At 69.7% G+C, this 56,931-nt stretch carries 52 protein-coding genes and 3 tRNA genes (2 of these 55 running past the window's edge); 17 read left to right on the top strand and 38 right to left on the bottom strand.

Annotated features, from left to right (window positions below; translation table 11 throughout):
* The 3 genes from ACGG9C_RS01145 to ACGG9C_RS01135 all read right to left on the bottom strand — a co-directional run.
* Positions 1–923 carry the 5' portion of a bifunctional 3'-5' exonuclease/DNA polymerase gene (locus ACGG9C_RS01145; protein WP_390178116.1) on the bottom strand. It extends 823 nt beyond the left edge of the window, so 923 of the gene's 1,746 nt are visible here — the first part of the coding sequence; its start codon is at positions 921–923; its stop codon lies beyond the left edge, outside the window.
* A 69-nt stretch (positions 924–992) separates the two neighbouring features.
* Positions 993–1,724, bottom strand: coding sequence for a zinc ribbon domain-containing protein (locus ACGG9C_RS01140; protein WP_194383108.1), 732 nt, complete (start codon positions 1,722–1,724; stop codon positions 993–995).
* Between the two features lie 38 nt (positions 1,725–1,762).
* Positions 1,763–1,838: transfer RNA gene (locus tag ACGG9C_RS01135), tRNA-Val, on the bottom strand.
* A gap of 165 nt (positions 1,839–2,003) precedes the next feature.
* On the opposite strand from ACGG9C_RS01135, the gene aceE reads away from it, so the two are divergent.
* From aceE to ACGG9C_RS01105, 6 genes are all read left to right on the top strand, one after another.
* Positions 2,004–4,730, top strand: a complete 2,727-nt coding sequence (gene aceE, locus ACGG9C_RS01130; protein WP_194385308.1) for a pyruvate dehydrogenase (acetyl-transferring), homodimeric type — start codon at positions 2,004–2,006, stop codon at positions 4,728–4,730.
* Positions 4,731–4,738: 8 nt separating this feature from the next.
* Positions 4,739–5,953: a CdaR family transcriptional regulator gene (locus ACGG9C_RS01125; protein ID WP_071043426.1), complete on the top strand. Its 1,215-nt coding sequence runs from the start codon at positions 4,739–4,741 to the stop codon at positions 5,951–5,953.
* Between the two features lie 116 nt (positions 5,954–6,069).
* On the top strand, positions 6,070–6,981 hold the full coding sequence (locus ACGG9C_RS01120; RefSeq protein ID WP_194385498.1) for an ACP S-malonyltransferase: 912 nt from the start codon (positions 6,070–6,072) through the stop codon (positions 6,979–6,981).
* A gap of 15 nt (positions 6,982–6,996) precedes the next feature.
* Positions 6,997–7,998 carry a beta-ketoacyl-ACP synthase III gene (locus ACGG9C_RS01115; RefSeq protein ID WP_194385306.1) on the top strand — a complete coding sequence of 334 codons (1,002 nt, stop codon included), beginning with the start codon at positions 6,997–6,999 and terminating at the stop codon, positions 7,996–7,998.
* 76 nt (positions 7,999–8,074) lie between these two features.
* Entirely contained in the window at positions 8,075–8,323 is a 249-nt protein-coding gene (locus ACGG9C_RS01110; protein WP_071043424.1) for an acyl carrier protein, read from the top strand.
* 58 nt (positions 8,324–8,381) lie between these two features.
* A complete protein-coding gene (locus ACGG9C_RS01105) occupies positions 8,382–9,620 on the top strand; it encodes a beta-ketoacyl synthase (protein ID WP_071043423.1) in 1,239 nt (412 codons plus the stop codon).
* 163 nt (positions 9,621–9,783) lie between these two features.
* On the opposite strand, the gene ACGG9C_RS01100 is transcribed toward ACGG9C_RS01105, so the two are convergent.
* Positions 9,784–10,287: a DUF3145 domain-containing protein gene (locus ACGG9C_RS01100; protein WP_071043422.1), complete on the bottom strand. Its 504-nt coding sequence runs from the start codon at positions 10,285–10,287 to the stop codon at positions 9,784–9,786.
* Positions 10,288–10,470: 183 nt separating this feature from the next.
* Entirely contained in the window at positions 10,471–11,244 is a 774-nt protein-coding gene (locus tag ACGG9C_RS01095) for a hypothetical protein (protein ID WP_071043728.1), read from the bottom strand.
* A 151-nt stretch (positions 11,245–11,395) separates the two neighbouring features.
* Here ACGG9C_RS01095 and ACGG9C_RS01090 point away from each other — a divergent pair, with 151 nt between their 5' ends.
* Positions 11,396–13,390: a DUF262 domain-containing protein gene (locus tag ACGG9C_RS01090; protein WP_194385304.1), complete on the top strand. Its 1,995-nt coding sequence runs from the start codon at positions 11,396–11,398 to the stop codon at positions 13,388–13,390.
* A gap of 4 nt (positions 13,391–13,394) precedes the next feature.
* On the opposite strand, the gene gnd is transcribed toward ACGG9C_RS01090, so the two are convergent.
* The 3 genes from gnd to ACGG9C_RS01075 all read right to left on the bottom strand — a co-directional run bounded on the left by gnd (position 13,395) and on the right by ACGG9C_RS01075 (position 15,703).
* On the bottom strand, positions 13,395–14,444 hold the full coding sequence (gene gnd, locus ACGG9C_RS01085; RefSeq protein WP_194385303.1) for a phosphogluconate dehydrogenase (NAD(+)-dependent, decarboxylating): 1,050 nt from the start codon (positions 14,442–14,444) through the stop codon (positions 13,395–13,397).
* A gap of 79 nt (positions 14,445–14,523) precedes the next feature.
* A tRNA-Ile gene (locus ACGG9C_RS01080) sits at positions 14,524–14,597 on the bottom strand.
* 32 nt (positions 14,598–14,629) lie between these two features.
* On the bottom strand, positions 14,630–15,703 hold the full coding sequence (locus ACGG9C_RS01075; RefSeq protein ID WP_390178138.1) for a DMT family transporter: 1,074 nt from the start codon (positions 15,701–15,703) through the stop codon (positions 14,630–14,632).
* 51 nt (positions 15,704–15,754) lie between these two features.
* Here ACGG9C_RS01075 and def point away from each other — a divergent pair, with 51 nt between their 5' ends.
* Complete coding sequence (def, locus tag ACGG9C_RS01070) at positions 15,755–16,321, top strand: peptide deformylase (protein WP_194385300.1); 567 nt, start codon at positions 15,755–15,757, stop codon at positions 16,319–16,321.
* Positions 16,322–16,366: 45 nt separating this feature from the next.
* On the opposite strand, the gene ACGG9C_RS01065 is transcribed toward def, so the two are convergent.
* The 7 genes from ACGG9C_RS01065 to dusB form a co-directional block, all read right to left on the bottom strand.
* Entirely contained in the window at positions 16,367–16,546 is a 180-nt protein-coding gene (locus ACGG9C_RS01065) for a hypothetical protein (RefSeq protein WP_194385299.1), read from the bottom strand.
* Positions 16,547–16,558: 12 nt separating this feature from the next.
* Entirely contained in the window at positions 16,559–17,905 is a 1,347-nt protein-coding gene (locus ACGG9C_RS01060) for a ferric reductase-like transmembrane domain-containing protein (RefSeq protein WP_194385297.1), read from the bottom strand.
* Between the two features lie 173 nt (positions 17,906–18,078).
* Positions 18,079–18,151: transfer RNA gene (locus tag ACGG9C_RS01055), tRNA-Asn, on the bottom strand.
* Positions 18,152–18,210: 59 nt separating this feature from the next.
* Positions 18,211–19,017 (bottom strand): ATP-binding cassette domain-containing protein, encoded by an 807-nt coding sequence (locus tag ACGG9C_RS01050; protein WP_194385295.1) that lies wholly within the window; start codon positions 19,015–19,017, stop codon positions 18,211–18,213.
* Positions 19,018–19,063: 46 nt separating this feature from the next.
* Complete coding sequence (gene dnaG, locus ACGG9C_RS01045; protein WP_194385293.1) at positions 19,064–20,926, bottom strand: DNA primase; 1,863 nt, start codon at positions 20,924–20,926, stop codon at positions 19,064–19,066.
* The gene (locus tag ACGG9C_RS01040; RefSeq protein WP_194385497.1) at positions 20,926–22,269 is read right to left on the bottom strand and encodes a deoxyguanosinetriphosphate triphosphohydrolase; all 1,344 of its coding nucleotides are present in this window, start codon (positions 22,267–22,269) and stop codon (positions 20,926–20,928) included. The genes dnaG and ACGG9C_RS01040 overlap by 1 nt, the downstream gene beginning before the upstream one ends.
* Positions 22,270–22,279: 10 nt before the next feature.
* Positions 22,280–23,446 (bottom strand): tRNA dihydrouridine synthase DusB, encoded by a 1,167-nt coding sequence (gene dusB, locus ACGG9C_RS01035; RefSeq protein ID WP_194385292.1) that lies wholly within the window; start codon positions 23,444–23,446, stop codon positions 22,280–22,282.
* Positions 23,447–23,500: 54 nt separating this feature from the next.
* On the opposite strand from dusB, the gene ACGG9C_RS01030 reads away from it, so the two are divergent.
* On the top strand, positions 23,501–23,998 hold the full coding sequence (locus tag ACGG9C_RS01030; RefSeq protein ID WP_194385290.1) for a glutathione peroxidase: 498 nt from the start codon (positions 23,501–23,503) through the stop codon (positions 23,996–23,998).
* On the opposite strand, the gene ACGG9C_RS01025 is transcribed toward ACGG9C_RS01030, so the two are convergent.
* The 4 genes from ACGG9C_RS01025 to ACGG9C_RS01010 all read right to left on the bottom strand — a co-directional run bounded on the left by ACGG9C_RS01025 (position 23,904) and on the right by ACGG9C_RS01010 (position 27,705).
* Positions 23,904–24,692 (bottom strand): DsbA family oxidoreductase, encoded by a 789-nt coding sequence (locus ACGG9C_RS01025; RefSeq protein ID WP_194385289.1) that lies wholly within the window; start codon positions 24,690–24,692, stop codon positions 23,904–23,906. The two genes, ACGG9C_RS01030 and ACGG9C_RS01025, sit on opposite strands and share 95 nt — an antisense overlap.
* A gap of 45 nt (positions 24,693–24,737) precedes the next feature.
* Positions 24,738–25,547: an isoprenyl transferase gene (locus tag ACGG9C_RS01020; protein ID WP_194385288.1), complete on the bottom strand. Its 810-nt coding sequence runs from the start codon at positions 25,545–25,547 to the stop codon at positions 24,738–24,740.
* Positions 25,544–26,272, bottom strand: a complete 729-nt coding sequence (gene recO / locus ACGG9C_RS01015) for a DNA repair protein RecO (RefSeq protein WP_194385287.1) — start codon at positions 26,270–26,272, stop codon at positions 25,544–25,546. The genes ACGG9C_RS01020 and recO overlap by 4 nt, the downstream gene beginning before the upstream one ends.
* Before the next feature lie 80 nt (positions 26,273–26,352).
* The gene (locus tag ACGG9C_RS01010; protein WP_194385286.1) at positions 26,353–27,705 is read right to left on the bottom strand and encodes a hypothetical protein; all 1,353 of its coding nucleotides are present in this window, start codon (positions 27,703–27,705) and stop codon (positions 26,353–26,355) included.
* A gap of 92 nt (positions 27,706–27,797) precedes the next feature.
* On the opposite strand from ACGG9C_RS01010, the gene ACGG9C_RS01005 reads away from it, so the two are divergent.
* Together ACGG9C_RS01005 and ACGG9C_RS01000 are read left to right on the top strand one after the other, a co-directional pair.
* A complete protein-coding gene (locus tag ACGG9C_RS01005; RefSeq protein ID WP_228481039.1) occupies positions 27,798–29,033 on the top strand; it encodes a molybdopterin-dependent oxidoreductase in 1,236 nt (411 codons plus the stop codon).
* The gene (locus ACGG9C_RS01000) at positions 29,030–29,461 is read left to right on the top strand and encodes a hypothetical protein (protein ID WP_194385285.1); all 432 of its coding nucleotides are present in this window, start codon (positions 29,030–29,032) and stop codon (positions 29,459–29,461) included. Before ACGG9C_RS01005 ends, ACGG9C_RS01000 begins: the two co-directional genes overlap by 4 nt.
* On the opposite strand, the gene ACGG9C_RS00995 is transcribed toward ACGG9C_RS01000, so the two are convergent.
* From ACGG9C_RS00995 to ACGG9C_RS00985, 3 genes are read right to left on the bottom strand one after another with little or no spacing between them, the layout of a single operon-like run.
* The gene (locus ACGG9C_RS00995; RefSeq protein ID WP_194385284.1) at positions 29,359–30,108 is read right to left on the bottom strand and encodes a bifunctional 2-polyprenyl-6-hydroxyphenol methylase/3-demethylubiquinol 3-O-methyltransferase UbiG; all 750 of its coding nucleotides are present in this window, start codon (positions 30,106–30,108) and stop codon (positions 29,359–29,361) included. The genes ACGG9C_RS01000 and ACGG9C_RS00995 overlap by 103 nt on opposite strands.
* Positions 30,098–30,736: a DUF2064 domain-containing protein gene (locus tag ACGG9C_RS00990; protein WP_194385282.1), complete on the bottom strand. Its 639-nt coding sequence runs from the start codon at positions 30,734–30,736 to the stop codon at positions 30,098–30,100. The genes ACGG9C_RS00995 and ACGG9C_RS00990 overlap by 11 nt, the downstream gene beginning before the upstream one ends.
* Positions 30,733–31,392 carry a glycosyltransferase family 2 protein gene (locus ACGG9C_RS00985; RefSeq protein ID WP_390178115.1) on the bottom strand — a complete coding sequence of 220 codons (660 nt, stop codon included), beginning with the start codon at positions 31,390–31,392 and terminating at the stop codon, positions 30,733–30,735. The genes ACGG9C_RS00990 and ACGG9C_RS00985 overlap by 4 nt, the downstream gene beginning before the upstream one ends.
* A 123-nt stretch (positions 31,393–31,515) precedes the next feature.
* Between ACGG9C_RS00985 and ACGG9C_RS00980 the strand changes: the two genes are divergently transcribed.
* From ACGG9C_RS00980 to ACGG9C_RS00970, 3 genes are read left to right on the top strand one after another with little or no spacing between them, the layout of a single operon-like run.
* A complete protein-coding gene (locus ACGG9C_RS00980) occupies positions 31,516–32,010 on the top strand; it encodes a response regulator transcription factor (protein ID WP_390178114.1) in 495 nt (164 codons plus the stop codon).
* Positions 31,941–32,261 carry a winged helix-turn-helix domain-containing protein gene (locus ACGG9C_RS00975; RefSeq protein WP_390178137.1) on the top strand — a complete coding sequence of 107 codons (321 nt, stop codon included), beginning with the start codon at positions 31,941–31,943 and terminating at the stop codon, positions 32,259–32,261. The genes ACGG9C_RS00980 and ACGG9C_RS00975 overlap by 70 nt, the downstream gene beginning before the upstream one ends.
* The gene (locus ACGG9C_RS00970; protein ID WP_228481036.1) at positions 32,258–33,406 is read left to right on the top strand and encodes a sensor histidine kinase KdpD; all 1,149 of its coding nucleotides are present in this window, start codon (positions 32,258–32,260) and stop codon (positions 33,404–33,406) included. The genes ACGG9C_RS00975 and ACGG9C_RS00970 overlap by 4 nt, the downstream gene beginning before the upstream one ends.
* A 3-nt stretch (positions 33,407–33,409) precedes the next feature.
* Here the strand turns inward: ACGG9C_RS00970 and ACGG9C_RS00965 are convergent, their stop codons facing one another.
* The 14 genes from ACGG9C_RS00965 to lepA form a co-directional block, all read right to left on the bottom strand.
* The gene (locus ACGG9C_RS00965; RefSeq protein ID WP_194385277.1) at positions 33,410–34,462 is read right to left on the bottom strand and encodes an NAD(P)-dependent oxidoreductase; all 1,053 of its coding nucleotides are present in this window, start codon (positions 34,460–34,462) and stop codon (positions 33,410–33,412) included.
* Positions 34,462–35,289, bottom strand: a complete 828-nt coding sequence (locus ACGG9C_RS00960) for an MTAP family purine nucleoside phosphorylase (protein ID WP_071045798.1) — start codon at positions 35,287–35,289, stop codon at positions 34,462–34,464. The genes ACGG9C_RS00965 and ACGG9C_RS00960 overlap by 1 nt, the downstream gene beginning before the upstream one ends.
* Positions 35,290–35,294: 5 nt before the next feature.
* Entirely contained in the window at positions 35,295–37,055 is a 1,761-nt protein-coding gene (gene leuA, locus ACGG9C_RS00955) for a 2-isopropylmalate synthase (protein WP_286716849.1), read from the bottom strand.
* 164 nt (positions 37,056–37,219) lie between these two features.
* Positions 37,220–38,116, bottom strand: a complete 897-nt coding sequence (gene era / locus ACGG9C_RS00950; RefSeq protein ID WP_194385273.1) for a GTPase Era — start codon at positions 38,114–38,116, stop codon at positions 37,220–37,222.
* Entirely contained in the window at positions 38,113–39,465 is a 1,353-nt protein-coding gene (locus ACGG9C_RS00945) for a hemolysin family protein (protein ID WP_286716848.1), read from the bottom strand. The genes era and ACGG9C_RS00945 overlap by 4 nt, the downstream gene beginning before the upstream one ends.
* The gene (gene ybeY, locus ACGG9C_RS00940; protein ID WP_194385272.1) at positions 39,462–39,929 is read right to left on the bottom strand and encodes an rRNA maturation RNase YbeY; all 468 of its coding nucleotides are present in this window, start codon (positions 39,927–39,929) and stop codon (positions 39,462–39,464) included. Before ybeY ends, ACGG9C_RS00945 begins: the two co-directional genes overlap by 4 nt.
* Positions 39,926–41,041 carry a PhoH family protein gene (locus tag ACGG9C_RS00935; protein ID WP_194385270.1) on the bottom strand — a complete coding sequence of 372 codons (1,116 nt, stop codon included), beginning with the start codon at positions 41,039–41,041 and terminating at the stop codon, positions 39,926–39,928. The genes ybeY and ACGG9C_RS00935 overlap by 4 nt, the downstream gene beginning before the upstream one ends.
* Positions 40,998–41,345 carry an HIT domain-containing protein gene (locus ACGG9C_RS00930; protein WP_194385269.1) on the bottom strand — a complete coding sequence of 116 codons (348 nt, stop codon included), beginning with the start codon at positions 41,343–41,345 and terminating at the stop codon, positions 40,998–41,000. Before ACGG9C_RS00930 ends, ACGG9C_RS00935 begins: the two co-directional genes overlap by 44 nt.
* A 46-nt stretch (positions 41,346–41,391) precedes the next feature.
* The gene (locus ACGG9C_RS00925; RefSeq protein ID WP_286716846.1) at positions 41,392–42,126 is read right to left on the bottom strand and encodes a 16S rRNA (uracil(1498)-N(3))-methyltransferase; all 735 of its coding nucleotides are present in this window, start codon (positions 42,124–42,126) and stop codon (positions 41,392–41,394) included.
* Between the two features lie 3 nt (positions 42,127–42,129).
* Positions 42,130–43,251 (bottom strand): molecular chaperone DnaJ, encoded by a 1,122-nt coding sequence (gene dnaJ, locus ACGG9C_RS00920; RefSeq protein ID WP_286716844.1) that lies wholly within the window; start codon positions 43,249–43,251, stop codon positions 42,130–42,132.
* A 49-nt stretch (positions 43,252–43,300) separates the two neighbouring features.
* Positions 43,301–44,344, bottom strand: a complete 1,044-nt coding sequence (gene hrcA / locus ACGG9C_RS00915) for a heat-inducible transcriptional repressor HrcA (RefSeq protein WP_286716843.1) — start codon at positions 44,342–44,344, stop codon at positions 43,301–43,303.
* A gap of 99 nt (positions 44,345–44,443) precedes the next feature.
* Complete coding sequence (hemW, locus tag ACGG9C_RS00910) at positions 44,444–45,661, bottom strand: radical SAM family heme chaperone HemW (protein ID WP_286716841.1); 1,218 nt, start codon at positions 45,659–45,661, stop codon at positions 44,444–44,446.
* Positions 45,662–45,680: 19 nt separating this feature from the next.
* Positions 45,681–46,331 carry a DUF1990 family protein gene (locus ACGG9C_RS00905; RefSeq protein ID WP_286716839.1) on the bottom strand — a complete coding sequence of 217 codons (651 nt, stop codon included), beginning with the start codon at positions 46,329–46,331 and terminating at the stop codon, positions 45,681–45,683.
* 51 nt (positions 46,332–46,382) lie between these two features.
* A complete protein-coding gene (gene lepA / locus ACGG9C_RS00900) occupies positions 46,383–48,242 on the bottom strand; it encodes a translation elongation factor 4 (protein ID WP_194385261.1) in 1,860 nt (619 codons plus the stop codon).
* Between the two features lie 182 nt (positions 48,243–48,424).
* On the opposite strand from lepA, the gene ACGG9C_RS00895 reads away from it, so the two are divergent.
* The 3 genes from ACGG9C_RS00895 (at position 48,425) to rpsT (ending at position 54,148) form a co-directional block, all read left to right on the top strand.
* Positions 48,425–52,948, top strand: coding sequence for an ExeM/NucH family extracellular endonuclease (locus ACGG9C_RS00895; protein WP_390178113.1), 4,524 nt, complete (start codon positions 48,425–48,427; stop codon positions 52,946–52,948).
* Positions 52,949–53,029: 81 nt separating this feature from the next.
* The gene (locus tag ACGG9C_RS00890; RefSeq protein ID WP_286716836.1) at positions 53,030–53,776 is read left to right on the top strand and encodes an alpha/beta fold hydrolase; all 747 of its coding nucleotides are present in this window, start codon (positions 53,030–53,032) and stop codon (positions 53,774–53,776) included.
* 111 nt (positions 53,777–53,887) lie between these two features.
* Positions 53,888–54,148 (top strand): 30S ribosomal protein S20, encoded by a 261-nt coding sequence (gene rpsT / locus ACGG9C_RS00885; RefSeq protein WP_071045773.1) that lies wholly within the window; start codon positions 53,888–53,890, stop codon positions 54,146–54,148.
* Positions 54,149–54,225: 77 nt separating this feature from the next.
* Here the strand turns inward: rpsT and holA are convergent, their stop codons facing one another.
* Both holA and ACGG9C_RS00875 read right to left on the bottom strand, forming a co-directional pair.
* Positions 54,226–55,263, bottom strand: a complete 1,038-nt coding sequence (gene holA / locus ACGG9C_RS00880; RefSeq protein ID WP_194385256.1) for a DNA polymerase III subunit delta — start codon at positions 55,261–55,263, stop codon at positions 54,226–54,228.
* A 9-nt stretch (positions 55,264–55,272) separates the two neighbouring features.
* Positions 55,273–56,931, bottom strand: the 3' portion of a protein-coding gene (locus tag ACGG9C_RS00875) for a ComEC/Rec2 family competence protein (RefSeq protein WP_390178112.1). The gene runs 675 nt beyond the window's last position; the window shows 1,659 of its 2,334 coding nt (coding positions 676–2,334); the start codon falls outside the window, past its right edge; its stop codon occupies positions 55,273–55,275.

Genomic DNA, 56,931 nt, shown 5'->3' with positions numbered 1-56,931 from the left:
ACGACTCCCGCCGGAATGTACACGGGACGGAAGCGACCCGCCGAGACCCATTCGTCCGACCACGCCCAGCCGTTCGCCGACCAGAGCCGCGCGAGGCGCTTGTACTCCAGGAGCGTCGGAACCACCTCGTGCTCGACGCGCTCGAGCTCCCATCGGCTCGTCGACTCGACCGCGATCCCCCTCCGATGCAGCGCGCGGAGGAGCCTGACCGCGGAGTCGGGGTTGAGGGTCGGATCGTCGAGCTGCTCGCGCAGACGCTGAGCGAGCAGCTCCAGCTGCGAGGGTCGCGCACCCGAGGGCGGACGAGCGCCGAGTTCGGCCTCGAGCACGGCGTCATGGCGCGCCTGGTCCCAAGGGAGCCCGGCTGCATGCATCTCGGCCGCAAGCAGAGCGCCCGCCGACTCCGCGGCGGCGAGCAGGTGGAGCCCGGAACCAGCGCGCGCGGTCGACAGCGCCCCGCGCTGCCGGCGGAATTCGGCGAGGGTCGCAGCGATGTCACCGGTCGTATCCGTCGGAGCAGCGAGATCGAACAGCGTCGCCGCGGCGACAGCCACCGCGGGCGACGGTCCGCCCTCCCATTCCGCTGCGGCACGCAGGGCACCGGGCGCGGCGATGTCCGCGCTGCACGCGAGGATCCGGTGGCTGAGCCGCAGATCGTGCGACCGGGCGACACGCACCCCCGCGGCCAGCAGCGGCGGGTATCGCCGAGCCGTGTCGTCCCACACCCACCGCGGGGCCGAGGCGAGCTCGCGCTGGACGACGTGGTCCGCGAACTCACCTGGAGCCAGCGACACCCGGCGTCGTTCACCCGCATCCGCGTCGAGATCCACGACCACCACACGCTGGTCGTGATCGCCGACGACCGCCCAGGTGATGGGGGCGAGCGGGCCGGGGTCAGCCGAGGCCGTGTCGGCGGCTCTCACCGTGGCCCGTGGCCTCGTCGGGACGCCGGATCTTCCCGCGAGGGCTCCTCTGCTGGACGATCGAAGCGCTCACAGGCCCGACTCCTCCGTGCGCACCAGGATGCATCCGCACTCGGGGCACAGCACGACGTCGTCGTCCGCGGCGCGTCGCACCTCCGCCAGGTCGGTGCCCGAGAGAACCATATGACAGCCGCCGCAGGTGTTGCGGGTCAGCAGTCCCGCTCCGGCGTTACGGATCGCGAGCCGGTCGTACTGCGCCACGAGATCATCGGCGATCCCGGCCGCCACCGCAGCCCGATCGCGGGTGGCGGTGGCGGCGTCGGCGGTCGCCGCTTCCACGGCGGCCTTCCCGGCGGCGCTCAGCTCCGCGCCCTCCGCATTGGTCCGCGCGATCATCCCCTCTGCGGCCGTCACGGCGGCCTGAGCGTCCTCGAGCTGCTCCATCACGGCGAGTTCGGCGTCCTCCAGGTCGCTCTTGCGGCGGGCGAGGGAGGCGAGCTCGCTCTCCAGCCCCTGCGCTTCCTTCACGTTCGAGGTCGCGGCCAGACGCTCGGTGTCGCGCACGCGCCGCGCGTCGACGACGGCGACGTCGGCTTCGATGCGGCCGATCTCGGCCTGCAGGTCATCTCGCGTGCCGAGAAGGGCGGCCAGCTCCTGAGTGCGCGCCTGACGCTCCGCCAGCAGCTCCTTCACCCGAGCGGCGTGCGGCGGGCTTGCACGTGCCGCTTCGGCTCGCCGGATGCGGGAGTCGAGCTCGGCCAGGTCGAGGAGCGCGCGCTGATCGCGGGGAGAAGCCTTCACCCGACCAACATAGGTCACCCGCCCGAAGCGGCGCCCGGTGGTGGGCCCTGCCGGGATCGAACCGACGACATCCACGGTGTAAACGTGGCGCTCTACCAGCTGAGCTAAAGGCCCCAGGTCGTCCAGTCTAGGGTGGAGAACCACCACGACCGGCGCATCGGAGTCACCGTCCCGGCAGGACGGTAGGCTGAGCGGCGGCGTGTTTGTGCATCGCAGACAAACGCGGCATCGCGCCCCCCGATTGCTTGGCACGATCTGCCATCAGACGAAAGGTCTCCCGTGACTGTCCACGACCAGGATCCGTACTCCCAGGGCCCTCTCGACAGCGATCCCGACGAGACCGCGGAGTGGCGCGAGTCGCTGCAGCAGCTCGTCGACGCTCGCGGCCACGAACGCGGACGCGAGATCATGCTGAGCCTCCTGAAGGAGTCGAAGGAGCTTCACCTCGGCGTGCCGATGGTCCCGACGACCGACTACATCAACACGATCGCGCCCGACGCGGAGCCGGAGTTCCCCGGCGACGAGGAGCTCGAGCGCCGGTACCGCGCGTGGATCCGCTGGAACGCCGCCATCACGGTGCACCGTGCGCAGCGCCCCGGCATCGCGGTGGGCGGCCACATCTCCACATACGCCTCGTCCGCCGCCCTCTACGAGGTCGGCTTCAATCACTTCTTCCGCGGCTTGGACGATCCGTCGGGCGGTGACCAGATCTTCATCCAGGGACACGCCTCCCCCGGCACCTACGCCCGCGCCTACCTCGAGGGGCGGCTGAGCGAGGACCAGCTCGACGGATTCCGTCAGGAGAAGTCCGCCGCGCCGCACGGGCTCCCCTCCTACCCCCATCCGCGTCTCATGCCGGAGTTCTGGCAGTTCCCCACCGTCTCGATGGGCCTCGGGCCCATCAACGCCGTCTACCAGGCGATGACGAACAAGTACCTCGCGAACCGCGGCATCAAGGATGTCGCCGACTCGCAGGTCTGGGCCTTCCTCGGCGACGGCGAGATGGATGAGGTCGAGAGCCGCGGGCAGCTCCAGGTCGCGGCGAACGAGGGGCTGGACAACCTGACCTTCGTGGTCAACTGCAACCTGCAGCGCCTGGACGGCCCCGTCCGTGGAAACGGCAAGATCATCCAGGAACTGGAGAGCTTCTTCCGCGGGGCGGGCTGGAACGTCATCAAGGTGATCTGGGGTCGCGAGTGGGATGAGCTCCTGGGGCGCGACGACGACGGCGCCCTGCGCAACCTCATGAACGTCACTCCGGACGGCGACTACCAGACGTACAAGACCGAAGACGGCGCCTTCGTGCGCGAGCACTTCTTCGGGCGCGACGAGCGCACCGCCGCCCTGGTGAAGGACTACTCCGACGAGCAGATCTGGAACCTCAAGCGCGGCGGGCACGACTACCGCAAGGTCTATGCGGCCTTCAAGGCGGCGCGCGAGCACAAGGGCCAGCCGACGGTCATCCTCGCCAAGACGATCAAGGGCTATGGCCTCGGCCCACACTTCGAGGGGCGCAACGCGACGCACCAGATGAAGAAGATGACGCTGGAGGACCTCAAGCACTTCCGCGACGCGATGCACATCCCGATCTCGGATGCGCAGCTCGAGGAGAACCCCTACCTGCCGCCGTACTTCCACCCCGGGGAGCAGGACGAGACCATCCAGTACATGCTGGAGCGTCGACGCGCGCTCGGTGGCTTCCTTCCCGAGCGACGCACCCATCACGTGGGTCTCCAGCTTCCCGACGACAAGGCCTACGCACTGCCGAAGAAGGGGTCGGGCACGCAGGAGGTCGCGACGACCATGGCCTTCGTTCGCCTGCTGAAGGATCTGCTGCGCGCCAAGGACTTCGGACACCGCATCGTGCCGATCATCCCCGACGAAGCACGGACGTTCGGCATGGACGCCTTCTTCCCGACGGCGAAGATCTACAACCCGAACGGCCAGCACTACACGTCCGTGGACCGCGAGCTGCTCCTGGCCTACAAGGAGAGCCCGCAGGGCCAGATCATGCACGTCGGCATCAACGAAGCCGGCGCGATGGCCGCGTTCACCGGTGTCGGCACGGCGTATTCGACGCACGGCGAACCGCTCATCCCGGTGTACATCTTCTACTCGATGTTCGGCTTCCAGCGCACCGGCGACGCGCAGTGGGCGGCGGGCGACCAGATGGCGCGCGGGTTCATCATCGGCGCGACCGCCGGCCGCACGACCCTGACCGGGGAAGGTCTGCAGCACGCGGACGGTCATTCGCACCTGCTCGCCTCCTCCAACCCCGCCACCGTGTCGTACGACCCGGCCTACGGGTACGAGATCGCCCACATCGTGCGCGCCGGCATCGAGCGCATGTACGGCGGCAACCACCCCGACCCGAACGTCATGTACTACCTGACGGTGTACAACGAGCCGCTCGTGCAGCCGGCCGAGCCGGAGGGCGTCGACGTCGATGGCATCGTGCGCGGCATGCACCGCATCTCCGCCGCCGAGGGCGAGGGACCGCGTACGCAGCTCCTCGCATCGGGCGTCGGGGTCCCGTGGGCCCTCGAGGCGCAGCAGCTGCTGCGTGACGACTGGGGAGTGCAGGCCGACGTCTGGTCGGTGACGTCCTGGACGGAGCTGCGTCGCGACGGACTCGCCGCCGACGAGCACAACTTCCTCCACCCCGACGAAGAAGCACGGACGGCCCACGTCACCGAGAAGCTGCGGGACGGCGAGGGACCGGTCGTCGCGGTCAGCGACTTCATGCACGCCGTGCAGGACCAGATCCGACCCTGGGTTCCGCAGCAGTTCGTCACACTCGGCGCGGACGGCTTCGGCTTCTCCGACACGCGGCCCGCCGCGCGCCGCTTCTTCAAGATCGACGGACCTTCCATCGTCGTCCGGGCGCTGCAGGCGCTCGCGGCGGAAGGCGCGGTCGACCGGTCGCTGTCCGCGCAGGCGATCGAGAAGTACCGCCTCCACGATGTCACCGCCGGCACCAGTGGCAACGCGGGCGGCGAGAGCTGACCGGACACATGCCGCCCCGCTCCGCGGAGATGGACAAGGACGAGACGCTCGCCTGGCTGCGTCGCATCTCGGGTGACCTGGCCACCGCCACGATCAAGCGCCTCGAGGAGTCGCTGCCGTGGTACGCCGACATGCCGCCGGCGCGTCGGTCGGCGGTGGGCCTGGTCGCCCAGGCGGGCATCACCTCGTTCATCCAGTGGTACGACGATCCCGGCTCGACGCCGTGGATTGCGTCCGACATCTTCGCGGCCGCGCCTCGCGAACTCCTCCGGAGCGTGAGCCTGCAGCAGACGCTGCAGCTGATCCGGGCCACGGTCGAGGTCACCGAGGAGCGCGTGGCCGGCAAGGGCGAGGACCTTCGGGAAGGCATCCTGCTCTACTCGCGAGAGGTCGCCTTCGCCGCCGCGGATGTCTACGCCCGCGCCGCGGAGGCCCGCGGGCTGTGGGATGCGCGCCTGGAGGCCCTCGTCGTCGACTCGATCCTCACGGGTGAGGCCGACGAGGAGCTCCCCAGCCGGATCGCCGCCCTCGGGTGGCACGGCCACGGCGAGGTGGCCGTGCTCGTGGGCACGACCCCGGCGCAGTTCGACGTCGATCAGCTGCGCCGCACCGCACGCAAGCTCGGCGTGGACGTGCTGATCGGCGTACAGGGATCGCGGCTCGTTCTCGTGATCGGGCGCGCCGAGGATCCGGTGCGCACCGACGAAGGATCCGGCGCCCTCCCCTTCGTCGAGATCGCCAAACGTCTCGAGCCCGGTTTCGGGGCGGGTCACCTTGTGCTGGGCCCGGTCGTTCCGGCACTCGTGGACGCCAGCCAGAGCGCCCGGGCGGCGCTGGCGGGGTTCGCGGTCGCACGCGCGTGGCGACATGCTCCGCGTCCCGTCGAGGCCGACGATCTCCTGCCCGAGCGAGCGCTGGCCGGTGATCCCCTGGCAAAGCAGACCCTCGTCGAGCGGATCTATCGCCCGCTTCAGGCACACAGCACCGATCTCGTCACGACGCTGTGGAGCTATCTCGACAACGGGCGGTCCCTCGAGGCGACCGCGCGCGAGCTGTTCGTGCACCCCAACACGGTGCGCTATCGGCTCAAACGGGTCTCCGAGGTGATCGGCTGGGATGCGACCGGACCACGGGAGGCCCTCATCCTGCAGACCTCGCTCGTCCTCGGCTCCATCGGAACCGACGCGACACGACGTCGGAGCGCCCCGCGTCGCCTGTCGTGACCTCGGTCCGCAAGCACCTCGACCGAGATCGTGCTGTGGCGATGCGACAAACGATGCCGGGACACTTGTGCGGCATGCCACACATCGCATCGGCTGATCCTTGGCAGGATGGGATGGTGCTCATCGCGATCTTCCCCGGTCAAGGTTCGCAGTCCCCGGGCTTCCTGACCCCCTGGCTCGAACTCGACGGCGCCCGCGAGCGGCTCGCGGCCTATTCGGAGTGGTCCGGCGTCGACCTCGTCGCCGCCGGCACGGAGTGGGACGCCGACCGGATCCGCGACACCGCCGTCGCGCAGCCGCTGATCGTCGCCGCTGGGCTGCTGTCGTGGAATGCCCTCGGAGACGACCACGTCGCCGGTGTCGCCGGCCACTCGGTGGGTGAATTCACGGCAGCCGCCGCCGCGGGTGTGCTCACCGAGGAGGATGCGATGCGCCTCGTCGGTCTGCGCGGACGCGCCATGGCGGCTGCAGCTGCATCGTCGCCGACCGGCATGAGCGCCGTCCTCGGCGGTGACACCGTCGCCGTGCTCGACCGCTTGGCGGAACTCGGCCTCACCGCCGCCAATCACAACGGCGGCGGGCAGCTCGTCGCCGCCGGCTCCCTCTCCGCCCTCGATGCCCTCGCGGCCGAGCCCGTGCGCGGCACCCGCGTGGTCGCCCTGCAGGTCGCGGGTGCATTCCACGCCGAGGCGATGACCCCCGCCGTCGACGAACTGCGGCTCGCCGCCGCGGAGGTCGCCACGCACGATCCGCACGTGCGGCTGTGGACGAACCGCGACGGATCGAGCGTGACCGAGGGTGCCTTCTTCCTGGACCTCCTCGTCGAGCAGGTGGCCTCCCCGGTGCGCTGGGACCTGTGCATGTCCGCGTTCGCCGATGCCGGCGTGAGCGGTCTCGTCGAACTGGCACCGGCCGGCACCCTCACCGGGCTTGCCAAGCGCGCACTGCGCGGCACGCCGGCGGTCGCCGTGAAGACCCCGGCGGATCTGCTCGCCGCCGCCGAACTCCTCAGCCCATCCACCTCCTGAGCGGAGCCCTCACTCATGACCCCCACCCTCCGGCAGTCCCGGGGCGCCGCGCACACCCGCATCTACTCGTATGGCGCCGCCCGCGGCGAGAACGCCGTGCCCAACGACGACCTCGTCGGACCCATCGACTCCAGCGACGAATGGATCCGACAGCGCACCGGCATCATCACGCGCATGCGTGCGACCCCCGGCACGACAGCCATCGATCTCGCCGCATCGGCCGCGGAAGAGGCGATCGCGCGCTCGGGTGTTCCCGCCGATCGGATCGGCGCCGTCATCGTGGCGACGATCAGCAATCCGAAGCAGACGCCCTCCGTGTCGGCCATCGTCGCCGATCGCGTCGGATCGAACCCCGCCGCCGCATACGATCTCAACGCGGCATGCGCCGGCTTCGCATACGGGGTGGCGCAGGCTGACGCCCTCATCCGCTCCGGTGCGGCCGAGTACGCGCTCGTCATCGGCACGGAGAAGCTCAGCGACATCGTCGATCCCACCGACCGCAGCATCTCCTTCCTCCTGGGCGACGGGGCCGGCGCGGTCGTCGTGGGCCCGAGTGACACGCCCGGCATCGGACCGACGGTATGGGGCTCGGACGGATCCAAGGCGGACGCCGTCGGGATGAACCACACGCTCACGGACTTCCGCGACGGAAACGCCCCCTGGCCCACCCTGCGTCAAGAAGGTCCGACCGTCTTCCGCTGGGCGGTGTGGGAGATGGTCAAAGTCGCGCGCCAGGCTCTCGAGGAGGCCGGCGTCGAGGCGTCGGATCTCGCCGCGTTCGTCCCCCATCAGGCGAACATGCGCATCATCGACGAATTCGCCAAGCAGCTCGGCCTCCCCGACACCGTCGCCGTCGGACGCGACATCGCCACGACGGGGAACACCTCCGCGGCGTCCATCCCCCTCGCCACACACCGGCTGCTCGAAGAGCATCCCGAACTCAGCGGCGGGCTCGCCCTGCAGATCGGATTCGGCGCCGGACTGGTCTTCGGCGCGCAGGTGGTGGTGCTGCCGTGAGCGGCCCGACCACCGCCCTAGACTGATCAACGGCCCGCGCGCGGCGCCAGCATCCCCGACAGACAAGGAGAACACCATGGCACTCACCAATGACGAGGTCCTCGCCGGACTCGCCGAACTGATCACCGACGAGACCGGCATCTCGGCGGACGAGGTCGCGATGGAGAAGTCGTTCACCGACGACCTGGACATCGACTCGATCTCGATGATGACCATCGTCGTCAACGCCGAGGAGAAGTTCGGCGTGACCATTCCCGACGACGAGGTCAAGAACCTCAAGACGGTCGGCGACGCCGTCACCTACATCACGTCCAACCAGGCGTAACCCTTCTGGTGGGGGCGCCGGCCCCCACCAGCGTTCTTTCACGAGGAGTTCCTTCCCCATGACCGCGTCACGCATCGTCGTCACCGGAATCGGCGCGTCGTCGCCGATCGGCGGCACCGCCCCCGAGAGCTGGTCCGCACTGCTGGCCGGCGCGTCCGGCACACGCACGCTCGAGTACGACTGGGTGGAGGAGAACCAGCTGCCCGTCACGTTCGCCGCGCAGGCCGCCGTGCGACCGGAGACGGTGCTGGAGCGTCCCATGGCGAGGCGGCTGGACCCGGCATCGCAGTTCGCGATGGTGGCGGCGATGGAGGCCTGGGCGGACGCCGGCGCGCCCGAGGTCGAGCCCGAGCGCCTCGGCGTCGATTTCGCCACCGGCATCGGCGGCGTGTGGACCCTGCTCGACGCGTGGGACACCCTGCGGGAGAAGGGCCCCCGTCGGGTGATGCCCATGACCGTTCCCATGCTCATGCCCAACGCCGCCGCAGGTAACCTGTCCCTGCACTTCGGCGCTCGCGCCTTCGCCCGCACGGTCGCCAGCGCGTGCGCGTCGAGCACCGAGTCGATCGTGAACGCGGCCGAGCACATCCGCACGGGCCTGGCCGATGTCGTGATCGCCGGCGGTACCGAGTCGGCGATCCACCCGATCACGATCGCGTCGTTCGCGTCGATGCAGGCGCTGTCGCGGCGCAACGACGACCCCGCCACCGCCTCGCGCCCCTGCAGCGTCGACCGCGACGGCTTCGTGATGGGCGAGGGTGCCGCGGTGCTGATCCTGGAGTCGGAAGAACACGCCCGCGCCCGAGGCGCCACGATCTACGCCTACGTCGTCGGCGGCGCCGTCACGGCCGACTCGTACCACATCACCGCCAACGATCCCGAGGGCCACGGCGCACAGCGCGCCGTGGAGATGGCACTCGCCTCCGCCGACGCCTCGCCCGACGACGTCACGCACATCAACGCGCATGCCACCTCGACGCCGGTCGGAGACCCGAACGAGTACACGGCCCTGAAATCGGTGTTCGGCCCCCGCATCGAGGAGATCCCCGTGTCGGCGACGAAGGCCTCGACCGGACACCTTCTCGGCGGAACCGGCGCGCTGGAGGCGATGTTCACCGTGAAGGCGCTTCAGGACCGGCTCGCGCCCCCGACGATCAACATCACGACACAGGACGAGGCCGTCCCCTTCAACATCTCGGGCTCACAGGTTGAGCTCGGCCGCGGCGACCAGCTGGCGATCAGCAACTCGTTCGGCTTCGGCGGCCACAACGCCGTCGTGGCGCTGGCCTCGGCCTGACCTCACGTGACGAAGCCCCCGCCTGGGTGCGGGGGCTTCGTCGTGAGCAGATGCACTGGGGTCGCATCTGGGGTACAGGCGGCGATTCGCTTTCTCGCGTCCCGGGTGTCCTCCTCCGAGCTTCGGTAGTGGCGCCTCGCCGTTCCTGAGTCTGTGCCGGGCCTCACCCCACCTTGTGCAGCCACACGACGGGCGCCTCGTCACCGGCGTGCCGGAAGGGTTCCAGCTCCTCGTCCCACGCGGCTCCCAGCGCGACGTCGAGTTCGCGCTGGAGTTCCCGCGCATCGCCGGCGGCGACCTCCATCGCGTAGCGGAGGCGATCCTCGCCGATGACGATGTTGCCGACGGCGTCGGTCTGCGCGAAATGGATGCCGAGCCCCGGCGTGTGCAGCCACCGGCCGCCGTCGTGCCCGGGCGAGGGATCCTCGGTGACCTCGAAGCGAAGGTGCTCCCAGCCGCGGATGGCGCTGGCAAGCGCCGCACCCGTACCGGCGGGACCGTCCCAGTAGAACTCGGCACGACGCGTGCCGGGCTGGACGGGCTGCTCGGACCACTCGAAATTCACTGCTCGGCCGATGGCGCGACCCACCGCCCACTCGAGGTGGGGGCAGAGCGCGCGAGGTGCGGAGTGGACGTACACCACTCCGCGAGAACGCGATGTCGCCATGATGTCTCCGTTTCGTTGTCAGGTGCGTCTTCCCCTACGACCTGGCACCACGGAGCGTGGCGGACGTGTTCGGTTGTCTGCCGTCATTATCACCCGATGCGGCCGATAATCACAAGGGATCCGGCCGCGACACGCCGCGAGCCCCCGACGATATCGCCGGGGGCTCGCGGAGGATGTTCGAGCTCAGGCCTCGCTCATCGCGAGCTTCTCCTTCTGGCCCTTGGCGGCGTAGTACGCAGCGCGTGCGGCGTCGCGCCGCGCCTGCTCGGCCTGACCGGCCTCCCGGACTTCTTCCGAGATCTCGTAGTACTCCGTCGTGGGCTGGCCGTTGTAACGCGCGATGTACTCGTCGAGCTCGGGCCCCGACTCCCACGAGGTGATGAGGCAGTATCGCGGCTCGTCACCCTGGTGGTGCACCGCATGCCACAGACGCTGCGTGTCGACGATCAGCTGCGCACCGGCGGGCAGCGCGATCCGGTACTCGATGCTCGGGTCGCTGCGGTTCTCCCGAAGCACGAAATAGCTGTCCTTGTCGTCGGTGAGGTTGAAGAACCCACGCACGACCCAGCCGGTGCCGTCGGGGTTGAGGCGGTTGTTGTCGTCCTGGTGCAGGTTGTAGAGGCAGTCCGCGTAGGAGTTCGGCTGCAGCTCGATGATGCGGCACCGTCCGACGTTGGCACCGGGCTCCTTGGCCCGCGCGGTGAGGGTCGGCGCCTTCTCGGTCTGCTCGTCGATCCAGACGCCGTCCTTGTCGGTGCGCGGCGGCTCGTGGTTCCAGAAGCCGTTGCACTCGATCTCGCCCTTGGCCGACGCCAGCGGGGCGAAGCGGGTGTCGCCGGAGGACTTCCAGTCGACGTATTCGATCTCGAGCCACTCCTTGGGGTCGATCTCCTTGTCGTACGGGTCGAGCACGACGAAGCCGGTCGATTCGAGAGCGGCGCTCTTGATGTAACCCATGATGCGAATCATGACCTTTCCGTTCGGGGCCAGCACGTTTTTACAGGCCCGACTTAGGCAAGCCTACCTCGCCGCCGGTCGGCGCCCCGTGGTCGCCGACCCGGTTCACTAGACTCGACGGCGGCCTGCAACGAACGGAGCGAAGCGCCCCATGCTCACTGCCACGAACATCGACGCCCACGCGGTGAACACCGTCGCCTGGCTGTCCGCCGCGGACGCCACGATCGTGGTCCCGGTGTACCAACGGCAGTATCGCTGGGACATCGGCGGCTGCGAACAGCTGCTCGCCGACATCCGCGCGGTCGCCGATTCGGACGAGCGTCATATGCACTTCATCGGATCGATCCTGAGCGCTGAGATGCGCACCGATCGTCTGTCCGAGCTCGTCCTGATCGACGGACAGCAGCGGATCACCACGCTCATGCTCCTCGTCGCCGCGCTGCACCACACCGTGCGGGACCACGACCCGCTGCTGGCCGGTGAGCTCGAGCAGGTCCTCGTGCATCCCGACGCACGCGCGACCAAGCTGCGCCCGCATCGCGCCTGGGCGAACGTGTTCGAGGCGGTCGTCACCGACTCGCGCGGGGACGCCGTGCGTGACTCCCGCTTCGATGACAACTACGCCTTCTTCCGCAGCCAGGTGCGCCCCGACGAGGTCGCGCGGGTCTGGCGAGGTCTGCAGAAGCTCGAGCACGTCGCGATCACCCTCGGGCCCGGCGCGAACGCCCAGCAGATCTTCGAGTCGCTCAATTCCACCGGCGAGCCGTTGCGCGACCACGAACTCATACACAACTACGTGCTGATGGGCCTGTCACACGGCGAGCAGACCGCCATCGAGGACGAGTTCTGGCTCCCCATCGAACGGCACACCGGCGAGCGGATCGCGGACTTCTGGAACCACTATCTGGTGATGATCGGAGGCCGCGAGGTCGCCGTCACACGTGGGCGTGGTGTCTACGAGGCCTTCCGGACGCACTTTCCGCGGCTGGAACCGGCGGCCCTGCGCACCCATGCCGAAGCCTGGCGCGCCTATGCCGAGGTGTACGGCGTGCTCCTCGACCCGGCACGCGAAGCGGACCCGGACGTCTCCCGTCACCTGCGCTGGCTCTCGGTCTTCGGCGCGGGGATGTTCCCCCTCATGATGCGCGTGCATCGCGAATGGACCACCGGCGTCATCGACAAGCCCACGCTGGTGACGGTCCTCGAGCAGCTCCAGTCGCTTCAGCTGCGTCGTACGATCGTGCGCCTCACGAACGAGCGTCTCGTCGCGAGGCTCCTCCGGGCGCTGGACGACGGTGTGGACGCCCTCACGCTCGCCATCTCCCGGCTCACTCCCTCGGACGACCGCGTCCGCGTGGCGCTGAAGTACACCGAGCTCCCGCATGCGATTTACGTGATGTCCCGGCTGGCGGGCGTCGACGACGTCGCCGATGTGGACGTGGACCACATCCTCCCCCTCGCCCCCTCCGACGACTGGACGGGCGACGGACGCACGGCGTGGTCGGACGTCGACGACGACACGCAGAACGCCCATCGCGCTCTTGCCGCAACCCTCGGCAACATCGTCCTCCTGGAGGAGGATGCCGCGATGGCGTCCTTCGGCGCGTCCTTCCCCGCCAAGCGCGCCGTCCTCGAGCGCAGCGCCATCCCGCTGACGGCGGAGGCTGCGAGGGCCGAGCAGTGGAACACGGCGGCGATCTCGGCGCGCTCGGCGTCACTTGCAGCCGCGTTCATGACCACGTGGCCGCGTCGCGGCCCGATCGTCATCGATGACGACGGGCTGACGCCCATCCTCGATGCGGTACCGCGCCGAGGATGGCCGCGCGGATGGCAGCAGGAGTTCGCCTACGTCGAGTACGTCGGCGAGCACTGGGAGGTCCCCGACGTGAAGTACCTCTTCAACCGGGTCTTCAAGCGCCTGTGGGCCGACTCGCGCATATCGGTGGAGACCTTCAGCGCGCGCCGGGGTGGGCCGGTGTACCCGGAGATGTCGTGGACCGGTCAGTGGGACCGCCTCGACGACGAGCACTTCCTGTACATGGGGTGGGACTCGCGCTACATGCTCACCGCCATCCAGGGCGTCCTCGTCGAAGCGGGCCTCGCGCCGGAGGTGTTCGTGAAGTACTCCTACCTGTGGGCCGACTGACGACTCACTCGGCCTTGCGCGACCCCGCCTCGAGGCGATCGCCGGTGGGCAGCTCCTGGTGCCCGCCGAATTGGAGGCGCATCGCCGAGAGCAGCTGATTCGCGTACTGGTCTTCGTCCCGGGAGGCGAAGCGCTCGAACAGCGACGCGGCGAGCACCGGCGCCGGCACACCGACGTCGACGGCGGCCTTGACGGTCCATCGCCCCTCTCCCGAGTCCGACACACGGCCGGCGAGCCCGTTCAGGTCGGGGCTCTGCTCGAGGGCGGCAGCCGTGAGATCGAGCAGCCAGGAGGAGATGACCGAGCCTCGCCGCCACAGCTCCGCGACCTTCGGCACATCGATGTCGAACTGGTAGAACTCCGGTTCCTCGAGCGGTGCGACCTCCGCGGAGTGCTCGGCCTCGCGCACTCCTGCATCCGCGTTGTGCAGAATGTTGAACCCCTCCGCGAGGGAGGCCATGATGCCGTACTCGATGCCGTTGTGCACCATTTTGACGAAGTGGCCGGCACCCGCGGGTCCGCAGTGCAGGTAGCCGAGCTCCTCGGGAGCGTATTCCCCCGACCGACCGGGCGTGCGATCGATCTCACCCGGTCCGGGCGCGATCGTGCGCAGCACGGGCTCGATCGTTCGAACCGCTTCGTCGGCGCCGCCGACCATCAGGCAGTAGCCGCGTTCGAGCCCGAACACACCTCCGCTCGTGCCGGCATCGACATAGTGGATGCCTTCCTCCCGCAGAACCGCCGCGCGACGCACATCGTCGCGGTAGTTCGAATTCCCGCCGTCGATGATGATGTCACCCGGCGCGAGGTGTTCGGCGACCTCTGTGACGACCGTGCCCGTCAGCCCCGCCGGAATCATGAGCCACACCACCCGCGGGCCCTCGAGCTTCGACGCCATGTCGGCGACGTCGGTCGCCGGCGTCGCCCCCTCCCCCGCCAGCGCGGACACCGCGTCAGCGTTGACGTCGTAGACGACGCACTCGTGTCCGTCGCGCATGAGGCGGCGCACGATGTTCGCCCCCATGCGTCCGAGTCCCACCATTGCCAGCCGCATCCGCGTCTCCTCTCGGGTCCCTCCGACCCTATCGACGCGCCCGATGGAGCGGGAACCCCTTGCGTGGGCTCACCGTGAGTAGGGCGGGTGGGACTTGAACCCACGATCGTCGGGTTATGAGCCCGCTGCCTTGACCAGCTTGGCCACCGCCCCCGGCATCCCGACCGGGATGACCTCGTACGAGCCTACCGGGCGTCGTCGTCGGGATCGTTGATCGGCGGCTCCGGCCAGACCTTCGCAACCGCCTCTCCCAGCCGCGTGGACCCGGTCGGCGGGTGGGGTCCGTCGAAGCCGCTGCCGTCGCTGCCCCGCTCCAGAGGGAGTTCCTGGCTGTCGGAGATGATCTGGGGGTGGTGACGTGCGAGCTGGAACACCCCCCACACGGCGATGGCGCCGGCGACGGCGAACCCGATGTAGGCCCACAGGGGTGCGTTCTGCGCCTCGCCGAGGACCGTGAGTCCGATGACGACGGCGACGATCGGATCGATCACGGTCAGTCCGGCGATGACGAGATCGGGAGGCCCCGACGAGTACGCGGACTGCACGAAGTACGCCCCGACCGCGGTCACGATGAGAAGTGCCGCGACGCAGGTGAGGGTCAGCCACTCGAAATCTCCAGACTCGATGCGGCTGAGAACGACCTTGGCGAGCGTCGCCACGAATCCGTAGAGGATGCCCGCGGCCATGATGTAGAAGAGCGCGCCGACGTGGTGACGCCGCCACAGCCACACCGCACTGAACAGCACCGCGACCACCGCGAGGATGAGAAGGACGGTGATCAGCTGCCGGTCGCTGAGGGGCGTCTCGGTGGCGAACAGGGCGGCGATGGTCACGAAGAGGAAGATGCCGCCCACGCATGCCACGATCGCGATCACGGATCGCCGCGTCGGCCGATGGCCGCTGATCTTGGCGTTGAGGAGCGTCGTGATCACGAGCGCGATCGCTCCGAGCGGCTGCACCACGATGAGCGGCGCGAACGACAGAGCCGAGAGCTGACAGACGATGGCGAGACCCAGCATGACCGTGCCGAGCACCCACGACGGGCGCGCCAGGAGCCGGCCGAGCTGCGCAGCGGTCAGGCCCTTCTGCGTCCCTCCGCTCAGGCGCTCCACCTTGGTCACCCCTCGGTGCTGATACTGCGCCCCGAAGGACATGAAGACCGCGCCGATGAGGGCGAGCGGGATGCCGATGAGGATCCCCGGATCCTGGAACGCGCCCACGAGCTGATCGCCGACATCCTCGACACTGCCGACATCGATAGCGATCACGCTTCGACGATACCCGGGCGTCCGGAGGTTACGCTGTCGGACGTGCCCGTACTTCCGATCCGCATCATGGGCGATCCGGTCCTCCACGGCCCCGCCTCCCCCGTCGAGTCCGTCACCGACGAGATCCGCGCGCTCGTGGCGGACATGTTCGAGACGATGGATGCTGCGCCGGGCGTGGGCCTTGCCGCGCCGCAGGTCGGCGTGCCGCTGCGCATCTTCACCTACGCGTACGAAGACGACGACGGCCATCCCTGGCGCGGGGTGATCCTGAACCCCGAGCTGTGGATGCGTCCCCTGGAGCCGGGCGCACCCGATCCGGACGAGGAGTCGGAGGGCTGCCTCTCGTTCCCCGGCGAGCGATTTCCGCTCCGTCGTTCGGACACCGTCCGGGTGACGGGCATCGACCTCGACGGCATGCCCGTGACACTCGAGGTCGACGGATGGCGCGCCCGGATCCTGCAGCACGAGTTCGACCACCTCGAGGGCGTCCTCTACGTCGATCGACTGGACGACGGCGACTGGAAGACCGTGCAGAAGATCGCCCGCAAGCGCGGCTGGGGACGACCGGGCGCCGCCTGGACCCCCGGGGTGGACGAGCTCGAGGCGTAACGCACGCCGAGCGTCGGCCCCTCAACGGGTGATCATGGACCGACCTCAGTCGCAGTGCAGATACTGCGCGTTCGCGGGCGGTGGGTCGACCGCACAGGCATCCGGCACCATCACCTGAGCGAGCACGCCCCACCCGACGCAGGCGGCGACGACCGCCGTAGACACCACCCACACGATCCGTGTGACGCGCTTCTCGCGCAGGCCGACGATCTTCTTCCCGCTCATGTCCCCACTCCGTCAGGCCATCGCGAATCGCTCGGCGCTCACGTGCGCATCCGGTATCCCCAGCGTGGCGAGGGCGGCTGTGACCGCGTCCATGACCGGACCGCTCGCGCAGAGGAAGTAGGCGCGCTCGCGCCGATCCGTCGGCAAGACGCGATCCAGCACGTCGGTGCGGATGCGGCCGGTCTCGCCATCCCAGCCGTCACCCGGGCGGCTGACGACGTGCACCACCTCGAGGTTCGGCATGCGCTCCTGGAGCTCGCGCAGCCGGTCGGCGCCGATGATGCGATCTTCATGTCGGTTGCCCAGGATCAGCAGACAGTCGCGGTCGTCGCCTCGATCGGCGAGGGTGGAGATCATGCTCAGCATCGGGGTCACCCCCACGCCGGCGGCGATGAAGACGAACCCGTTCGCATCGTTGCGTTCCATCGTCAGGTGGCCCCACGGCCCATCGAGGTAGACGACGCTGCCGAGCGACAGATCCGGAACTGTCGCAGTGAAGCCCTGCTCCGGCTTGATCGTGAACCGTACCCGCCCCGGGCTCTGCGCGCTGGAGGAGAACGAGAAGGGATGGTACGTCATCGCGAAAGGCGAACCCCCGACATGGATCCACGCGTACTGCCCGGCTTCGAACTCGAATCCGCGCGGGCCGAACGACCTCGGATCGACCGGCTCCAGCTCGATCGTCGACGAACCCGCCGCTTCGTTCTCGACGGCGACGACCCTCCAGCGTCGTCGCCAGCGGAGGATCGGGCGCACGATTCGCACCCAGACGCCGATCGAGACGAACGCGAGTGAATAGCACACCCACAGCGCCTTCTCCCACGGCTCGTCGACGTAGTACCCGATCAGCAGAACGTGCACGAGTGCCGTCACGACGATCAGCGTCGCAAGCACACTGTGCATCACCTGCCAGACCGCGTATCGGATGTGCAGCCTCCGCCGCCAGATCGAGGTCACGATGAGCACTGCCAGAAGCACCACGCTCACCACCGCGAAGCGCGCACGGGCCGGCGCCTGAGCGACATCCAGAAGAGCGAGGAAGCGCGGATCCCAGAGGAAGAGGATGATCGGGTGAGCGAAGATGAGGAGCGCGATCAGCCAGGTGATCTGCCGGTGGAAACGCAGGAGCAGATCGAGTCCGAACACGCGCGCGGTGCGCACGGTGTGCGCGGCGAGGACGAATTGGAGCCCCATCAAGGAAAGCCCGACGAATCCCGCGGCCACCGACAGGTTCACCCAGAACCCACGTCCGGGATCCAGTTGGATCAGGCTGAGGATCAGCGGGCCGAGTGCGATGGTGAGGTACAGCGCGGCCCACCCCGCGGCGCGCGCCGGGGTGCGCGAACGGCGCTGCGGCATGACGGAGACCTTCCGATGTCGGGTGGGACCGAACCTATCGGAAGCGAACGGACGGGATCAAAACGGCACCGCCCTGCCCGGGTCGATCACCCCGCAACTCCGCGGGGATCCAGCACGACGGCCGGTGGAAACGACGAAGCCCCGGCCTTCTCTGCGAAGGTCGAGGCTTTCCGCTCCCCCACTTGGACTCGAACCAAGAACCTACCGGTTAACAGCCGATTGCTCTGCCAATTGAGCTATGGAGGAATATCCCCGCTGCGCGGGCAACCAGATGATCCTAACAGGATTCGCCCGACGGGAGGAAATCAGTCGGACGGCTTCGCGGCGGCCACCAGCCGGTGATCCGCGTCGCCGCTGGGCGTCCAGAGGAGGTCATCCGCTCCCCGGCCGGCGGCGATCGCATGCCCGGACCGCATGACGATCACATCAGCCTCGAGCCCGCGCACGACATCGCGGTCGTTGGTGCCGACCAGCGCGGCCATGCCGTACTCATCACGGCGTCGCAGCAGCGCTGCGAGGGCCGCCGCCCGCACCTCGACGTCGAGATTGGCGAACGGCTCGTCGGCGACGAGAAGCTTCGGATCGAGGATGAGCGCCTGCGCGAACGCGACCCGCTGGCGCATGCCCGCGCTCAGCTCATACGGATACTTCGCGGCCGCGCCCAGCGGGAGCTGCATCTCGTCGAGCAGCCCCGCGACCCGGACGGCCAGCGCGCGGGCGTTGACGTTCTTGTCACGCGATGTGATGGGCTGACCGATCAGTTCCGACACCGTGAAGCGGGACGGCAGCTTCGCGCCGGCGGACTGCGGCAGGTAGCCCGTGAGATACGTCAGTCGGCGCAGCGCCCGCCCCGGACGTCGGACCCGGATGCCGTGCACGCGCGCGTCGCCCCCGACGACGGCGAGGCCGGACTCGCCGGCGCCGGCGATGACCGCGAGGAGGCTCGACTTGCCGGCACCGGTCGGGCCCATGATCGTGAGCGCATGCGCGTATGGCAGCGTGAAGGACAGCCCGTCCACGACACGCTCGTCCGGTGCACCGCGACCCGCCCGGGAGATCGAGAGATCATCGGCCCGGACGGCCACGTCCGCTTCTTCGATCCGCGACGCCATACCGACATCCTGCCGTGTCCGCGCACCGATCACCAGCGCGCATGCGTCAGTCCTCGGCGTCGAGCCGCTGGCGCTCGACGTCGAGCTCACGCAGTCGCAGTCGGATACGTCGCCCCTGCTCACTGTCGGCGGGCACCCGCTGGATCGCTCCGAGAAGCTCCGTCTTCTCGGTCTGGAGTCCGCGTCGCACGAGGCGCCGCGCGAGATCCGCGGTCGACGCCTCCGCGCTCTCGACCGTCGATGCCGGAAACGGCATGGTCAGCAGTTCCGAGGCGAGCGAGCGGTACGGTTCGCGCACCTGATCGATCGCCTCGACCGACCAGCCGGGCCGGGTCACGTCGGCCGTCTGCGCCACGACCTGCCGAACCGCCTCGAGCGCGGGAGTGCGGAATGGCTGGTCGACGGCACGCGCCAGCAGGGCGGTGTCGAGGCGGTGACCGAACTGAAGGAATCCCATCAGGGCATCCCGCTCGAGGGCGGCATCCGGCGTACGCGGGAGCTGAGCGACGGTCGCGCGCGACACCGAGGCGGAACCGTCGTCGTCCGGCCGCGCCGCGGGCGCAGCGCTCATGCGACGACGGTCCTCCGGCTCGCGTCGGCCGGCACGCTCGACCTCGCGTCGGACATCCTCGGTGTCCATTCCGAGGCGACGAGCGAGCACGCGGATGTACTCCGGCTGGATGAGCGGATCGCGCAGGTCGGCGACCACCGGTGCCGCGGACCGCAGGGCCCCGATCCGACCCTCCACGGACGCGAGATCGTAGGCGGCGATCCGCTGGTCCAGGACGAACTCGACCATCGGCGACTTCGACTCGACGAGGCCGCGGACCGCACCGTCGCCGCGGTGGAGACGCAGGTCGCACGGATCCAGTCCCTGCGGGCCCGTGGCCACATAGGTCTGTGCATTGAAGCGCTTGGCATCGGCGAACGCGCGAAGCGCGGCTTTCTGCCCGGCGGCGTCCGGGTCGAAGGTGAACACGACCTCGCCGGCCTGCGAGTCGTCTCCCATCACGCGCCTGAGGACCGTGATGTGATCGGACCCGAAGGCCGTGCCGCACGTGGCGACGGCGGTGGTCACCCCTGCGAGGTGACACGCCATGACATCGGTGTAGCCCTCGACGACCACCACGCGGTGATCCCGGGAGATGTCTCGCTTGGCCAGGTCCAGGCCGTACAGCACCTGCGCCTTGCGATAGATCGGCGTCTCGGGCGTGTTGAGGTACTTCGGACCGTTGTCGTCGTCGTACAGGCGCCGGGCGCCGAAACCGATCGTCTGCCCGGTGACGTCGCGGATGGGCCAGACCAGGCGACCGCGGAATCGGTCGTACACCCCCCGCTGCCCCTGGGAGACGAGGCCGGCGGCCAGCAGCTCCTCCCGACGGAACCCGCGTGCACCGAGCGCGTCGAGCATCCCCGACCAGCCGCGCGGCGCGTACCCCACGCCGAAGTGCGCCGCTGCGCCGGCGTCGAACCCGCGCTCGCCCAGGAAGCGGCGCCCGGCGTCGGCATCCGGTGTCGCCAGTTGCGCGCGGAAGTACTCCGCCGCCGCCGCGTTCGCCTCGTAGAGGCGCGCGCGGCCGCTGTTCTGCGGCGCAGCCCCGCCGTCCTCGTAGTGCAGCGCGTAGCCGATGCGCGCGGCGAGACGCTCGACCGCCTCCGAGAAGCTCAGGTGGTCCATGCGACGGAGGAACGTGTACACGTCACCGGACTCACCGCATCCGAAGCAGTGGTAGAAGCCGACCTGGGGCCGCACGTTGAAACTCGGGCTGCGCTCGTCGTGGAACGGACAGAGCCCCTTCATGGATCCGACGCCCGCGGGCTTGAGGGCGACGCGCTCGCCGATGATGTCGGCGATGTTGGTACGCGCCTTCACCTCGTCGACGTCCGCCTGACGGATCAGTCCGGCCATCAGACCCCGACCTCGCCGCGTGGACGAGGAGCCCCCGACGGCCGCGGCTCGCTGTAGCGCGGAGCCCAGACCCCCAACGAGGCGGCGTCGACCTCGCCGACCAGGCGGCCGTGCCAGGCGATCGCGACCTGATCGGTGAGGCTCGCCACCTGATCGACCACGACGCGACGGCGGGAGTCATCGTCGGCCGCGGCGTCGAAGTCGTCGGCGTACTGGGGGTCCAGCGCCTGAGGCGAGTCCCACAGCGCCGACGCCAAGCGCTTCAACACGCGTCGCTGTTCCCTGTAGAGCTCCTTGCGCCCGTCGATCGAGACCACCGTGGCACCGATGATCCCTTTCAGCACGGCCATCTCGGCCTCAATCACCCGAGGCACCACCACGTGCGCGCGGTAGCGCGTGAGAACGGGGCCGGCATACGCCTCCCGCGTCGCGGTCGTCGCGGCGCGGGCGAAGCGGCCGATGAGGTCGGAGGTGAGGTTCTTCAGACGGGCGAGGTCGGCCCGGCGTGCGGAGAATCCATTGATCCACTCCGGCAGCCGCATCAGCCGGAACAGGGCGTCGGCGAGTTCATCTCGAGCGAAGTCGTATCCGACCCATGACTGGATGGCCGTCAGCAGCGCCTCGTGCTCCGAGGTGTCCGAGAGCCGCCGCGGATCGAGGTAGCCGTTGACGACGGCGTCTTCGAAGTCGTGGACGGAGTAGGCGATGTCATCCGACAGGTCCATCACCTCCGCCTCGATGCAGCGCACCCTGCCGGGGGCACCGGCGCGCATCCAGTGGAAGACCGGCTCGTCGTCGGGATACACCCCGAACTTCAGCCGCCCACCGGGGTCGGGCAGGGGATGCTCCGCCGTCCAGGGATACTTGCACGTGGCGTCCAGGCTCGCACGCGTGAGATTCAGGCCGTGGCTCTGGCCGTCGGCTCCGAGCACCTTGGGCTCGAGGCGGGAGAGGATGCGCAGCGTCTGCGCGTTGCCCTCGAATCCACCGACGTCTTCCGCCCAGTCGTTCAGCGCCCGTTCGCCGTTGTGTCCGAACGGCGGATGGCCGAGGTCGTGGCTGAGGCAGGCCGTGTCGACGACGTCGGGCGACAGGTGCAGCGCGGTCGCGAGTTCACGGCCGACCTGTGCCACCTCGAGCGAGTGCGTCAGACGGTTTCGCGCGAAATCGGCCGGGGAAGCCGGGCTCAGCACCTGGGTCTTCGCGGCGAGCCGGCGAAGCGCGGCCGAGTGGAGCACGCGTGCGCGATCACGCGCGAATCCGTCGCGGTGAGAGCGGTGCTGCTCGGCGTGGAAACGCGCGGCGTCATCATCGTCGTACCCGGCCGGGCGCTCCGACCGCATCGCGTCGTCGTCACCCGCCACTGTGATCCAGCTCCGCTTCGGCCATCGCGCCGGACGCGTCCGCGGCGAGCTCACGCGAGTGGAGCCATCCCTCGGGAAGCGCCGGCCGCTTGGGACTGCCCGCTCGCCCGCGCTGCCCCTCTGCGGCGGCACCCGGGTACGGCGCGGACAGGTCGAGCTCTCCGATCAGGTCGTCGATTTCCGCGAGGCTGGAGACCGTCGCGAAGCGGGCACGCAGATCACCGCCGACCGGATACCCCTTGAAGTACCACGCCACGTGCTTGCGGATGTCACGGCACCCACGGCTCTCGTCGTCGAAGAACTCGATCAGCAGCTCGGCATGGCGACGGAAGGCGTCGGCGACGAAGGCGAGCGTCGCATCGACGGGCGGCGCAGCCGTTCCGGGTCCACCGAGCCGTCGGGCGAGATCGCCGAACAGCCACGGTCGGCCGAGGCATCCCCGACCGACCACGACGCCGTCGCAACCGGTCTCGCGCATCATGCGCGCGGCGTCGTCCGCCGACCAGATGTCGCCGTTGCCGAGGACCGGCACACTCGTGACGGCCTCCTTGAGTGCGGCGATCGCAGACCAGTCCGCGCTGCCCGAGTAGAACTCCGACGCGGTACGGGCGTGCAGGGCGACGGCCGTGACACCGGCGTCTTCGGCGATCCGGCCCGCGTCGAGGTAGGTGAGATGGTCCGCGTCGATGCCTTTGCGCATCTTCACCGTCAGGGGCACGTGCTCGGCGGCGCGCGCGGCTCGCGTCACGATGTCGCGGAAGAGCCCGCTCTTCCACGGCAGTGCCGCCCCACCCCCCTTGCGCGTGACCTTCGGGACGGGACACCCGAAGTTGAGGTCGATGTGATCAGCCCGGTCCTCCGCCACGAGGAGTCGGACGGCGTTCTCGACGGTAGACGGGTCCACGCCATAGAGCTGGATGGATCGCGGCGTCTCGGACTCGTGGTGGGTGATCAGGCGCATCGTGGTGGCGTTCCGCTCAACCAGCGCACGGGACGTGATCATCTCGCTGACGTACAGACCCGCGCCGTACTCGCGACACAGCCGCCGGAAGGCGGTGTTGGTGATGCCCGCCATGGGGGCGAGCACGACCGGCGCATCCAGGGCGATCGGCCCGATGCGCAGGGCGCTTGCAGGCGCGGTGACGGTGGTGTTCATCCGGACCATTCTCCCAGACGCGGACCCCACGCGCGGGCGCCGTACCCTGGGGATATGACCGCTGCCTCCGCTGTGCGAGACATCCCCTTCACCACTGCCGACGGCCACGAGGCGACCCTCGCGTCGTACGGCGACGGCGTCGCTCTCGTCGTCAATGTCGCCTCCAAGTGCGGTCTGGCTCCCCAGTACGAGCAGCTCGAGCAGCTGCAGCGCACCTACGGCGATCGCGGGCTGACGGTCGTCGGCTTCCCGTGCAATCAGTTCCTGGGCCAGGAGCCCGGCTCGATGGAGCAGATCCTCGACTACTGCGCCACCACGTGGGGCGTGAGCTTCCCCGTCAACGACAAGATCAAGGTGAACGGCCGCGGCGCCGCGCCCCTCTATGCGGCGCTGAAGACGGCGAAGGACGGCAACGGCAAGGCGGGGGCGGTGAAGTGGAACTTCGAGAAGTTCCTCGTCACACCGGATGGAAGCGTGCACCGCTTCCGCCCCACCACCTCACCCGACGACCCGGAGATCCTGCGCCTGATCGAGCAGCATCTGACCTCCTGACGGCGACCCGCGGGTTCTCAGACCGATCGACGACGACCTCCGCCGTCCGCTCGCTCGCGATCTGCTTCAGGATCTGTCCGAAGGCCTCCGGCGGCTGTGCGCCGCTGACGCCGTAGGCACCGTCGATGACGAAGAAGGGCACCCCGGTGATGCCGTAGGCGCTCGCCTGCGCCTGATCCGCTCGAACCGCCTCCAGGTAGACCTCGTGCTCGAGTGCGTGTCGCACCTCGTCCGCATCGAGACCGACCTCCGCCGCGAGGGCCACCAGCTCGTCGGCGCGGCCGAGGTGACGACCCTCGGTGAAGTAGGCGGCCATCAGTCGCTCGCTCATCTCGTGCTGAAGCCCGCGCTCCTTGGCCAGGTGAAGCAGCTGGTGAGCCTTCACGGTGTTGGTGTGACGCAGCAGATCGAAGCGGTACTCGAGGCCGGCGTCGGCGGCCACACCGCTGACACGATCGAGCATCTGCTGAGCGGACGCCGCGTCGACTCCCTTGTGCGCGGCCAGATACTCCGCTTCTCCGCCGTCGAAGTCGACGGGCGTCTCCGGCGCCAGTTCGAAGGAGTGGAAGGTGACACGCACGTCGGGGACGCCCTCGCCGCGAGAGGCGATCGCCTTCTCGAGGTTCCGCTTTCCGATGTAGCACCAGGGGCAGGCGATGTCCGACCAGACGTCGATCGCGATGGCATCCGTCATGCCGGAGGCAACATCCTCACGCCCTGCCGTATTCCGTCGCGGCCATCAGACGGCCTCATCGGGCGTGTCGACGGCGGCCCCGAATCGTCGCTCCCGGCCGAGGTACAGGTCGATCGCCCGCCACAGATCCTTCCTGCCGAAGTCGGGCCAGAGGGTGTCAAGGAAGACGAACTCCGCGTACGCGCTCTCCCACAGCAGGAAGTTGGAGGTGCGCTGCTCGCCGCTGGAACGCACGAAGAGGTCGACGTCGGGCATGTCCGGCTGGTACAGCCGTCGCGCGATGAGCTTCTCGGACACGGCGCGAGGCTTCAGTCGACCCGCCGCGACATCGTCGGCGATGCCGCGCATCGCGTCGACGAGCTCGACGCGCCCGCCGTAGTTGACGCACATGGTCAGCGTGAGCACGTCGTTGCCCGCGGTGAGCCGCTCGGCGTACTGCAGCTCCGAAACGACCGAGGACCACAGGCGGGGCTTGCGTCCGGCCCACCGCACGCGCACGCCCCACTCGTTGAGCTGATCACGACGACGGTGCAGCACGTCGCGGTTGAATCCCATGAGGAAGCGGACTTCGTCGGGAGAGCGCGACCAGTTCTCCGTTGAGAACGCGTACACCGACAGGTGGCGGACGCCCGCCTGGATGGCGCCGGCGACGACGTCCAGCAGCGCCGCCTCGCCCGCCTTGTGTCCTTCCACGCGCGTGAGGCCGCGCCGATTGGCCCACCGTCCGTTCCCGTCCATGACGATGGCCACGTGGGAGGGCGCGGCGCCCGGCGGGAACGCGGGCGGGTACTCGCCCGTCCAGTCGACGGGACGGTAGGGAACGGCGTCGCGATGAGTGTACGGCTTGGGGCTCACGGGCGGCTTTCGACGTGGGACAGGGATCGGATGCCGCGCTCGAGGTGCCACTGGGCGTAGGCGGCGATGAGACCGGACGCAGCGGTCGTGGCGGCGGCGGGGGCGGCGTCGACGGCGACCCAGTCTCCGCGGATGAGCGCACCGAGGTGGGAGACGGCCGCCGGATGCACCCGCGCGGCCCCGGTCGGCGCACACGCGGCGCACACCATGCCGCCGGATTGCGCGACGAATGCGTCGTGCGGACCCGGGGCGCCGCATCGGGCGCATTCTTCGAGTCCGGGCGCCCATCCCGACAACGCCATCGCCCGCAGCAGGTAGGAGTCGAGGATGTGTCGGGCGGAGTGCTCGCGCATCGACAGCGCCCGGAGTCCTCCGACCAGGAGCAGGTACTGCTGCGGGGTCGCCTCGGCTTCGTTCAGTCGGTCCGCCGCCTCGACCATCGCACTCGCCGACGTGTAGCTGTCGTAGTCGACGACGATGTCCGCCCCATAGGAGCCGAGCGATTCGGCCTGCTGCACGATGTCGAGCGAACGGCCCTGGTAGAGCTGCACGTCTGCGACCATGAACGGCTCCAGGCGCGATCCGAACCGCGATGACGTGCGCCGGACACCCTTGGCCACTGCGCGCACTTTGCCGTGGCGGCGGCTGAGCAGGGTGACGATGCGGTCCGCTTCTCCCAGTTTGTGGGTGCGCAGGACCACGACCTCGTCGCGATAGGTGGGCACCCCTCGATTATCCCGCGGTGCGCACCGACGGGCCGCGGACGGCGCGCGGACGGGTCGTGAAGAGACGGAACCCCGGCGGCTCACCACACCGTGTAGAGCAGGTGCTGCACCAGCAGCGCCCACACGAGCTGAGCAGCCAGGAGGCGGCGCCGCCACGGGGCCGGGACGAAGGCGAACGCGATGGTGAGCCACGGCACGAACGGCAGCCAGATCCGTTCCACCTCGGCCTTGCTCATCCCCGACAGATCGGCCAGCAGCACCATGAGGGCGCCAGCCACGATGAGCCACCGCACCGCGGATCGGCGGCGCACCTCCGGGGAAACGGTCGTCGCAGCGATCGCACCGCCCACCGCCGGGCCCGCGCAGATCGCGAGGGCCGCGAGATTGCCCCAGACCCAATACGCGTATGGCCGCTCGGAGGCGATGCCGTCGGCGTACCTCTCGGCGAGCACGGGATATGCCTCCCACAGGGCGAATCCGCCCGCCGCGAAGCCGAGCACGACGGCGGATGCGGTCGCTGCCGCGATCGGGAGCAGCACCCAGCGCCGCGTCGCGATGAGCACCGCCAGAGCGAGAATGCCGAGCAGCAGCATCCCGTACGACATCATGACGGTCGCGCCCAGCACGATCCCGGCGATCGCCGCCCAGGCGATCATCGCGGCCGTTCGGGGGCGCGACACGGCGACGGCGAGTGATGCGATGCCCCACGCACCGACCGTTGCGATCACGGCGTCGGCCGAGACGGCGAGGAACACGGCGGCCGGTGTGAAGACGAGGAAGGGCGCCGCCCTCCGCGCCACGGCCTCCGCGCCGAGGGCGCGCAGCGTCGTGAGCACCGCGGCAGGCAGCGTGGCGGCGACGAGCGTCACCACGATGCCGGCGGTGAAGTCGGAGCCGAGTCCGAGTCGCACCAGAGCGACGAAGAACAGAAGCATTCCCGGTGGGTGCCCGGCGACGTGGGTGACCCAGTTGTCGTCGGCGGCGTAGGGGATGCGCGAGACATACGTCGTCAGCAGCACGCCGATGTCGTCGACCTCGCGCGCGGTGCGCAGGTACTCGTACGGGTTCCCCAGCACACGGGAGATCCCCGTCGGACCGTCAACGAAGGCGAGCGCGAGCATCCAGGTGGCCGCCGCGAAGGCGGACGACGCGAGCAGCGCCCGCCACGAGAGGGTGAGCGCCCAGCGGTCTGCGAAACGCCACGCCAGAACGGCGATGAGCACCGCCACAGCGGTGGCCGCGCCCACGTGCGGCACCCACAGACCATGAAGCGGAGCGATCGCGCGATCATCCGCGGAGCGCGCCGCACGCGTGGCGACATCCCACCCCGTCGCGACGGGCACCGCCACGGCCGCGGCGATCAGAGAGAGGGCGACTCCGCTTCCGATCACCGTCGCGCGGCGGCGGATCGTGGCGGTTCGGACAGAGGGCATGCTCCGAGACTAGGCACTCCCCCGCCGTGCCCAGACCGCGCCGTCCGCGGTTCGTAAGGTGCATCTCCGCTGGCCCGTGCTTGGCTGAAGGCATGACAGGACTCACGGCGAGGGCCTCGGCGCGTCTCGAACGCGCCGTCGACGCGATGCGCGCCCGCACGTCGACCCCGCCGCGTCGCACGCGGACCACGGTGGTGCTGGGGCGCGCGCTCGGCGTGCTGGTGCTCGTGTGCTTCCTGACAGGCCTCTACAGCCACGTGCTGCAGAGCCCTCCCGCCTGGTTCCCGCTGTCGTCCCGCCCCGTCGGGCTGTACCGGGTGACCCAAGGGGCCCACGTGCTGGCCGGACTCGCGATGATCCCGGTCCTGCTCGGCAAGCTGTGGGCGGTGTACCCCCGGCTGTTCACGTGGCCTCCGGTCACCGGCCCCCTCTCCCTCCTCGAGCGCGCCTCCATCGGCCTGCTCGTGGGCTCGGCACTGGTCGAGGTCACGATCGGCGTCATGAACATCGCGCAGTGGTACGCGTTCGACTTCTCGTTCCGGCGCGTGCACTTCGTGCTCGCCTGGGTTCTCGTGGGAAGCGTCGTGCTCCACGTCGCGGTCAAGCTGCCCCTCATCGTCGGGTTCTGGCGGGCCCGGCCGGTCGACCCGGCCGCGGAGGATGCGCCGCCCCGGCGCACGTGGCCCGAACAGCTCCCGACCGACCCGGGCGAGGCACCGACCCAGACCGAAGCCGTCTCGCGTCGCGGCGCGCTGATCGCGGTCGGAGCGTCAGCCGGTGCGATCCTGCTCGGCACCGCCGGACAGACCATCGCGCCGCTCGCGCCGCTCGCGGTGCTGTCGCCTCGGCGCCCCGGGATCGGGCCGCAGGGACTCCCGATCAACCGCACCGCCGCAGAGGCAGGCGTCGAGCAGAGCGCTCGGGCGGAGGACTGGATGCTCGAGGTGGCCGGGGCGCGGTCCCGCATCCGACTCACGTGTGACCATCTCGCCGCGCTGCCGCAGACGACCGCAGACCTGCCGATCGCCTGCGTCGAAGGATGGAGCCAGACGGCGACCTGGACGGGAGTGCGCCTGCACGATCTGATGGACCTCGCCGGCGGTACGACAGGCACGGGTCTGCGGATCACGAGCCTCCAGGTGCGCGGAGCGTTCTCCCGCACGGCGATGCCGCAGGTCTACGTCGAGGACCCCCTGACCCTGGTCGCGCTCCGATTGCACGGCGACGAGCTCGACATCGATCACGGCTACCCGGCCCGGATCATCGCACCGGGTCGGCCGGGCGTCATGCAGACGAAGTGGCTGAGCAGCATCGAGGTGCTGCCGTGACGGCCGCGCGGCTCGCCATCGGCGCGTTCGGGCTCGCGCTGCTCGGGTACGCCGCCGTGCTGGGGCTGACGACCGTCGCGTCCGCTCAATACCCCGCGGTGATGTGGTGGGTCTTCGCGGCGATCGTGGTGCACGACGGGCTCATCGCACCGGTGGTGGTCGCGTTCGGCGTCATCGGGCGCGGCACCGCGCGTCGGATCGGGCCGATCGCGGCCGCCGTCGCACGTGCGGCGCTCGTGGCAGCCGCCTGCTGCTCGCTGGTGCTCATCCCCGGGCTCGTCGTGCGAGCGGTCGGAGCGCGCAACCCGACGATCCACGTCGTGGACTACCCGCTGGTGCTCGCCGGACTCTGGATCGCGGCGGTAGCCGTCGCCGGCGCCGCAGTCCTGGTCGGGCGCCGTCGCGGCACCGCCGCGGTGACGAAATGACGTGATCCGCTCCGCACGTGCGCAGCACCCGAGAAACCCGCATCCCGCGCAGCTCGCACGACGGTTCGCCACCCGGCGCGCGCCCACGGGAACGCATCGCTCTCCCTCCCCGCCGCATCCACGACGGTGAACAGCGATCGCTCGTCCAGGTCTCGGTCGGCGTCCGTCTCGACGACGATCCGCCCCTCCGGCGCGAGCAGCTCATGGCACCGCAGCAGAAGGGCTCGAGGGTCGCCGCCGATGCCGATGTTCCCGTCCATCAGCAAGACCGTGCGCCACCGTCCTTCGAGCGGCAGACGATCGAAGATCGAGCGCTCGAGCGCGGGTGTCCCTTCGGCACGCGCTCGCCGGACGGCCGCCGGTGACACGTCGATCCCCATGGCCGCCGACGAACGCTCCGCCGCCGCACGCACCATCCGGCCCGGGCCGCACCCGACGTCGAGTACCGGTCCCTCCGCCGCCCCGAGCGCGGCCAGGTCATCGCGATCGGCGGAGCCGCCGAGCGCGACGAAATTCCACTCCTCCGCGATCTCGCCGTTGGTGAGGCGTCGCAGCTGCAGCACGCCGTCCCGACCGCCTTCGAGCATGCGTGTGTACGGATCCGCGCCGCCGGCGGCGAACCGCGACCCGGGCACATCAGCCGACACGCGCCGCGCCCGCCTGGATGCCCTGCCACACCGCCGCGAAACGACCGCCGGGGGCGTCTTCCGCGACGCGACGCGCGTCGTCGGCGCGATCCACGTCGCGTACGACGGCGAGATCGCGCACGCGCAGCCCCGCCTGGGTGAGACGACGTCGCTGTTCGCGTCCCGTGGACGAGGTCGACATGCTCACCCCTCGGATGAGTGACCCATCCGGCTCACGCATCGCCAGGGCCCAGAATCCCCCGTCCTCGGCGGCCCCGAGGTAGCCGTCGACGTCGTCGGGCCACGACCGGACCGGCTCGGCGATATGCGCCCGTGTGAGCTGGGGGGTGTCCATGCCGATGAGCAGCAGGGGACCGTCAACGGCATCGAACAGATGCCCGAGGCGGGCATCGAGGTCACCCTCGGGCTGCGGCATGACCTCCAGATCACGATGCTCGTGCGCGACTCTGCCCGCGAAGAACAGGATGCGGCGCGCGACGGGGAGAGAGCGGACCAGGTCGATCGTGTCGTCGAGGCTCGCGCGCGCGAGGCGCGCCGCCTCCTCGGGCAGCAGGGGCGGCGTCAGCCGCGTCTTCACGCGCCCCGGCACGCACTCCTTGGCGACGATGGCGACCGTCAGATCGTTCATGAGACCTCCCGGAGAACGCGCGACATGTCCGAGATCGCGGTCGCGGTGCCGCGCACCGTGCCGGTCACCTTCGACACGCCCACGCGTGGTCGGTAGAGCACCGGTGTCTCGCCGATGCGCCAGCCGGCGGCGGCGGCACGCAGAACCGTCTCCAACGGATACCCGCTGCGGCGATCGCGGACGCCCAGTTCGAGCAAGGGCACCCGGTTCGCGGCGCGCATCGGGCCGAGGTCGCTCAGCGGCACGTGCGCTGCGGCGGAGATGCGGCGTGCGAGATAGCGGTTCGCCACACGCGCATGCCAGGGCCATGCCCCGCGGCCCTGCATGACACGCGACCCGAGCATCAGGTCGCGCTCGCCGCGGGCGACGGGGCCGACGACGTCGGGAAGCTGTCCGAGGTCGAAGGACGCATCGGCGTCGGCGAAGGCGACGATCGGCGCCTCTGCGGCGGCCAGTCCCGCGTGAACCGCCGATCCGTAGCCGCGCCGCGCTTCGTGGATGACGGTCGCGCCGGCTTCCGCCGCGACCTCCGCCGAACCGTCGCTCGATCCGTTGTCGACCACGATCGCGCGGTAGCCCTCCGGGAGGCACGCGAGCACGTCCGGCAGGGCCGCCGCCTCGTCGAGGCACGGAAGCACGACATCGACACGAATCATGATCCGACGCTAGCCGCTCGCGCGGCCACGAGGGCCAACGGCGATCATTACGAAACACGGACGGCGGCGCGCACGCGACGCACGCAGGCGCCGGCGGGCGGGGACCGCCCGTAGGGTGATCACGTGAGCACGTCGCCGCACCGCAGTGGCGACCTCGAAGGTCGCCGCATCCTCGTCGTCGACGACGACCCCACCGTCGCCGAGGTCGCCGCAGCCTACCTGTCCGCCGCCGGCTTCGTCGTCGACGTCGCCGCGGACGGCGTCGAAGCCCTCGGGCGGCTCGAGACGCTCGCCCCCGATCTGGTCGTGCTCGATGTGATGCTGCCCGGAATGGACGGCATCGAGACCTGTCGTCGCATCCGAGCCGGCGGGGACACAGCCGTGCTCATGCTCACCGCCCGCACCGCGGCGGACGACCGCATCGTCGGGCTCGAGGCCGGCGCCGACGATTACCTCACGAAGCCCTTCTCACCCAGGGAGCTCGTGCTGCGGGCGCAGTCGGTGCTGCGCCGCACGCTCGCCGAGGCGCGCCCGGAGGGGCCGGTCGTCTGCGGGGGGGGTACCGCATCGACCCGGCCGCCCGCATCGCCACCCGCGACGGTGAGGAGCTGGCTCTGACCGCACGGGAATTCGATCTCCTCGAGTACCTCGCCCGCCGCCCGGGGCAGGTGTTCGATCGCCGGCGACTCCTCCAGGCGGTGTGGGGGTGGTCCTTCGGCGACCTGTCGACGGTCACCGTGCACGTGCGTCGCCTGCGGGAGAAGATCGAGCCCGACAGGTCCCGACCCCGCCATCTGGTCACCGTGTGGGGTGTCGGGTACCGCTTCGATCCGACCGGCGAACCCCCCGGAGAAGGAGGGGCATCGTGAGTGTTCCGGACCTGGTCGCCGTCGTGGCGATCACCTTGTCGATCAGTGTCGCGGCGGGGATCGTCGGTGTCGGCGTGCTGCTTCTGCTGCGCCGCACACCGCTGTACACACAGCTGGCCACCGCCCTGACGGTGGGGGTCGTGTCGGTCGTCGTGAGCATGATCGCCGTGGCGAACCTCATGTATCTGTCGCCCCACGACCTGGTGGTGGCCATCGCCGTCGCGATCGCGGCGGGCATGAGTTCGCTCCTCGTCGCGGTCACGCTCTGCGTCTGGGTCGCGGGCAACATCCGTGCGCTCTCCCGCGCCGCAGAACGCATCGGCAACGGCGAGGTCGTGGTCGCGTCGTCTCGGGCCGGGAGCGCCGAGTTCGCCCGCGTCGAGGAGGCTCTCGCGCACACGAGCGAGCAGCTGCGGCTCTCCCGCGAGCGCGAAGCCCGCGTCGAGGCGTCACGCCGGGAACTGGTCGCGTGGATCTCGCACGACCTGCGCACGCCGCTGGCGGGCATCCGGGCGATGGCCGAGGCACTGGAAGACGAGATGGTCGACGACCCGGGCAGGTACCACCGCCAGATGCGCTCCCAGGTGGATCTGCTCGCCTCCATGGTCGACGACCTCTTCGATCTCTCCCGGATCGACGCCGGTGCACTGCGCCTGCGGCTCGAGGACGTCGCGCTGCTCGATGTCGTCAGCGACGCCGTCGCCGATGTCCGTCCGGCTGCGGGCGACCGGGAGATCACGGTGGACGGCGACCTGCCGCGGGATCTGTCGGTGCGTGTGGACGCCGGCGAGCTCTCGCGAGCGGTCGCGAACCTGCTCATGAACGCCGTGCAGCACACCCCGTCGGGAACGCCCATCGCGGTGCGGGTCGAGCTGATCGAGGAGCGTCCGACCGTCTCCGTGATCGACCGCGGTCCCGGTATCGACGACGAGGACCTGCCGCGCCTGTTCGAAGCGGGATGGCGCGGCTCGCGCGCGCGAACTCCGCACACCGGGTCCGGAGCCGGCCCGGGAGCCGGGCTCGGGTTGGCCATCGTGCGAGGGATCGTCCACGCACACGACGGCGAGGTGGTCGCGACCAACGTCGCGGGAGGATGCCGCTTCGATATCCACCTGCCCGCGGCATCGGATCGCGCGACGGGCTGAGTGTCAGGCGCGCAACGGAGCGGTGGCGAATTCGCGCAGCCCGCGCCCCGGCTCCACCTGCGCTCGCCATCCCCATTCGGACGCGGCACGTTCGGCCGATGCGGTGATGTGGCGCACGTCGCCGAGACGGTACTCGCCGGTGACGATCGGCGCCGGGCCGGACGCCGCATCGCTGAGGAGGGCCGCCACCTCGCCGATGGTCACCACGTGTCCGCTCGCGACGTTGAACGCCCGGGCGACGCCGTCACCGGCATTCCCCACCCAGCCCACAGCGGCGAGATTCGCACCGGCGACGTCGTCGACATGGACGAAGTCCCGCCGCTGACCGCCGTCTTCGAAAACGCGAGGGGCCTCCCCGCGCTCGAGTGACGAGCGGAACAGCGACGCCACGCCCGCATACGGCGTGTCGCGCGGCATCCCCGGCCCGTAGACGTTGTGGTAGCGGAGCGCCGCGACGGTGCCGCCGGTCTCGCGCGCCCAGTTCCCCGCGAGATGCTCCTGGGCGAGCTTCGTCGTCGCGTAGACGTTCCGCGGGTCAACGGGCGTCTCTTCGTCGACCAGTCCGGGCAGCAGCAGTTCCCCCGTCACGGGGTCTCGGGGGTCGAAGACGCCGGCATCGAGGTCGGCACGCCGCCGCGCGGCGGGTGCGACCGCGTGGTCGGAGCCGGAGGAGGTGTAACGTCCTTCGCCATACACGACCATCGACGAGGCGAGCACGAGGCGCCCGACACGGGCACGCCGCATCGCCGCGAGAAGCTCCGCGGTGGCGAGGACATTGGAGGAGACGTAGTCGGGCGCATCCGCGAAATCGACGCCCAGTCCCACCTTCGCAGCCTGATGCGAGACGGCGTCGACCCCGCGCAGCGCACGGTCGAGCACCTCGGCGTCACGGACATCGCCGCGGATCACCTCGACATCGGGGTGGAGCACGGGCGTTCCCCCGTGCACGTCGTCACGGAAAGAGTCCAGGACGCGCACCTCGTCGCCTCGGGCTCGCGCCGCCTCGACGATGCGGGTGCCGATGAAGCCGGCGCCGCCCGTGATGAGAATCCGCATCAGGTGCGACCCGAGGCGGCGCGGCCGAGAACGTCAGCACGCGCTCCGTCATCGAGCAGCGCTCGTCCGGCATAGTCGGCGGGGATCGCGGCGATGGTGCCCTCGACCGCAGCGACGACACCGGGCAGGGCGGCGGCGAATCGCTCGTAGACGACGTCCGCGCTGACGGTCTCGTCGCCCTCCGACACGCCCGCATCCATGTCGGTCACCACGCAGAGCGTCACCGTGCCGATGCCGAGCTCGGCGGCGAGGGCGACCTCGGGGAAGAGGGTCATGTTGACCAGATGGGCGCCGTCGCCGCGCAGACTGAGGGACTCGGCCCGTGTGGAGAACCTCGGCCCCTCGATGACGGCGACCGTCGCTCCCGCGTGCGCGTCGGGGGCCGCGCTCGCGGCAGCCCGCCGCAGCACCGGGCAGAACGGATCCGCCAGCGGAAGATGACGCACCGGCTCGCCCGGCACGGTGCCGTCGAAGAAGGTGTCGGCACGGTGACGGGTGCGATCGAGCAGCTGGTCGGGTATGACCAGGGTCGCGGGCGGAAGCGCGGGGTCGAGCGATCCCACCGCGGCCGACGAGACGATGCCCCGCACGCCCAGCGACGCCAGCGCCCACGCGTTCGCCCGGGCAGGGATCGATCCGGGCGGCAGCGAATGCGCGCGACCGTGCCTGGGAAGGAACGCGACGCGCCGACCGGCGACCTCGCCGACCGCAACCGGTTCGCTGGTCGGACCGAACGGCGTGTCGACCACGATGGTCTCATCGAGATGGTCGAATGCCTTCTCCAACCCGGTGCCGCCGATGACCGCGAGCGTGATGGCCTCGCCCACGCTCGTCAGACCGCCGCCAGGTCGTGCGTGCGCGTGCGGGTTCTGATCGCCCGGTTGACCGCGGACACGATGGCCTTGAGGGATGCGGTCGAGATGTCGCCGTCGATCCCCACACCCCAGAGCCGGTCCCCGTCCACCTGAACCTCGACGTACGCCGCCGCCTGGGCGTCGCCGCCCGAGCTGAGCGCGTGCTCGACGTAGTCGTACAGCGTCACATGGATCCCCTCGGCGCGCAGCACCTCCAGGAACGCCGCCACCGGACCGTTGCCGACTCCTCGGGCCTCCACCTCGCGGTCGCCGTCGCGCAGCCGCACATCCAGCGCGACATCGCCGGTCATGTCGCTCTCGGTCCGCGTGGAGAGCAGCTCGAATCGGCCCCATCGCGCGTCGGCGTCATCGGTGGGAAGGTACTCGTCGGTGAAGACGTTCCAGATCTCGCCGCTCGTGAGCTCGCCGCCCTCGGCGTCTGTCTTGGCCTGCACGACACCCGAGAATTCGATCTGGAGCTTGCGCGGCAGATCGAGGGCGTGGTCGGACTTCAGAAGATACGCCACGCCGCCCTTGCCGGATTGCGAGTTGACCCGGATGACGGCCTCATAGGATCGGCCCAGATCCTTCGGGTCGATCGGCAGGTAGGGAACGGCCCACTCGATCTCGTCGGGCGAGACGCCCTCGTCGGCCGCGCGGGCGGCCATCGCATCGAAGCCCTTCTTGATGGCGTCCTGGTGCGAGCCGCTGAAAGCCGTGAAGACCAGGTCCCCCGCCCACGGGCTGCGCTCGTGCACGGGCAGCTGGTTGCAGTACTCGGCGGTGCGCTTGATCTGATCGATGTCGCTGAAGTCGATCTGCGGATCGATGCCCTGCGTGAGCAGATTGATCCCCAGGGCCACCAGATCGACATTGCCGGTGCGCTCGCCGTTGCCGAACAGACATCCTTCGATGCGGTCGGCGCCGGCCATGTACCCCAGTTCGGCGGCGGCGACGGCCGTGCCACGGTCGTTGTGCGGATGCAGCGACAGGATGACGTTCTCGCGGTGCGCCAGGTGGCGACTCATCCACTCGATCGAGTCGGCGTACACGTTGGGTGTCGCCATCTCGACCGTCGCGGGCAGATTGATGATGACCTTCCGGTCGGGGGTGGGCTCGAGGACCTCGATGACCTGGTTGCAGACGTCCACGGCGAAGTCGAGCTCGGTGCCGGTGTAGCTCTCCGGCGAGTACTCGTAGAACACCTGCGTGTCCGGAATCGTGCGCTCCATGCGTCGGCACAGCCTCGCCCCTTCGAGGGCGATGTCGATGATTCCCTGCCGATCGGTGCGGAACACGACCTCGCGCTGCAGCACGCTCGTCGAGTTGTAGAGGTGAACGATCGCCTGCTTCGCGCCGCGGATCGACTCGTAGGTGCGCTCGATGAGGTGCTCCCGCGCCTGGGTGAGCACCTGGATGCTGACGTCGTCGGGAATGAGATCCGTTTCGATCAGCTGCCGCACGAAATCGAAGTCGGTCTGGCTGGCCGAGGGGAATCCGACCTCGATCTCCTTGTAGCCCATCTTCACCAGCAGCTCGAACATGAGCCGTTTGCGCTCGGGGCTCATCGGATCGATGAGCGCCTGGTTGCCGTCGCGCAGGTCGACCGCGCACCAGCGCGGCGCTTGCGTGATCCGCCGGGCCGGCCAGGTGCGGTCGGGCAGGTCGACGGAGATCTGCTCGTGGAAGGGGCGGTACTTGTGCACCGGCATCCCGGAAGGCTTCTGCGTGTTCTTCATGGTCGCTTCTTCGTGTCGTCGGAGGATGGGGAAACCCCGGGGCCATGACGAGGCTCCGCGACGAGGAAGGCCCTTAGATCGAGGCCTCGTCGCGGCGGCTAAGAAGAAGGAGCCCGCCGAAGCGCATGACCCCAGCGTACACCCGGGCGCCCGGTGAGGTCACGTCAGAACCCGAGCCGACCCAGTTGCTTCGGATCGCGCTGCCACTCCTTGGCGACCTTGACGTGCAGCGACAGGTAGACGCGCGCGCCGATCAGGGCTTCGATCTGGCCCCGGGCAGCGGCTCCCACGTCTCGCAGGCGCGCCCCCTTGCGCCCGATGATGATCGCCTTCTGAGAGTCGCGCTCGACGACGACGTCGGCGTAGACATCGGTCAGATCCGAGTCCTCGCGCTCGGCGATCTCCTGCACGACCACCGCGATCGAATGCGGCAGTTCGTCGCGCACCCCCTCCAGCGAGCACTCCCGGATGATCTCGGCGACGCGGTCCTCGATCGCCTCATCGGTGACGACGCCCTCGGGGTACAGGGCCGGCCCCGGCGGCAGAAGCGCGAGGAGCTCGTCCGACAGCACGTCGAGCTGCCGGCCGGTGGACGCCGAGAGCGGGATCACGGCGTCCCAGTCCTCCCGCAGCCCGTCGACCTCGAGAAGCCGATCGGTGATCTGCGCACGCTCGGCGGCATCGGTCTTGGTGACGATGGCCACCTTCCGCGCCCTCGGATAGCCGTCGAGCGACTCGGCGATGCGCCGGTCACCGGGGCCGACCTTCTCGGTGGCGGGAACGCAGAACCCGATCACGTCGACATCGCCGAGCACCTGCTCCACCAGGTCGTTGAGCCGCTCGCCCAGGAGCGTGCGCGGCCGATGGATGCCGGGGGTGTCGACGATCACGAGCTGCCCGCCCGGACGATTGAGGATCCCGCGGATCGCGCGCCGGGTCGTCTGCGGCTTGTCGCTCGTGATCGCGACCTTCTCTCCGACGAGGGCGTTGGTGAGCGTCGACTTGCCGACGTTCGGTCGCCCGACGAAGGTGACGAATCCGGATCGTGTCGTTTCGGTCATGCGCCATCGCCTCTTCGGATGATCCGGATCTCGCCGGTGGATGTCTGAGGAACGGGGATCTCACCCGTGCGGGGTTCGGTCTTGTCGGACCGCGGCTTGTCCGACCGGGCGACGAAGACCGATGAGATGCCGCGCCCCCGTCCGCGCGAGGCACCGCCGGTGATCACGAGACCGCCGACCTCCACCGTCGAACCCGGTTGCGGCACGCGTCCGAGCGCCTTGCCCAGGAGGCCGCCGATCGAATCGACGTCCTCGTCCTCGAGCTCGAGATCGAACAGCTCGCCGACCTCGTCCAGCCCGAGACGGGCGCTCACGCGGAATCGACCGTGCTCGAGCGGCGTGATCTCATCCGCTCGGGGGTCGTACTCGTCCGAGATGTCGCCGACCAGCTCCTCGATGATGTCCTCGAGGGTCACGAGCCCCGACACACCGCCGTACTCATCGACGACCATGCACACGTGCACACTGTCGCGCTTCATCTGCTGCAGGAGCGTCTCGGCCTTCATCGACTCCGGCACGAACACGGCGCGGCGGGCGATGCGCGCCACCGGGGTGTCGCGCCAGCCGGTCTCGTCGCGGAAGCCGAACTGCACGAGGTCCTTCAGGTACAGCACCCCCACGACGTCGTCGGCGTCGTCGTCCATGAGCGGAATGCGCGACACGCCGCGGTCGAGGAAGATCGCCATCGCGTCGCGCGTGGTCGCGTCGGCGTCGACGGTCACCATGTCGGTGCGCGGCACCATGAGTTCGCGCACGTATCGGTCGGTGAAGTCGAAGACGGAGTGGATGAGCTCGCGATCGTCTTCTTCGATGAGGTCGCGCGAGGCCGCCTCGTCCACCATGCTGAGCAGCTGCTCTTCGGAGGCGAACGACGCACCGCGGGCCACACCGGGGGTCACCCGGTTGCCGAGGAGCACGAGACCGTGCGCGAGGGGACCGAGCATGATCCGCACGCCGCGCACGATCGGCGCTGCCCCGCGCAGGAGGCCCCGGGCGTGCTGCCGGCCGAAGTTCCTGGGGCTCGCACCGACCACGACGAAGGAGATGCCCGACATGAGCACGGCCGCCGCGAGCGTCGCCCAGAAGAGGTTCTCGAACAGGAGGGTGAACGAGACGGTCACCAGCACCGCCGCGGTCGTGTCCACGACGACGCGGATGAAGGCGACGGCGGTGGAATGCGCGTCCGGGTCGGCTGCGATGCGCCGGAGCGCGACGGTGCTGCGACCGTCTTCGCCGAGCTCCTCGAGGTCGGTGCGGGAGGTGACGCTCAGGGCGGCGTCGACGGCGGCCATGAGCCCGCCGAACGCCAGCAGCAGAACCGCCGCGATGAGAAGGAGTGCCTCGGTCATGCGCGGCGGCGACGCTCGGCCGCCTGGAACGACGCGATGAGGTCGCGCTGCAGGCCGAACATCTCCCGCTCCTCGTCGGGCTCGGCGTGATCGAACCCCAGCAGGTGCAGCAGGCCGTGCGTGGTCAGCATGACGATCTCGTCCATCGTCGAGTGCTTCGCGGCGATCGCCTGCGTCTCGGCGACCTGGGGGCACAGCACGATGTCGCCCAGGAGCCCCGCCGGTGTGGGTGCGTCTTCGGTGCCCGGGCGCAGCTCGTCCATCGGGAAGCTCAGCACGTCCGTCGGTCCGGGCTCATCCATCCACTGCACATGCAGCGCCTCCATCGCCCCCTCGTCCACGAGGAGGATCGCCAGATCCGCGTCGGGACTGACCCGGAGCTCGGCGAGGTCGTGCTCCATGAGACGCAGCAGAACGGTCTCGTCGATCGCGACGCCCGATTCGTTCGTGATCTCGATGGTCATGAGCGTCCTCGTTTCGGAAGGTGGTCGCGCGGCCTGCTGGGCCGGTCCGCGGCGCGGCGCTCCGCCCGGTTGGCGAACTCGGTGGCCTCGTCGCGCTCGCGCCGCGCGGCGAGCCGCCTCTCGTCGTACTCGCTGTACGCGTCGACGATGCGCCCGACCAAGGTGTGGCGCACGACGTCCTCGCTGGTGAGGTGGGAGAAGTGGATGTCGTCCACGTCACCGAGGACGCGCGTGACCAGCCGCAGACCCGAGGCGCCCTGGGGCAGGTCGACCTGCGTGATGTCGCCGGTCACGACCATGCGGGTGCCGAAGCCGAGACGCGTGAGGAACATCTTCATCTGCTCGGGCGTGGTGTTCTGCGCCTCGTCGAGCACCACGAAGGAGTCGTTGAGCGTCCGTCCGCGCATGTACGCCAGCGGCGCCACCTCGATGGTGCCGGTCGCCATGAGCTTCGGCACGATCTCGGGATCCATCATCTCGTTCAGGGCGTCGTACAGCGGGCGCAGATACGGATCGATCTTGTCCGTCAGGGTGCCGGGGAGGAACCCCAGTCGCTCCCCCGCCTCGACCGCGGGCCGCGTGAGGATGATGCGGCTGACCTCCTTGCGGTGAAGCGCCTGCACGGCCTTCGCCATCGCCAGGTAGGTCTTGCCGGTTCCGGCCGGGCCGATGCCGAAGACGATCGTGTTCTCGTCGATGGCGTCGACATAGGCCTTCTGCCCGAGGGTCTTCGGGCGGATCACCTTCCCCCGCGACGACAGGATCTGCTCGCCGAGCACCTCGGACGGTCGCATGCCGCCGTCGGCGCGAAGGATGCGGCTGCTCGAGGACACGTCGGTCGGTGCCATGTCGTGGCCGGCTCTGGTCATGGCGAGGAGCTCGTCGACGAGCGTGCGCGCCGACGCGACGGCGCCGGCTCCGCCCGTGAGCGTGATCTCGTTGCCGCGCACGTGCACATCCACCTCCGGGTGCTCGCGCTCGACGACTCGCAGCAGACGGTCCTGCGGGCCGAGAAGCTGCACCATCGCGACGCCGTCCGCGTAGACGCGGTCGACGGTGGGTTCCTGATCAGGCACCGAGGGTCTTCTCCTCCAACTGTCCGGCGAGCACATGGGCGTGCACGTGGAAGACGGTCTGCCCGGCGGCAGCGCCGGTGTTGAACACGAGACGGAACTGGCCGTCCGCGTGCTCGTCGGCGACCGTGCGCGCCAGTCCGACCACCTCGGCGAGCAGTGCGGGGTCGCCTTCGGCCAGCTCGACGACATCGCGGTACCGCTCGGTCTTCGGGATCACGAGCAGGTGAACCGGCGCCTGCGGTGCGATGTCGCGGATCGCGAAGGCGTTGTCGGTCTGGGCGATGATCTCCGCGGGGATCTCGCCACGCAGGATGCGGGTGAAAACAGACGATTCCGTCATACCGCGAGTCTATCGGCGCCCGCCGCCGCCGCGGCGTGAGGTCCGGTCACCAGCGGTGCAGCGCCGCACTGGCCAGCGCGAGCGCCGCGGGTCCGGCGGTGGAGGTGCGCAGCACATTCTCCCCGAGTCGCACCGGCCGCGCTCCGGCCGAGCCCAGCCGATCGACCTCCTCGGGCGTCAGCCCGCCCTCCGGTCCGACGATCACGAGCACGTCGGTGGTGTCCTGCGGATCGAGGAAGACAGCGGTGAGCGGGTCGGCGGCGTCGGGGACGAGCACGAGCAGTCGCGCGTGCTCCGCGCGCGCGGCGAGGTCGGCGGTCGACACCGGGGCGGTCACCTCGGGGATCCAGGCGCGATGCGCCTGCTTGGCCGCTTCCCGCACGATCGAGGACCATCGCGCACGGCCCTTCTCGATCTTCGCGCCCTGCCAGCGGGAGACGCTGCGTGAGGCCTGCCACGGGATGATCGCATCCGCACCGATCTCGGTGGCGGCCTGCACGGCGAGCTCGTCCCTGTCGCCCTTCGCGAGAGCCTGCACCAGCACGAGTCGAGGAGCGGCCGCGGGCACCGTCCGCCGGTGCGTGATGACGACGGCGACCCGCTGCGGCGAGGCCGCGGCGACCTCACCCGACAGCCATGCGCCGCGGCCGTCGCCGACGGTCACGGCCTCACCGACGCGCACCCGACGCACGACGGCGGCGTGATGCGCCTCGCGCCCCGTGAGCACGACCTCGTCACCGTCGAGCGCGGTGTCCCCGTCGACGACGAAGTGCAGCGGCATCGGTCAGCCGTTCCGGAGGCGGTCCCGCAGCCTCGCGAACAGGCCCTGGTGGAATTCCGCGAGCTTGGGCGCGGGCGCTTTCGTCCGCTTGGCGAAGTCCTCGATGAGCGCCCGCTCCTTGTGGTCCAGGCGGGTCGGGGTCACGACGTGCACTCCGACGCGGAGGTCGCCCCGCTGGCTGCCGCGCAACGGGGTGATGCCCCGCCCCTTGATGGTCAGGACATCGCCCGCCTGCACACCCGGCCGGATCTCCAGGTCGACCGTGCCGTCGAGTGACTCGATGGTCGTCGTCGTGCCGAGGACGGCATCGGGCATGGACACCTCCAACGTCGCCAGCAGGTCATCCCCCTCGCGGCTGAAGGTCTCGTGGTCCTTCACCGACACCTCGATGTAGAGGTCGCCGTTGGGGCCACCGGCCTGTCCCACCTCTCCCGAGCCGGGGAGCTGCAGCCGCAGGCCGGTCTCCACGCCCGCGGGGATGTCGAGGGACACGGTGCGACGTGCCCGAACCCGCCCCTGCCCCTGGCAGGTCGCGCACGGGTAGGGGATGGTCGTTCCGTAACCCTGGCACACCCGGCAGGGCGCGTTCGTCACGACATTGCCGAGCAGGCTCCGCACCTGCTGCTGGACGTGGCCCGAGCCGTGGCAGATGTCGCACGTGACCGGCTGCGTGTTCGGCTGGCAGCAGGAGCCGTCGCAGGTCTCGCACAGCACCGCTGTGTCGACCTCGATGTCGCGGTGGACGCCGAACACGACGTCGCCGAGATCGAGCGTGACGCGCACGAGCGCATCCTGTCCCCGCTCACGGCGGGAGCGGGGACGCGGACCCCGCGAGCCGCCGCCCCCGGCGGCACCGAAGAAGGTCTCGAAGATGTCGCCGAAGGAGCCGAATCCGGCGGCGCCACCACCGCCGAACGGCGAGTCGCCGCCCATGTCGTAGCGTGCTCGCTGATCGGGATCGCTCAGCACGTCGTACGCGTGCGTCACCGACTTGAACCGCTCGGCGGCGTCATCCCCTGGGTTCACGTCGGGGTGCAGCTCCCGCGCCAATCGCCGGTAGGCCTTCTTGATCTCGTCGGGGCTCGCGTCTCGCGAGACACCCAGCACTTCGTAGTGGTCAGCCACGTTCGCCTTCCCACCCGTGTCGCCACGGGATCGTCTGTGTTCGAGCGCCTCAGCGGGCGCCTTCGTCTTCTTCGAGCAGCCGCGACAGGTAGCGCGCCACCGCGCGCACCGATGCGAGGTTGCTCGGATAGTCCATGCGAGTCGGCCCGAGCACGCCGACACGCGCCCGGGCACCGGACGCGTCGTACTCGCCCGCGACGACCGACGCCTCCGCGAGACCGAAGGGCTCGTTCTCGCGTCCGATGCTCGCGGCGAGACCGTGCTCGTCGGCCACCATCTCCCCCATGAGGCGCATGAGCGTCACCTGCTCCTCGATCGCCTCGAGCAGCGGATAGATGCTTCCGCGGAAATCCGACTCGCGCCGTGCGAGATTGGCCGTTCCCGCCATCACGAGTCTGTCCTGCCGGAATTCGTCGAGTTCCTCCGCGACGATCATCGCGATCACGTCGATCACAGCGTCATCGGGCGAGCGGTGGTCGCCTCCAGCCGAAGCAAGGCGTTCGGCGATCGCGTGTGCACCGTCCCGGATGGGGCGGCCGACGATGAGATCGGCGATCGCCGCCCGTAGGCGCACGATCTCGTCCTCGGCGGGATCGCGCGGGAGGAAGACGAGCCGCTGCGACACGCGGCCGGTGTCGGTGACGATCACAACGAGCATGCGCCCCGCATCCAGCCCGACCAGCTCGATGTGGGACACATGCGCCTGGGCGAAGGAGGGATACTGCACGATGGCGACCTGGCCGGTCAGCTGGGTCAGCGCCCGGACCGTGCGCACCATGAGGTCGTCGAGATCTCCCGGCGCTTCGAGGAAGGCGGCGATGGCCGTCCGCTGCGCGGGCGAGAGCGGACGAACCTCGGCGAGGTGGTCGACGAAGACGCGATACCCCTTGTCGGTGGGTATCCGTCCGGACGAGGTGTGCGGTGCGGCGATGAGGTCCTCGTCCTCGAGCATCGCCATGTCGTTGCGGATCGTGGCCGCCGACACCCCGAAGGCGTGGCGCTCCACGATGGACTTGCTGCCGACCGGCTCGCGCGTCTCGACGTAGTCCTGCACGATCGCGCGGAGGACTTCCAGTCCGCGTGCGCTGACCATGGATCCTCCCGCATACGTGTCCGGCGTGCACTGGCACTCGTCTCGAGTGAGTGCCAATTCTATCGCGCCGACCGCCGGAGCGCGCGTCGGGCCCGCCCGTCAGTCCGTGAGGGCGCGCACGACGGCGTCGGCGAGCAGCCGGCCGCGAAGGGTGAGCACGATCGTGCCGCCGATCGCGCTGGCCCCATCGATCAGGCCGTCGGCGATGAGCCCCGGCACCGCGCCGCGTCGGTCGCGGGGCACGAGCGCGATCGGGAGCCCCTCGCGGATACGCGAACGCAGCAGCACGGTCTCGAGGTCCCGCGAGGAACGGTCCGGTCGCTCGCGCCCGGCCGCGGGAGACGAACCCTCGCTCAGCCGCGCGGCGTATGCGGCGGGGTGCTTGACGTTCCACCAGCGGAGGCCGCCGATGTGGCTGTGCGCGCCGGGCCCGAACCCCCACCAGTCCGTACCCCGCCAATAGGCGAGGTTGTGCTTCGACCGGTCGGATTCCCGCCGTGCCCAGTTGGAGACTTCATACCACTCCAGGCCCGCCGCGGCGAAGGCCGTCTCGGCGGCCTCGTACATGTCCGCCTGCAGGTCGTCGTCGGGTGCCGGCACCTCGCCGCGCCGGATCTGGCGCGCGAGCTTGGTGCCGTCCTCGATGATCAGGGCGTAGGCGGAGATGTGGTCCGGCTCCAGGGCGACCGCAGCGTCGACCGAGCGCGACCAATCCGAGAGGCTCTCCCCCGGCGCGCCGTAGATCAGGTCGATGCTCACCCCCAAACCCGCGGCGCGCGCGGCAGCCACGGCCTGGCCGACGTTCTCCGGTCGGTGCGTGCGATCGAGAGCGGCGAGCACGTGCGGGACCGCAGACTGCATGCCGATCGACATGCGGGTGACGCCGGCGTCGGCGAGCTCGTCGACGACGGCGGGGGTGACCGTGTCGGGATTGGCCTCCACGGTCACCTCCGCGCCGTTCGCGATCCCGAAGGTGTCTCGGATCCCCTCGAGCATGCGAGCGAGGTCGCCGGCAGGCAGGAGGGTCGGGGTCCCGCCGCCGAAGAACACCGTCGACGCCTCCCGCAACGGCCCGCGATGGGCCAGAACCCGTCCTGCGAGCCGCACCTCGTCCAAGAGCGTGTCGGCGTACGCGTCCTGCCGCGCACCGCGCAGCTCCCCGGCCGTATAGGTGTTGAAATCGCAGTATCCGCAGCGCACGCGACAGAACGGCACGTGCAGATACGCGCCGAAGGCGGCCGCGCCGCCGAGGACGAGATCATCGGGCAGCATCCCGTCCGCGGGAGCGGGATCACCGAGAGGCAGCGCAGCGCCCATCAGCGCGCTCGATCCGCACTCACGCGGGCGTCGTGTAGAGCGGCGAGATCGCCCGCAGATAGCGCGTGAAGAGTTCGCGACGCCGGCGGCGCGTCAGAGCGGGGATCAGTCGGTACAGCGTCGCGCGCGGCACATCGAAGGCGCGAACGGTGAACCAGACTTCGTCGTTGTCGTGCCATTCGATCATGAAGGATTCCTCGCCGCTGACGACCGAGCCGCCCACCGTGCCGAGGGCGAAGCCGATCCGTCGCGGCTCCTCCACCGCGAAGATCACCCGGAGTTCCGCGTCGACGCTCATGCCCGCGACTCGGCCGGCGAGCCGGATGGAGGTGCCCGCACCGACGAACGGGGTGCCGTCGGTGTCGAACCGCTGATCCGCCTCGGTGCGGCTGGGTGCGATCGGTGCGCCCTCGGCATCGAAGCTCACGCCCGAGTACATCGGCCCGGGCGCGGGGCGCACATCGCTGAGGGTGAGTCCCGACCCGCGCTGCGCCGTCCATGACAGCAGCGATTCGCCCGCGCTGCGGAAGCGCGACTCCCCCGATCCGATCCGCCACGCCTGCTCGGCGGGGATGCTCCGCTCCGGCGGGAAGTGCATGAGGTCAGGCGCCTGCGTCGCCCCGACGGCTGCGTAGTCGACCGTGTCGTCCTTGAAGGTTCCGCGGCGCATATGTCGAGCCTACCGATCCGCTCCCGAGCATCCGGTGAGTGCCGGAAGCTCCTACTTCTTCGTCTCGACGTCACCGGACAGCGCGGCGATGAACGCCTCCTGGGGCACTTCGACGCGACCGACCATCTTCATGCGCTTCTTGCCCTCCTTCTGCTTCTCCAGCAGCTTGCGCTTGCGGGAGATGTCGCCGCCGTAGCACTTGGCCAGCACGTCCTTGCGAATGGCACGGATGTTCTCACGGGCGATGATCCGCGCGCCGATGGCCGCCTGGATCGGCACCTCGAACTGCTGGCGGGGAATCAGCTTGCGCAGCCGCTCGGTCATCATCGTGCCGTAGCCGTACGCCTTCTCCCGATGCACGATCGAGCTGAACGCATCGACCTTCTCGCCCTGCAGGAGGATGTCGACCTTCACCAGGTCGGCGGTCTGCGAACCGGCCGGCTCGTAGTCGAGACTCGCGTATCCCTGTGTCTTCGACTTCAGCTGATCGAAGAAGTCGAAGACGATCTCCCCCAGCGGCATGTTGTAGCGCAGCTCCACGCGATCCTCACTGAGGTAGTCCATGCCGAGCAGCGAGCCGCGCCTGGCCTGGCAGAGCTCCATCACGGTTCCCACGTAGTCCTTGGGAAGCAGGATCCCGACCTTGACGACCGGCTCCGAGACCTCTGCGACACGCCCGTCGGGATACTCGCTCGGATTCGTGACGGTGACCGTCTCACCCGTGTCGGTCATCACGTCGTACGTCACCGAGGGTGCCGTGGTGATGAGATCGAGTCCGAACTCGCGCGTGAGCCGCTCGGTGATGATCTCCAGATGCAGCAGTCCGAGAAACCCGCAGCGGAAGCCGAATCCGAGGGCCACCGAGGTCTCCGGCTCGTACTGCAGAGACGCATCCGAGAGCTTCAGCTTGTCGAGCGCTTCGCGCAGATCCGCGTAGTCGCTCCCGTCGATCGGGTAGATGCCGGAGAAGACCATCGGCTTCGGATCGGTGTACCCCGGGAGGGCGTCGGCCGCGGGCTTGCGCTGATCGGTGATGGTGTCGCCGACCTTGGACTGCCGCACATCCTTCACACCGGTGATGAGGTAGCCCACCTCCCCCACTCCGAGGCCCTGCGTGGGGATCGGTTCGGGGCTGGAAACCCCGATCTCCAGGAGGTCGTGGGTCGCACGCGTCGACATCATCTGGATGCGCTGGCGGGGCTGGAGCTTGCCGTCGACCATGCGCACGTAGGTGACCACACCGCGGTAGGAGTCGTAGACGGAGTCGAAGATCATGGCTCGGGCCGGGGCGTCCGCGTCTCCCACGGGAGCAGGGATCTTCTCAACCAGACGGTCCAGAAGCGCCTCGACCCCGACACCGGTCTTCCCGCTCACACGCAGCACGTCGTCGGGGTCGCCGCCGATGAGACCCGCCAGTTCAGCGGCGAACTTGTCGGGATCCGCTGCCGGCAGATCGATCTTGTTCAGGACCGGAATGATCTGCAGGTCGTTCTCGAGCGCCAGGTAGAGATTCGCGAGCGTCTGGGCTTCGATGCCCTGTGCCGCGTCGACGAGCAGGATGGCACCTTCGCACGCCGCGAGCGAGCGCGAGACCTCGTAGGTGAAGTCGACGTGGCCGGGGGTGTCGATCATGTTGAGGGCGAAGGCCTGCTCCATACCGTCGTCGCCCGTGACGGCCCACGGCATCCGCACGGCCTGCGACTTGATCGTGATGCCGCGCTCGCGCTCGATGTCCATGCGATCCAGGTACTGCGCGCGCATGTCACGATCAGCGACCACCCCGGTGATCTGGAGCATCCGGTCGGCGAGCGTCGACTTGCCGTGGTCGATGTGGGCGATGATGCAGAAATTCCGGATCGACTCCGGTGGAGTCGCGGAAGGCTGCAGGGGCTCGAGTGCGCGCGGTGACATGTCCCGTCGATTCTACGGGGGTCGCCGGCGCGGCCGCGCGCTGAGCCGACACCGCTCCGCCCCTCGGATTTAACGCAACGTTAACGCATCCCTATCGCAATGAACCCCGAAGTCGCAGAGAGTTGACCAGGCCGCCCGCGATCGCGTCGGCGCCGGAGAATCTCGAGAAGGAGTCCTCTGTCGTGACTGAACCGACACCCCCGACATCGTCCGCATCACGCGCGCGATCGGCCGCCGCGGCACTGACCGTGGGCGCACTCGCCGCCACCGGCATCGCGTTCCCCGTTGCGGCGACCGCGGCCGTGTCCACGGACGCCCCTGTGGTCATCAACGAGGTCTACGGGGGCGGAGGCAACAGCGGCGCCGCTTTCAACCGTGACTTCGTAGAGCTGTACAACCCGGGCTCCGCAACCGTCGACCTCGCGGGATGGAGCGTTCAGTACGCGCCCTCCAGTGGCAGCGGATGGCAGGCGACGCCGTTGTCCGGATCGATCGCCGCGGGCGGCTCCCTACTGGTCGGCCAAGCGTTCGGGACCAACACGTCGCTTCCCGGATACACCGCCGACATCGACGGGTCGATCGCGATGAGCGGTTCGAACGGCACCGTCGCCCTCGTCGACTCCGCCACTCTGCTGCCGACGGCGGACGTCGCCTCGCAGGACAGCGTCGTCGATCTTGTCGGCTACGGCTCGGCGTCCATCTTCGCCGGCGCCGGCGCGGCGCCCGGAACCACGAACGCCACGAGTGTCTCACGCGACGCCGACCACACCCACACGGCCGACAATGCGGCGGATTTCACCGCCGGTGCGCCCACGCCCGTGGGGTCGACCTCGGACGAACCCGGTGACCCGTCGCCGACCCCGACCCCGCCCGCAGACCCGGTCGCGATCTCCGAGATCCAGGGGACCGCCGATGCGTCCCCTCTCGTCGGCCAGACCGTCACCACGACCGGAATCGTCACCGCGCACTACCCCAGCGGCGGCCTGAACGGATACGTGCTGCAGGCCCCCGGCACCGGCGGCGACATCGATCTGGCCATCCACGACGCCTCGGACGCCATCTTCGTCTACTCGTCGGCCACCGTCGGCGACGTGGCCCTGGGGGAAACGGTCGAGGTCACCGGTCAGGTCAGTGAGTACTACGGCCTCACGCAGCTCTCGGTACCCGCCGGCGGGGCGACGATCGTCGCCGATGCCGAGCCCGTCGCTCCCGTCGAGCTCGAGTGGCCGGCCGGCGACGCCGAGCGCGAGAGCCTCGAATCGATGCTGCTCGCCCCGCAGGGCACCTACACGGTGAGCAACACGTACGGAACCAATCAGTACGGCGAGGTCGGGCTCGCGTTCGGTGACGAGCCGCTGCGCCAGCCGACCGATGTCGCCGCACCCGGGTCCACCGAGGCTGCCGCCGTGGTGGCGGACAACGCCGCACGCGGTGTCGTGCTCGACGACGGCGCCTCGACGAACTTCACGTCGTCGGCGAACTCGTCCCTCACGCCCCCGTACGTCTCGCTCACCGAGCCGGTCGTCGTCGGCGGGACCGCCACGTTCGACGAGCCGGTCGTGCTGAGCTTCGGCTTCGACCTGTGGCGCTTCATGCCGACCGCACCTGTCGCCGGCGATGGAACCGGTGAGGACGGCGTCACCTTCTCCAACCCGCGCACGTCGGCTCCCGAGGCCGTCGGCGGCGACGTCTCGGTGGCCTCGTTCAACGTGCTGAACTACTTCACCACGCTCGGCGAGGACATTGCCGGGTGCGAAGCCTACGAAGACCGCGACGGCGACGGCAACAACGTCCGCACCGGCTGCGACGTCCGCGGCGCATGGGATGCTGCCGACCTCGAGCGACAGCAGGACAAGATCGTCGCGGCCATCAACGCCCTCGACGCCAGCGTCGTCGGGCTCATGGAGATCGAGAACTCCGCACGCCTCGGCGAGACGGCCGACGAAGCGACCGCGACTCTCGTGGACGCGCTGAACGACGCCGCCGGCAGCGACATCTGGGCATACGTGCCGTCATCGGATGACCTTCCCGAGGCCTCCGAGCAGGACGTGATCACGAACGCCATCATCTACCGTCCGGCAGAGGTCGTCACCGAGGGCGCATCGCTCGCGCTCGGCGACCAGTCGGCGTCGGACCAGGCGTTCGGGAACGCGCGAGAGCCGATCGGTCAGGTCTTCGCGCCGACCGATGGCGGCGAGGAGTTCCTCTTCGTCGTCAATCACTTCAAGTCGAAGGGCTCAGCGGGCCCCTGGCCCGGTGACGCCGACGCCGGCGACGGCCAGGGCAGCAGCAACGAGTCGCGCGTGCGCCAGGCGACGGCCCTGGCGGAATGGGTCGAGGAGGCCCGAGGCGACACCGAGAGCGTCATCCTCGCCGGCGACTTCAACTCCTACGGCCAGGAGGATCCGATGCAGGTGCTCTACGGAGCCGGATACGTCGACGCGGAGACCGCACTCGACATCGACACGTCGTCGTACTCGTTCTCCGGGCTCTCGGGCTCGCTCGATCACATCCTGATGAACGAGCACGCGCTCGCCCGTGCGACCGGCGGTGACATCTGGAACATCAACTCGGGTGAGTCCGTCGCCCTCGAGTACAGCCGCTACAACAACCACGGCACGCTGTTCTACGCCGACGACGTGTACCGGTCCTCGGACCACGACCCGGTGCTGGTCGGTCTGACCGCGGAGGCGGCGACCGACGTCACGGAGGTCGACGTGCTGACGATCAACGACTTCCACGGCCGGCTGGAGGGCGACTCCTACGGGGTTGCGGGCGCTGCCGTGATCGCCGGGGCCGTCGACGCGTTCGAAGCGGAGAACCCGAACACGCTGCTCGTCTCGGCCGGTGACAACATCGGCGCGTCGACGTTCACCTCCTTCATCCAGGACGACCTGCCCTCGATCGACGCCCTGGTGGCCGCCGGGCTGGACCTGGGCGCGGTCGGGAACCACGAATTCGACAAGGGCTTCGAGTTCCTGACCGATGTCGCAACGCCGCGCTACGGCGCGGGCGATGCGGCTGAGGGCGCGCGTTACAGCCTGGGTGCGAACGTGTACGCGAGGGGGACCGAGGACCCGGTCCTCGAGGAGTACGACATCGAGGACATCGACGGGGTGCGCATCGCCTTCATCGGAACGGTCACACCGGACACCGCGGTCATGGTCTCGCCGGACGGCATAGCCGACATCGAGTTCGGCGACCAGCTGGAGGCCGCGAACCGCGTCGCCGCAGAGATCACGGCCGGCGATCTCGCCGACGTCATCGTGCTCCTCACGCATGACGGCGCCGCGACGGACTCGTGCGAAGCCCTGACGTCGGAGGACACCGACTACGCGGAGCTGGTCGCCGGCGCGTCCGACGACATCGACGCCATCGCGTCCGGCCACACGCACCAGGAATACGCCTGCATGCTGCCCACCCCCGGCGGCGGTGAGCGGCCGGTGATCCAGGCGCTCGAGTACGGCAAGGCCCTCGGGCTGCTCGAGATCTCGGTCGACACCGAGACCAAGGAGCTCGTCTCGATCGACGGCTCGGTCGTTCCGCTGACGGACGGGGAGACCCCCCTCTACCCGGCGGATCCCGAGGTCGCCGAGATCGTCGCGGACGCCGTCGAGGTCGCTGAGGTGGAGGGTTCGGTGGAGGTCGGATCGATCACCGGGGACATCCTGCGCGGCGGCACTCCGCCCGGAGACGACCGCGGCGTCGAATCGGCGATGGGCAACACTCTCGCCGACATGTACCTGTGGGCCACCTCGAACGAGGACTACACCGGCACTTCGGCCGACATCGGGATGATCAACCCCGGCGGGCTCCGCGCCGACCTTCTCTACGGCGAGGACGGCACGGTCACCTACCGTGACATCGCCAACGTGCAGCCGTTCGCGAACACGATCGTGACGGTCGAGGTCACGGGAGCGCAGCTGGAGCAGATCCTCGAGGAGCAGTGGCAGCCGGAGGGCGCCTCCCGCCCCAAGCTGCACATAGGCATCTCGGAGGGCTTCTCGTACGAGTACGACCCGGATGCAGCGCCGGGATCGCACATCGTCTCGATGACGCTCGCTGGTGCACCCGTCGGCGAAGACGACACCGTCGTGATCGCGACGAACTCGTTCCTCGCGGCCGGCGGCGACAACTTCACCACGTTCACCGAGGGAGCCGACATCACCGACACCGGTCAGGTAGACCTGGCCGCCTCGGTGGCGTACTTCGCGACCTTCACACCCGTCGACCCGGCTCCGCTGGGCCGTGCTGTCGTCGCCGATGAGACAACGCCGACTCCGTCTCCGTCTCCGTCGGACGGATCCGATGCCGACGAGGAATGGGTCGAGTGGACCATCGGCTCGGGCACGGTGGAGCAGGGCGGGACGCTGACCGTGGAGCTGTCAGGGCTCACGCCCGGTCAGACGGTGTCCGCGACCCTCTACAGCGACCCGATCGTGGTCGACGCGATCCCGGCCGCGAACGCTCAGGGCGAGATCACCTTCATCGTCGGCATCCCCGCCGACTTCGACACCGGGGCGCACACCCTCGTGCTGGAGTCCGAGGGATACGAGTCCGTGGAGATCCCGGTCACCGTGGTCGCCGCCGGATCGCTCGCCGCCACGGGCGCGGAGGTGCCGTGGGGTCTGGCGCTGATCGCGGCCTTCCTCGTCGTGATCGGGGGCACCATCGCCGTCACGCGACGTCGCACCACGACGGCGTAGCACCAGGACGCCGCCGCCATGAAGGCCCCGGTCCCGATGAGGGCCGGGGCCTTCCCGCGTCCGCCCGCATAGGCTGGAGCCATGGCGGTGGAGGTCGTGCTGGTCCACGGCATCCGCACGTCCGCAACCATGTGGCGGTCGCAGGTCGCACACCTCGAACAGCGCGGCAACGCCGTCACCGCGGTCGACCTCCCCGGTCACGGATCCCGGATGGACGAGGCGTTCACGCTGGAGGGCGCATTCGCGACCATCGACGCCGCGGTCCGCGACGCCGCGGAACGCGGCCCCGTTCTCCTCGTCGGCCACTCGATGGGCGGACTGCTCTCGATCGAGTACGTCGGCGCCGAAGATCCGCCACCCGTCGCCGGCTTCATCGCCGCCGCATGCACCGCGATTCCCCGAGGGGTGGGCCTCGCGACATACCGCATGCTCGCCCGCGGCTTCGATGCCCTCCCCGACCGCGGCATGTGGCTGACCGATCGCGTGCTGAACGCCACCCTTCCGGACGAGACCCGGTACGACTTCGGTGCCGGCGGCTACGCCCTCGCCGCGCAGGATGTCGCACTGCGCACGCTGTCCGTGCTCGATCTGCTCGCAGCGCTCGAGCGCATCGAGGTGCCGATGTGGTTCATCAACGGACAGTACGATCAGCTCCGGGCGAACGAGCGGCTCTTCACCCGCATCGCCTCCCATGCCGAACTGATCGTCGTCCCGCGGACGACGCATCTGGTCACGGCGATGCGACCTCGAGTCTTCAATGCGCTGCTCGACCTGGCTCTCGCGACGCTCGAGAATCCGGATGCGGGCGGATCGTCGCGAACCTGGTAGGATCGGCTTTTGGCTTGCGTGTGGGTTTCCCACCCTCACGACCGCCGTGCGGCATCCCTCTCCTGCCACTCGGCAATCCACCGATCACTCCGAACGAAAGATACGTCGAACGTGGCGAACATCAAGTCGCAGATCAAGCGCAACAAGACCAACGAGAAGGCGCGCGAGCGCAACAAGGCCGTCAAGAGCGAGCTGAGGACCGCGGTGCGCCGCACCCGCGACGCCGTCGCGTCGGGCGACAAGGCCGCGGCCGAGAAGGCGCTCGGCACGGCGACCAAGAAGCTCGACAAGGCCGTGAGCAAGGGCGTCATCCACCGGAACCAGGCGGCGAACCGCAAGTCGTCCATCGCGAAGCAGGTCGCCTCGCTCTGAGCGAACCCGCTGATTGCCGAATGCCCGTCCCGATCCGGGGCGGGCCTTCGGCATGACGGCGACGCGGCGCGCCGGACTCAATCACCGAAGGGCGCCCGGGTGGCGATCACCGTGACCAGTCGTTCAACGGCGAACACGGCGTCACGCGACGCGCCCTTGACCTCGGCATCCGCACGCGCGGCGGCCTGGACGGCGATCTGCAGTGCCGCCTCATCCCACCCTGCGAGGTCTCGGCGCGCCCGGTCGACCTGCCAATCCTTCAGGCCGAGCCTCGCGGCAAGGGCGCTCGAGGACTCGCGGACGCCGTAGACGCGGGCCATCGTGCGCAGCTTGGACGCGATCGCAGCCACCAGCGGGACAGGATCCGCACCCGAGGCGATCGCATGGCGCAGAGAGACCAGCGCCTCACCGTAGCGGCCCGCGATCGCCGTGTCGGCGACGGTGAACGCAGACGTCTCGACGCGGCCGCCGTAGTAGCGCTGCACGGTCTGCTCGGTGATGTCGCCGGAGACATCGGCGAGGAGTTGCTGGCAGGCGGCCGCCAGCTCGGTCACATCGTCCGCGAACGCCGAGGTGAGCGCCCGCAGCGCGGCCGGCTGGATGCGACGCCCCGCAGTGGAGAACTCCCCCGCCGCGAAGTCGTAGCGATCTGCGTCCCGCTTGATCGCCGGGCACGCCACTTCGACACCGCCGCCCTGCCCTGCTCGGATCGCGTCGAGAAGCTTCTTGCCCCGGACGCTCGCGCCGGTGTGGCGCAACGTGACGGTGGCGCCCTCCTGCGGATTCCGAAGATACGAGATCGCCTCCGCCAGGAACGCGTCGGAGCACCTCTCGACGCCGCTGACCCGGACCAGACGCGGCTCCCCGAACAGCGATGGAGACGCCATCGCGAGGAGCGTTCCCGCCTCGTACGCGTCGGCGCGGATGTCGGAGACCTCGAGGCTCGCATCCTCGGCCTTGAGGTAGTCGCGCACGCCGGCGATCGCCCGCTCCGCGCACACGTCCTCCGGGCCGGATACGAGGACGACCGGCGCGGGCTGGGGTGCCCGCCATGACAGCTGCGGAATCGCCGACTTCGGTGCCGCGGACCCTCGTCGGCGTGGAGTCGGGGACATGATCTCAGCCTAGCCGCCGGCACCGACGGCGCCCGCGTGGTCGCGCCACACCCGGAGCACGCCGGCCTCGCGCCATATCGCCACGATCCCGTCGGTGTCGGTGCGTGCGACGACGCCGCCGTTGGACACGACGAGCGCCAGCGCCTCCGCTCGCGGGTGACCGTAGTCGTTCTCGCCCACCGTCACCACGCCCAGTCGTGCCGAGACGGCCTCGTAGAGCGCGGCGCTCTGGTCGGCACTGCCGTGATGGGCGACTTTGACGACCTCGAACGGGGAATCCACCCCGGGTAGAAGCTGTCGCTGCGGCTCCTCCGAAAGGTCGCCGAGGAGCAGGATGGACGGCAACCCGCCGCCCGTGAACGCGACCACGACGCTCGCATCATTGCCGGGGGCGACCCCGGCGTCCTCCCGCGGCCAGAGCACCCGCCAGCGCGCGCTTCCGAGCGTGCCGGCATCGTCTGCGGCGACCTCGAGGACACGGGCACCGCCGTCGCGGAACGAGGTGACGATCGCCGTGTCGTCCGGTCCGTCGACCGGGCCGTGGATCATCACACCGGTGCGCTCGGCCACGACGGCGGCTGCGCCGACGTGGTCATGGTCGAAATGGCTCAGCACGACCAGGTCGAGACGATCGACTCCGACGCGGTCCAGACAGGTCCGCAGCGCCTCCGGATCAGGGCCGGTGTCGATCAGCGCGACACGGTCGTCCGCACGCACGAGGACGGCATCGCCCTGTCCGACGTCGCATGCCAGCATCTGCCACGACGCGGGGAGGGTGGCGGGCCCGAGAACTCCCGCGAGCGCCGCCGTTCCGCCCGCGACTCCGGCGAGCACCGCGACCGCCCCTCGCGCGATCTCGTGAAGGCGACGCCGGGCGGTGCCCCCGGCAGGCAGGGCGACGGCGAGCCCGATCGCGGCCGATACCGCGGTGAGGAGGAGCGCGCCGCCGAGCCCCTCGATCCACGGGAGCTGGTCTCCCGGCAGCGCACTCACCGTCGAGGCGGTCGCGGCGATCCAGGTCGCGGGCACCCAGGCCAGCGCGGCAAGGCCCGAGGCGACGACGGGCAGGATCGGCGCGACCAGACACGCCGCCAGGCCGACAACGGTCACCACGGGTGCCGCGGGCGCCGCGAGCACGTTGGCCGCGACGCCGTAGAGCGCAACGGTGGGGGTGATGAGGATGAGCAGCGGACCGCACGCGAGCTGAGCGGCCAGCGGCACGGCCAGCACGAGCGCGAGGCTCTGCGGCATGATGCGCGCCAGACCCTGCGCGAGCGGCCTGGCGAACAGCAGCAGCGACCCGGTGGCCGCCGCCGACAGACCGAACCCCAGCGATCCGGACAGCCACGGGTCCGCGGCCAGGGCGACGGCCAGCGCCGCCGACAGCACGGCTACGCCTTGCGACGTCCGTCCGAGCAGGAGGGCGAGCATTGCGACAGCAGCCATGCCCGCGGCTCGGACCACGCTCGGCTCGGGCGTGACCAACACGACGAATCCCCCGAGCGCGAGCATGGCGACCACGATGCGCCAGGTCCGTCCGAGACCCGACGCCGCGGCGGCCGCGAAGGCGAGACCGACGACGAGAGCGCAGTTGGAACCCGACACCGCGGTGAGGTGCGACAAGGAAGATTCCTTCATCGCCGCATCCATCTGCTCCGTCACCAGCAG

Source organism: Microbacterium sp. MTN4-26 (assembly GCF_042846595.1).
In the GTDB taxonomy this organism is placed as follows: Bacteria; Actinomycetota; Actinomycetes; order Actinomycetales; family Microbacteriaceae; genus Microbacterium; species Microbacterium luteum.
The sequence above is the reverse complement of the archived record's forward strand: the minus strand, read 5'-3'. Positions and strand labels throughout refer to the sequence as shown.

Excerpts from the sequence above, each read along its gene's own strand:
- ACGG9C_RS01105 (WP_071043423.1), top strand. The coding sequence starts at position 8,382 with ATGACCGCGTCACGCATCGTCGTCACCGGAATCGGCGCGTCGTCGCCG.
- ACGG9C_RS01095 (WP_071043728.1), bottom strand. The coding sequence starts at position 11,244 with ATGGGTTACATCAAGAGCGCCGCTCTCGAATCGACCGGCTTCGTCGTG.
- hrcA (WP_286716843.1), bottom strand. The coding sequence starts at position 44,344 with ATGGTCAGCGCACGCGGACTGGAAGTCCTCCGCGCGATCGTGCAGGAC.
- ACGG9C_RS00905 (WP_286716839.1), bottom strand. The coding sequence starts at position 46,331 with ATGCGCCGCGGAACCTTCAAGGACGACACGGTCGACTACGCAGCCGTC.
- ACGG9C_RS01065 (WP_194385299.1), bottom strand. The coding sequence starts at position 16,546 with ATGAGCGGGAAGAAGATCGTCGGCCTGCGCGAGAAGCGCGTCACACGG.
- ACGG9C_RS00945 (WP_286716848.1), bottom strand. The coding sequence starts at position 39,465 with ATGACCGAGGCACTCCTTCTCATCGCGGCGGTTCTGCTGCTGGCGTTC.
- ACGG9C_RS00930 (WP_194385269.1), bottom strand. The coding sequence starts at position 41,345 with ATGACGGAATCGTCTGTTTTCACCCGCATCCTGCGTGGCGAGATCCCC.
- gnd (WP_194385303.1), bottom strand. The coding sequence starts at position 14,444 with ATGCGGCTGGCAATGGTGGGACTCGGACGCATGGGGGCGAACATCGTG.
- ACGG9C_RS00985 (WP_390178115.1), bottom strand. The coding sequence starts at position 31,392 with ATGATTCGTGTCGATGTCGTGCTTCCGTGCCTCGACGAGGCGGCGGCC.
- lepA (WP_194385261.1), bottom strand. The coding sequence starts at position 48,242 with ATGTCACCGCGCGCACTCGAGCCCCTGCAGCCTTCCGCGACTCCACCG.
- ACGG9C_RS01050 (WP_194385295.1), bottom strand. The coding sequence starts at position 19,017 with ATGGCGTCGCGGATCGAAGAAGCGGACGTGGCCGTCCGGGCCGATGAT.
- ACGG9C_RS00965 (WP_194385277.1), bottom strand. The coding sequence starts at position 34,462 with ATGCGGATTCTCATCACGGGCGGCGCCGGCTTCATCGGCACCCGCATC.
- ACGG9C_RS01025 (WP_194385289.1), bottom strand. The coding sequence starts at position 24,692 with ATGACGGATGCCATCGCGATCGACGTCTGGTCGGACATCGCCTGCCCC.
- ACGG9C_RS01060 (WP_194385297.1), bottom strand. The coding sequence starts at position 17,905 with ATGCCGCAGCGCCGTTCGCGCACCCCGGCGCGCGCCGCGGGGTGGGCC.
- ybeY (WP_194385272.1), bottom strand. The coding sequence starts at position 39,929 with ATGACCATCGAGATCACGAACGAATCGGGCGTCGCGATCGACGAGACC.
- ACGG9C_RS01090 (WP_194385304.1), top strand. The coding sequence starts at position 11,396 with ATGCTCACTGCCACGAACATCGACGCCCACGCGGTGAACACCGTCGCC.
- ACGG9C_RS00890 (WP_286716836.1), top strand. The coding sequence starts at position 53,030 with ATGGCGGTGGAGGTCGTGCTGGTCCACGGCATCCGCACGTCCGCAACC.
- ACGG9C_RS00990 (WP_194385282.1), bottom strand. The coding sequence starts at position 30,736 with ATGAACGATCTGACGGTCGCCATCGTCGCCAAGGAGTGCGTGCCGGGG.
- ACGG9C_RS00935 (WP_194385270.1), bottom strand. The coding sequence starts at position 41,041 with ATGTGCTCGCCGGACAGTTGGAGGAGAAGACCCTCGGTGCCTGATCAG.
- ACGG9C_RS01040 (WP_194385497.1), bottom strand. The coding sequence starts at position 22,269 with ATGCGGTCGGAGCGCCCGGCCGGGTACGACGATGATGACGCCGCGCGT.
- leuA (WP_286716849.1), bottom strand. The coding sequence starts at position 37,055 with ATGAAGAACACGCAGAAGCCTTCCGGGATGCCGGTGCACAAGTACCGC.
- ACGG9C_RS01010 (WP_194385286.1), bottom strand. The coding sequence starts at position 27,705 with ATGCCCTCTGTCCGAACCGCCACGATCCGCCGCCGCGCGACGGTGATC.
- dusB (WP_194385292.1), bottom strand. The coding sequence starts at position 23,446 with ATGAACACCACCGTCACCGCGCCTGCAAGCGCCCTGCGCATCGGGCCG.
- era (WP_194385273.1), bottom strand. The coding sequence starts at position 38,116 with ATGACCGAAACGACACGATCCGGATTCGTCACCTTCGTCGGGCGACCG.
- ACGG9C_RS01110 (WP_071043424.1), top strand. The coding sequence starts at position 8,075 with ATGGCACTCACCAATGACGAGGTCCTCGCCGGACTCGCCGAACTGATC.
- ACGG9C_RS01005 (WP_228481039.1), top strand. The coding sequence starts at position 27,798 with ATGACAGGACTCACGGCGAGGGCCTCGGCGCGTCTCGAACGCGCCGTC.
- ACGG9C_RS01030 (WP_194385290.1), top strand. The coding sequence starts at position 23,501 with ATGACCGCTGCCTCCGCTGTGCGAGACATCCCCTTCACCACTGCCGAC.
- dnaG (WP_194385293.1), bottom strand. The coding sequence starts at position 20,926 with ATGGCCGGACTGATCCGTCAGGCGGACGTCGACGAGGTGAAGGCGCGT.
- ACGG9C_RS01125 (WP_071043426.1), top strand. The coding sequence starts at position 4,739 with ATGCCGCCCCGCTCCGCGGAGATGGACAAGGACGAGACGCTCGCCTGG.
- ACGG9C_RS01115 (WP_194385306.1), top strand. The coding sequence starts at position 6,997 with ATGACCCCCACCCTCCGGCAGTCCCGGGGCGCCGCGCACACCCGCATC.
- ACGG9C_RS00925 (WP_286716846.1), bottom strand. The coding sequence starts at position 42,126 with ATGCCGCTGCACTTCGTCGTCGACGGGGACACCGCGCTCGACGGTGAC.
- holA (WP_194385256.1), bottom strand. The coding sequence starts at position 55,263 with ATGTCCCCGACTCCACGCCGACGAGGGTCCGCGGCACCGAAGTCGGCG.
- ACGG9C_RS01100 (WP_071043422.1), bottom strand. The coding sequence starts at position 10,287 with ATGGCGACATCGCGTTCTCGCGGAGTGGTGTACGTCCACTCCGCACCT.
- hemW (WP_286716841.1), bottom strand. The coding sequence starts at position 45,661 with ATGGGCGCTGCGCTGCCTCTCGGTGATCCCGCTCCCGCGGACGGGATG.